46 protein-coding genes and 3 tRNA genes (1 of these 49 cut by a window edge) are annotated in these 47,439 nt (G+C 67.2%); 30 read left to right on the plus strand and 19 right to left on the minus strand.

Translation table 11 applies throughout. The features are described from left to right. On the minus strand, positions 1 to 48 hold the start of the coding sequence (locus HB724_RS07385; RefSeq protein ID WP_213980273.1) for an acyltransferase family protein. The gene continues 1,062 nt to the left of window position 1, outside the view; 48 of the gene's 1,110 nt are visible here — the first part of the coding sequence; the start codon lies at positions 46 to 48; the stop codon falls past the left edge of the window. A 180-nt stretch (positions 49 to 228) separates the two neighbouring features. On the opposite strand from HB724_RS07385, the gene cobA reads away from it, so the two are divergent. Genes cobA through HB724_RS07410 form a run of 5 tightly spaced genes read left to right on the plus strand, consistent with a single transcriptional unit; the run spans position 229 to position 4,127 of the window. Further along, on the plus strand, positions 229 to 1,014 hold the full coding sequence (gene cobA / locus HB724_RS07390) for a uroporphyrinogen-III C-methyltransferase (protein WP_213980274.1): 786 nt from the start codon (positions 229 to 231) through the stop codon (positions 1,012 to 1,014). Then, the gene (locus HB724_RS07395; RefSeq protein ID WP_213980275.1) at positions 1,011 to 1,307 is read left to right on the plus strand and encodes a DUF2849 domain-containing protein; all 297 of its coding nucleotides are present in this window, start codon (positions 1,011 to 1,013) and stop codon (positions 1,305 to 1,307) included. The genes cobA and HB724_RS07395 overlap by 4 nt, the downstream gene beginning before the upstream one ends. Before the next feature lies 1 nt (position 1,308). Then, entirely contained in the window at positions 1,309 to 2,940 is a 1,632-nt protein-coding gene (locus HB724_RS07400) for a nitrite/sulfite reductase (RefSeq protein WP_213980276.1), read from the plus strand. Then, positions 2,933 to 3,358, plus strand: a complete 426-nt coding sequence (locus HB724_RS07405; RefSeq protein ID WP_213980277.1) for a DUF934 domain-containing protein — start codon at positions 2,933 to 2,935, stop codon at positions 3,356 to 3,358. Before HB724_RS07400 ends, HB724_RS07405 begins: the two co-directional genes overlap by 8 nt. Next, positions 3,351 to 4,127, plus strand: a complete 777-nt coding sequence (locus HB724_RS07410; protein WP_213980278.1) for a phosphoadenylyl-sulfate reductase — start codon at positions 3,351 to 3,353, stop codon at positions 4,125 to 4,127. The genes HB724_RS07405 and HB724_RS07410 overlap by 8 nt, the downstream gene beginning before the upstream one ends. Before the next feature lie 196 nt (positions 4,128 to 4,323). On the opposite strand, the gene HB724_RS07415 is transcribed toward HB724_RS07410, so the two are convergent. After that, complete coding sequence (locus tag HB724_RS07415; RefSeq protein ID WP_213980279.1) at positions 4,324 to 5,820, minus strand: replicative DNA helicase; 1,497 nt, start codon at positions 5,818 to 5,820, stop codon at positions 4,324 to 4,326. 82 nt (positions 5,821 to 5,902) lie between these two features. Between HB724_RS07415 and HB724_RS07420 the strand changes: the two genes are divergently transcribed. The 5 genes from HB724_RS07420 to HB724_RS07440 are packed head-to-tail and all read left to right on the plus strand — an operon-like array spanning position 5,903 to position 8,582. After that, the gene (locus HB724_RS07420; RefSeq protein ID WP_213980280.1) at positions 5,903 to 6,385 is read left to right on the plus strand and encodes a UPF0262 family protein; all 483 of its coding nucleotides are present in this window, start codon (positions 5,903 to 5,905) and stop codon (positions 6,383 to 6,385) included. Between the two features lie 2 nt (positions 6,386 to 6,387). Next, positions 6,388 to 6,837 (plus strand): cytidine deaminase, encoded by a 450-nt coding sequence (gene cdd, locus HB724_RS07425; RefSeq protein WP_213980281.1) that lies wholly within the window; start codon positions 6,388 to 6,390, stop codon positions 6,835 to 6,837. Beyond that, complete coding sequence (locus HB724_RS07430; RefSeq protein ID WP_213980282.1) at positions 6,834 to 7,205, plus strand: VOC family protein; 372 nt, start codon at positions 6,834 to 6,836, stop codon at positions 7,203 to 7,205. Before cdd ends, HB724_RS07430 begins: the two co-directional genes overlap by 4 nt. Positions 7,206 to 7,261: 56 nt before the next feature. Beyond that, a complete protein-coding gene (dcd, locus tag HB724_RS07435; protein WP_213980283.1) occupies positions 7,262 to 7,816 on the plus strand; it encodes a dCTP deaminase in 555 nt (184 codons plus the stop codon). 16 nt (positions 7,817 to 7,832) lie between these two features. Next, on the plus strand, positions 7,833 to 8,582 hold the full coding sequence (locus HB724_RS07440) for a DoxX family membrane protein (RefSeq protein ID WP_213980284.1): 750 nt from the start codon (positions 7,833 to 7,835) through the stop codon (positions 8,580 to 8,582). Here the strand turns inward: HB724_RS07440 and HB724_RS07445 are convergent. From HB724_RS07445 to HB724_RS07465, 5 genes are all read right to left on the minus strand, one after another. After that, positions 8,569 to 8,925 (minus strand): tetratricopeptide repeat protein, encoded by a 357-nt coding sequence (locus tag HB724_RS07445; protein ID WP_213980285.1) that lies wholly within the window; start codon positions 8,923 to 8,925, stop codon positions 8,569 to 8,571. The two genes, HB724_RS07440 and HB724_RS07445, sit on opposite strands and share 14 nt — an antisense overlap. Before the next feature lie 566 nt (positions 8,926 to 9,491). Further along, positions 9,492 to 9,917, minus strand: coding sequence for a biopolymer transporter ExbD (locus HB724_RS07450; protein WP_213980286.1), 426 nt, complete (start codon positions 9,915 to 9,917; stop codon positions 9,492 to 9,494). 28 nt (positions 9,918 to 9,945) lie between these two features. Then, positions 9,946 to 10,425: a biopolymer transporter ExbD gene (locus tag HB724_RS07455; protein WP_213980287.1), complete on the minus strand. Its 480-nt coding sequence runs from the start codon at positions 10,423 to 10,425 to the stop codon at positions 9,946 to 9,948. A gap of 97 nt (positions 10,426 to 10,522) precedes the next feature. Next, the gene (locus HB724_RS07460; RefSeq protein ID WP_213980288.1) at positions 10,523 to 11,296 is read right to left on the minus strand and encodes a MotA/TolQ/ExbB proton channel family protein; all 774 of its coding nucleotides are present in this window, start codon (positions 11,294 to 11,296) and stop codon (positions 10,523 to 10,525) included. A 77-nt stretch (positions 11,297 to 11,373) separates the two neighbouring features. Continuing rightward, positions 11,374 to 12,048: an energy transducer TonB gene (locus HB724_RS07465; protein ID WP_213980289.1), complete on the minus strand. Its 675-nt coding sequence runs from the start codon at positions 12,046 to 12,048 to the stop codon at positions 11,374 to 11,376. Between the two features lie 374 nt (positions 12,049 to 12,422). On the opposite strand from HB724_RS07465, the gene HB724_RS07470 reads away from it, so the two are divergent. Further along, positions 12,423 to 13,109 (plus strand): hypothetical protein, encoded by a 687-nt coding sequence (locus tag HB724_RS07470; protein ID WP_256731370.1) that lies wholly within the window; start codon positions 12,423 to 12,425, stop codon positions 13,107 to 13,109. A 91-nt stretch (positions 13,110 to 13,200) separates the two neighbouring features. Here the strand turns inward: HB724_RS07470 and HB724_RS07475 are convergent, their stop codons facing one another. Next, positions 13,201 to 13,572, minus strand: coding sequence for a dihydroneopterin aldolase (locus tag HB724_RS07475; RefSeq protein WP_213980291.1), 372 nt, complete (start codon positions 13,570 to 13,572; stop codon positions 13,201 to 13,203). A 173-nt stretch (positions 13,573 to 13,745) separates the two neighbouring features. Here HB724_RS07475 and HB724_RS07480 point away from each other — a divergent pair, with 173 nt between their 5' ends. Genes HB724_RS07480 through HB724_RS07495 form a run of 4 tightly spaced genes read left to right on the plus strand, consistent with a single transcriptional unit; the run spans position 13,746 to position 16,666 of the window. Continuing rightward, positions 13,746 to 14,267 (plus strand): GNAT family N-acetyltransferase, encoded by a 522-nt coding sequence (locus HB724_RS07480; protein WP_213980292.1) that lies wholly within the window; start codon positions 13,746 to 13,748, stop codon positions 14,265 to 14,267. A 43-nt stretch (positions 14,268 to 14,310) separates the two neighbouring features. Further along, positions 14,311 to 14,880, plus strand: coding sequence for a DUF1285 domain-containing protein (locus tag HB724_RS07485; RefSeq protein ID WP_213980293.1), 570 nt, complete (start codon positions 14,311 to 14,313; stop codon positions 14,878 to 14,880). After that, positions 14,877 to 15,473 carry a CoA pyrophosphatase gene (locus tag HB724_RS07490; protein ID WP_213980294.1) on the plus strand — a complete coding sequence of 199 codons (597 nt, stop codon included), beginning with the start codon at positions 14,877 to 14,879 and terminating at the stop codon, positions 15,471 to 15,473. Before HB724_RS07485 ends, HB724_RS07490 begins: the two co-directional genes overlap by 4 nt. After that, complete coding sequence (locus HB724_RS07495) at positions 15,461 to 16,666, plus strand: CCA tRNA nucleotidyltransferase (RefSeq protein WP_213980295.1); 1,206 nt, start codon at positions 15,461 to 15,463, stop codon at positions 16,664 to 16,666. The genes HB724_RS07490 and HB724_RS07495 overlap by 13 nt, the downstream gene beginning before the upstream one ends. On the opposite strand, the gene HB724_RS07500 is transcribed toward HB724_RS07495, so the two are convergent. From HB724_RS07500 to HB724_RS07515, 4 genes are all read right to left on the minus strand, one after another. Further along, entirely contained in the window at positions 16,639 to 18,216 is a 1,578-nt protein-coding gene (locus tag HB724_RS07500; protein WP_256731376.1) for a bifunctional diguanylate cyclase/phosphodiesterase, read from the minus strand. The genes HB724_RS07495 and HB724_RS07500 overlap by 28 nt on opposite strands. A 414-nt stretch (positions 18,217 to 18,630) precedes the next feature. Then, positions 18,631 to 20,871 (minus strand): DNA topoisomerase IV subunit A, encoded by a 2,241-nt coding sequence (parC, locus tag HB724_RS07505; protein WP_213980297.1) that lies wholly within the window; start codon positions 20,869 to 20,871, stop codon positions 18,631 to 18,633. A 58-nt stretch (positions 20,872 to 20,929) separates the two neighbouring features. Continuing rightward, positions 20,930 to 21,622, minus strand: a complete 693-nt coding sequence (locus HB724_RS07510) for a PilZ domain-containing protein (protein WP_213980298.1) — start codon at positions 21,620 to 21,622, stop codon at positions 20,930 to 20,932. 209 nt (positions 21,623 to 21,831) lie between these two features. Then, a complete protein-coding gene (locus tag HB724_RS07515; protein ID WP_213980299.1) occupies positions 21,832 to 22,434 on the minus strand; it encodes a hypothetical protein in 603 nt (200 codons plus the stop codon). Positions 22,435 to 22,706: 272 nt separating this feature from the next. Here HB724_RS07515 and purC point away from each other — a divergent pair, with 272 nt between their 5' ends. From purC to HB724_RS07540, 5 genes are all read left to right on the plus strand, one after another. Further along, entirely contained in the window at positions 22,707 to 23,486 is a 780-nt protein-coding gene (purC, locus tag HB724_RS07520; protein WP_213980300.1) for a phosphoribosylaminoimidazolesuccinocarboxamide synthase, read from the plus strand. A 66-nt stretch (positions 23,487 to 23,552) separates the two neighbouring features. Next, positions 23,553 to 23,783: a phosphoribosylformylglycinamidine synthase subunit PurS gene (gene purS / locus HB724_RS07525; RefSeq protein WP_213980301.1), complete on the plus strand. Its 231-nt coding sequence runs from the start codon at positions 23,553 to 23,555 to the stop codon at positions 23,781 to 23,783. Continuing rightward, on the plus strand, positions 23,780 to 24,445 hold the full coding sequence (purQ, locus tag HB724_RS07530; protein WP_213980302.1) for a phosphoribosylformylglycinamidine synthase subunit PurQ: 666 nt from the start codon (positions 23,780 to 23,782) through the stop codon (positions 24,443 to 24,445). The genes purS and purQ overlap by 4 nt, the downstream gene beginning before the upstream one ends. Positions 24,446 to 24,597: 152 nt before the next feature. Continuing rightward, a tRNA-Pro gene (locus tag HB724_RS07535) sits at positions 24,598 to 24,676 on the plus strand. A 131-nt stretch (positions 24,677 to 24,807) separates the two neighbouring features. Beyond that, positions 24,808 to 24,882, plus strand: a tRNA-Cys gene (locus HB724_RS07540). Between the two features lie 224 nt (positions 24,883 to 25,106). Here HB724_RS07540 and HB724_RS07545 read toward each other — a convergent pair. Further along, on the minus strand, positions 25,107 to 25,853 hold the full coding sequence (locus HB724_RS07545) for a queuosine precursor transporter (protein WP_213980303.1): 747 nt from the start codon (positions 25,851 to 25,853) through the stop codon (positions 25,107 to 25,109). A gap of 59 nt (positions 25,854 to 25,912) precedes the next feature. Here HB724_RS07545 and HB724_RS07550 point away from each other — a divergent pair. Continuing rightward, positions 25,913 to 25,989, plus strand: a tRNA-Arg gene (locus tag HB724_RS07550). A 47-nt stretch (positions 25,990 to 26,036) separates the two neighbouring features. Here HB724_RS07550 and HB724_RS07555 read toward each other — a convergent pair. The 4 genes from HB724_RS07555 to HB724_RS07570 form a co-directional block, all read right to left on the minus strand. Next, positions 26,037 to 26,288 (minus strand): hypothetical protein, encoded by a 252-nt coding sequence (locus HB724_RS07555; protein ID WP_346344689.1) that lies wholly within the window; start codon positions 26,286 to 26,288, stop codon positions 26,037 to 26,039. A gap of 23 nt (positions 26,289 to 26,311) precedes the next feature. Beyond that, on the minus strand, positions 26,312 to 27,613 hold the full coding sequence (locus HB724_RS07560; protein ID WP_213980304.1) for a M20/M25/M40 family metallo-hydrolase: 1,302 nt from the start codon (positions 27,611 to 27,613) through the stop codon (positions 26,312 to 26,314). 16 nt (positions 27,614 to 27,629) lie between these two features. After that, complete coding sequence (locus HB724_RS07565; RefSeq protein WP_213980305.1) at positions 27,630 to 28,925, minus strand: M20/M25/M40 family metallo-hydrolase; 1,296 nt, start codon at positions 28,923 to 28,925, stop codon at positions 27,630 to 27,632. Positions 28,926 to 29,001: 76 nt separating this feature from the next. Further along, a complete protein-coding gene (locus HB724_RS07570) occupies positions 29,002 to 31,920 on the minus strand; it encodes a TonB-dependent receptor (protein WP_213980306.1) in 2,919 nt (972 codons plus the stop codon). Positions 31,921 to 32,164: 244 nt separating this feature from the next. Here HB724_RS07570 and HB724_RS07575 point away from each other — a divergent pair, with 244 nt between their 5' ends. From HB724_RS07575 to HB724_RS07600, 6 genes are all read left to right on the plus strand, one after another. Further along, complete coding sequence (locus HB724_RS07575) at positions 32,165 to 33,421, plus strand: amidohydrolase family protein (protein WP_213980307.1); 1,257 nt, start codon at positions 32,165 to 32,167, stop codon at positions 33,419 to 33,421. Between the two features lie 108 nt (positions 33,422 to 33,529). Further along, positions 33,530 to 34,195, plus strand: coding sequence for a response regulator (locus HB724_RS07580; protein ID WP_213980308.1), 666 nt, complete (start codon positions 33,530 to 33,532; stop codon positions 34,193 to 34,195). 23 nt (positions 34,196 to 34,218) lie between these two features. Beyond that, on the plus strand, positions 34,219 to 35,697 hold the full coding sequence (locus HB724_RS07585; protein WP_346344690.1) for a HAMP domain-containing sensor histidine kinase: 1,479 nt from the start codon (positions 34,219 to 34,221) through the stop codon (positions 35,695 to 35,697). Between the two features lie 81 nt (positions 35,698 to 35,778). Then, positions 35,779 to 36,180 carry a cytochrome c gene (locus HB724_RS07590; protein WP_213980310.1) on the plus strand — a complete coding sequence of 134 codons (402 nt, stop codon included), beginning with the start codon at positions 35,779 to 35,781 and terminating at the stop codon, positions 36,178 to 36,180. Beyond that, positions 36,177 to 38,096, plus strand: coding sequence for a PQQ-binding-like beta-propeller repeat protein (locus tag HB724_RS07595; RefSeq protein ID WP_213980311.1), 1,920 nt, complete (start codon positions 36,177 to 36,179; stop codon positions 38,094 to 38,096). The genes HB724_RS07590 and HB724_RS07595 overlap by 4 nt, the downstream gene beginning before the upstream one ends. Further along, complete coding sequence (locus tag HB724_RS07600) at positions 38,093 to 39,463, plus strand: CapA family protein (RefSeq protein WP_213980312.1); 1,371 nt, start codon at positions 38,093 to 38,095, stop codon at positions 39,461 to 39,463. The genes HB724_RS07595 and HB724_RS07600 overlap by 4 nt, the downstream gene beginning before the upstream one ends. 40 nt (positions 39,464 to 39,503) lie before the next feature. Here HB724_RS07600 and HB724_RS07605 read toward each other — a convergent pair whose 3' ends face one another. Continuing rightward, the gene (locus HB724_RS07605; protein WP_213980313.1) at positions 39,504 to 40,757 is read right to left on the minus strand and encodes an amidohydrolase family protein; all 1,254 of its coding nucleotides are present in this window, start codon (positions 40,755 to 40,757) and stop codon (positions 39,504 to 39,506) included. An 11-nt stretch (positions 40,758 to 40,768) separates the two neighbouring features. Beyond that, a complete protein-coding gene (locus tag HB724_RS07610; RefSeq protein WP_213980314.1) occupies positions 40,769 to 43,552 on the minus strand; it encodes a M14 metallopeptidase family protein in 2,784 nt (927 codons plus the stop codon). 165 nt (positions 43,553 to 43,717) lie between these two features. On the opposite strand from HB724_RS07610, the gene HB724_RS07615 reads away from it, so the two are divergent. The 3 genes from HB724_RS07615 to HB724_RS07625 all read left to right on the plus strand — a co-directional run. Continuing rightward, positions 43,718 to 45,049, plus strand: a complete 1,332-nt coding sequence (locus tag HB724_RS07615) for a M20/M25/M40 family metallo-hydrolase (RefSeq protein WP_213980322.1) — start codon at positions 43,718 to 43,720, stop codon at positions 45,047 to 45,049. Continuing rightward, positions 45,046 to 46,344, plus strand: coding sequence for a dicarboxylate/amino acid:cation symporter (locus tag HB724_RS07620; protein ID WP_256731372.1), 1,299 nt, complete (start codon positions 45,046 to 45,048; stop codon positions 46,342 to 46,344). The genes HB724_RS07615 and HB724_RS07620 overlap by 4 nt, the downstream gene beginning before the upstream one ends. A 92-nt stretch (positions 46,345 to 46,436) precedes the next feature. Beyond that, a partial coding sequence (locus HB724_RS07625; protein ID WP_213980315.1) for an 8-amino-7-oxononanoate synthase occupies positions 46,437 to 47,439 on the plus strand: 1,003 nt, incomplete at its 3' end.

Below are 47,439 nucleotides of genomic sequence, written 5' to 3' on the forward strand. Positions count from 1 at the left end.
GTTCAGGCCGGCGATCCGGCCCTGGATGCTGAATTCCCCCTTCGCCATCTCAGGTCTTGCCGATCGGTCCCATAGGCGGTTCTCCACGGAACCTATCCACCCGAAGCGACTAAGGCCCGCTTAACGCGAGGCGGGCCACCACCTTCAGCTTGGCGATAGATCGCCTAAACCCGGCCCAAGCAACCTTCGGGTTGCCCCCGGCGCCGCGGCGGCCCATTGGCTCCTCTCATGGCTACTCTTCTCGATCCCTCGTCGCGCGGACGCGTGATTCTAGTCGGCGCGGGTCCGGGCGATCCCGGCCTGCTCACCGTGCGCGCCGTCGAGGCGCTGCGCCAGGCCGACGTCGTCGTCCATGACGGGCTGGTCGATCCGCGCGTGCTCGATCTCGCGCCCCAGGCGCACCGCATCTCGGTCGCCAAGAGCCGCGCGCGCCACACGCTGCCCCAGGAAGCGATCAACGCCCTCATCATCGCTCATGTGAAGACCGGCGCGATCGTCGTGCGGCTGAAGGGCGGCGATCCGTTCATCTTCGGCCGCGGCGGCGAGGAGGTCGAGGCGGTGCGCGCCGCCGGCCTGCCCGTCGAAGTCATTCCCGGCATCTCCGCCGCGCTCGGCGCCGCGGCCGAGGCGATGCTGCCGCTCACCCATCGCGACTGGTCGAGCGCGGTCAGCTTCGTCGCCGGCCAGTGCAAGGGCCTGACCGATCAGGACTGGTCCGGCCTCGCCGGCAAGGGCCGCACCCTCGTCATCTATATGGGCGTCGCCACCTGCCCGGAGATCAGCGAGAAGCTGATGAACGACGGCGTCGCCCCCGACATGCCCGTCGCAGTGCTCGAGCGCGGCACGCTGGAGGGATCGCGCGCGCTGCGCACCCTGCTCGCCGATCTCGGCCCGATGGTTGCGCGCGAGAAGGTGCGAAGCCCGGCGATCATCGTCGTCGGCGAAGTCGTGATGCTCGCCGATGCCGACGACAAGCTCGCCGCCTGGGCCGATGCCGCGGAGGCGCTCGCATGAAACTGCTTACCGGCAACGATCTCGCCACCGGCGACGTGACCTGGTGGACCGGCTCGGGCTGGTCGCGCCATGTCGAGGACGCTGCGGACGTGGCCGAGCAGGGCGAGGCGATCGCGGCAGTCGAGGAAGCCGCGCGCCGCGTCAACGGACCCTATGTGATCGACGCGACGGGAACCCCCGAAGGCCCCCGCCCCGCGCACATCAAGGACCGCATCCGCGCCCTCGGCCCCACCGTGCGCCCGGACCTGACCCTCAAGCCCGCCGACCCCAACGCCGGCTCCTGGGTGATCTGACATGTACCAATATGACCAATATGACCAATCGATCGTCGATGCTCGCGTCGAGGAATTCCGCGACCAGGTGAACCGCCGCCTCGCCGGCCAGATCACCGAGGACCAGTTCAAGCCGCTGCGGCTGATGAACGGCCTCTATCTCCAGCTTCACGCCTATATGCTGCGCGTCGCCATCCCCTATGGCACGCTGAACGGCCGGCAGATGCGGATGCTGGGCCATATCGCGCGCAAATATGATCGCGGCTACGGCCATTTCACCACGCGCCAGAACCTCCAGTACAACTGGATCAAGCTCGCCGACGCGCCGGACATCCTCGCCGAGCTCGCCACGGTCGAGATGCACGCGATCCAGACCAGCGGGAACTGCATCCGCAACATCAGCTCGGACCAGTTCGCCGGCGCCGCCGCGGACGAAGTGGCGGACCCCCGCCCCTGGGCCGAGCTGCTCCGCCAGTGGAGCACTTTCCACCCCGAATTCACCTACCTGCCCCGCAAGTTCAAGATCGCCGTGATCGCGTCCGACGAGGACCGCGCGGCGATGCGCCTGCACGATATCGGCATCCAGCTCGTGAAGCGCGACGGCGTGCTCGGCGGCCGCATCTTCGTCGGCGGCGGCATGGGCCGCACCCCGATGATCGGCCCCGAGATCCGCGATTTCGTCACTGCCGACGATCTGCTGAGCTATGTCGAGGCGTGCCTGCGCGTCTATAATCGCTACGGGCGGCGCGACAATATCTACAAGGCGCGGATCAAGATCCTCATCCACGAGATCGGCGCCGACGAATATCGCCGCCAGGTCGAGGAGGAGTTCCTGGAGGTCAAGAAGCTCGGCATCGATCCCCCGGCCGCCGAGTTCGAACGCATCAAGGCGTTCTTTGCCCCACCCGCCTTCGATTCCGATGCGAGCGACGATATCGATCGCTCGGACCCCGATTTCGCCGTCTGGCTCGATCAGAACGTCTCGGCGCACCAGGTGCCCGGCTATGCGATCGTCACGATCAGCCTCAAGTCCCAGGGCGGCATCCCCGGCGACGCGACCGCCGACCAGATCGAACTGATGGCCGATCTCGCCGAGCGCTACAGCTTCGATGAGCTGCGCGTCACTCACGCCCAGAACATCGTCCTGCCGCACGTCCGGAAGAGTCAACTTGGTCAACTTTGGCAGGCCCTGCATGGCGCCGGCCTGGCCGAACCGAACCTCGACCTCATCAGCGACATCATCGCCTGCCCCGGCCTCGATTATTGCAGCCTGGCCAATGCCCGCTCGATCCCCGTGGCGCAGAAGATCACGGCCCGCTTCGCCGATCTCGGCCGCCAGCGCGAGCTGGGCGAGCTGAAGCTCAAGATCAGCGGCTGCATCAACGCCTGCGGCCACCATCATGCCGGCCATATCGGCATCCTGGGCGTCGATCGGAAAGGCACCGAGAACTACCAGCTCCTGCTCGGCGGATCGGGTGCCGAGGACGTGTCGCTCGGCACGATCACCGGCCCCGGCTTCTCCGAGGACGGGATCGTCGACGCCGTGGAGAAGGCGACCGACGTCTATCTGCGCGAGCGGGTCGAGGGCGAGCGTTTCCTCGACACCTATCGCCGCATCGGCATGGCGCCGTTCAAGGAGGCGCTTTATGGCTGATGCCCTGCGCTTCCGCGACGACGAGCCGCATGACGAGCCCGCCGTCACGCTCGATTCCTTCCTCGGCCAGTCCAACGCCACCGCCGTCCGCATCGAATCGGGCGAGGATGCGCGGTTGCTGCTGCCCTATCTCGATCGCCTCGCGCTGGTGGAGGTCGCCTTCCCCAAGTTCCGCGACGGCCGCGGCTATTCCACCGGCCGCATCCTGCGCGAAGCCGGCTACACGGGAGAGCTCCGCGCCCAGGGCGACGTGCTGGTCGATCAGATCGTGCCGATGCGCCGCTGCGGCTTCGACAGTTTCGCTCCCGAGGCCCCGATCGACGAAACGGTCCTCAAGGCCGCGCTCGCCCGCTACGACCATGTCTATCAATCCGCAGCCGATGCCGCCGTGCCGGTGTGGAAGCTCCGGCATGGCTGAACTCGCCCGCAAGCTGGACCGGATCGACATCGCTCCGCGCTTCACCGCGCATGAGGCGATCCGGCTGAACAACATGTTCCGCGGCATCGGCACCGACGAGCTGCTGCGCACCGTGCTCGGCGAGCATATGCTGGGCGACATCGCCCTGATCTCTTCCTTCGGCGCGGAATCCGCCGCGTTGCTCCATCTGGTCGCCTCGGTCGATCCGGCGATCCCGGTGCTGTTCCTCGATACCGGCAAGCATTTCCCCGAAACGCTCGCCTATCGCGATACGCTGGCCAAACGCCTGGGCCTCACCGATCTGCGCAGCCTGACGCCCGATCCCGAAACCCTCGCCAAGCGCGATGAGACCGGCCTGCGCTGGTCCTACGATCCCGACGGCTGCTGCGAGATCCGCAAGGTCGCTCCGCTCGCCCGGGTCATGGGGGGCTTCGACGCCAGCATCACCGGCCGCAAGGCGTTCCAGGCGAGCACCCGCAACGCCCTGCCCCGCTTCGAGGTGGACGCCGCCGATCCCATCGGCCGGATGAAGTTCAATCCGCTCGCCGATTGGACCAGGGACGACATCTCCGCCTATTTCGACGCGCACGATCTGCCCCGCCATCCGCTGGAGGCGCAGGGCTATCTCTCGATCGGCTGCGCGCCCTGCACCAGCATCGTCAAGCCGGGCGAAGACCCCCGCTCGGGCCGCTGGCGCGGCTGGGACAAGACCGAATGCGGCATCCATACCCCCGTGGACGACAACGACCCCAACCTCCCGGCCTTCTGATCGCAATTCTCTACCAGGCGGCGTCGGCGAAGAAGTCGGCGGCGCCTATGCGGGCAATACGAGCGGCTATCGCTGGACGGTCGGCCTTCCCAACAGCGGAATGTCGCTGGCCGTGATCGCGCCTGGCGCGCCGCCGTCGCGCTCCTGCAGCAACGCTGGACCGATCCCCGTCAGGCGGTCTGCCCGACGGAATCGATCAATAAGCCTCGTGCGCGAGATCGCTGAACTTGGTGAACTGCCGGTCGAAACGCATATGCACCGATCCCGTAGCGCCATGGCGCTGCTTGGCGATAATCACGGTCGCCTTGTTCGCCACTTCGAGCTGCTTGGCCTGCCATTCCTCATAGGCCATGCGCTCCTCGGCGGTCTCGGTGCCGTCGGGAATTTTGGTCGGCGCCTTGAAATCATGATAATATTCGTCGCGATAGACGAACAGCACGATGTCCGCGTCCTGCTCGATCGATCCCGATTCGCGCAGGTCCGATAGCTGCGGGCGCTTGTCCTCGCGGCTCTCCACCGCGCGGCTGAGCTGGGAAAGCGCCAGCACCGGCACGTTGAGTTCCTTGGCCAGCGTCTTCAGGCCGCGGCTGATCTCCGAGATTTCCTGCACGCGTCCATCGCCCGAAGCCTTGGCGCTACCGGTCAGGAGCTGGAGGTAATCGACGATCACCATGCCGATCTTGTGCTGGCGCTTCATCCGACGCGCCCGGGTGCGCAACGCGGCGATGGTGAGGCCCGGCGTATCGTCGATGAACAAGGGCAGCCGCTCCAGATCGCCCGCCGCCCGCGCGAACTTCTGGAATTCGGACGTGCTGATCTGCCCCGTGCGCAGCTTCTCCGACACGACTTCGGCCTGTTCGGAAAGGATACGCATCGCGAGCTGATCGGCCGACATTTCAAGGCTGAAGAACGCGACCGGCGCGCCGATCGACTTCTCCTCGGGAATGCCGCCTTCGATATCGTCGGCGTAGCGCTTGGCCGCATTGAACGCGATGTTGGTCGCAAGCGAGGTCTTGCCCATGCCGGGGCGGCCGGCGAGGATCAGCAGATCCGATCGGTTGAAGCCACCGGTGGATGCGTTCAGGTCGGTAAGGCCGGTGGTGATGCCCGAGATGCCGCCGCCCGAATTCATCGCCTTCTCAGCCTGGCGGACCGCCATGGTCGCCGCGCGGGTGAAGCTTTTCAGGCCCGCCTCGGTATCGCCCTTCTCGGCGACTTCGTAGAGCTTGAGCTCGGCCTGTTCGATCTGCTTGGCGGGATTGATGTCCTGGCTGGTGTCGAGCGCCCCGTCCACCAGATCGCGCCCCACCGTCACCAGCGCGCGCAGCATCGCCAGGTCGTAGATCTGGTCCGCGAAGGAGCGCGCGCCGATCAGGCTCGCCGGGTTGCCGGTGAGCTGCGCCAGATAGGCCGGGCCGCCCAGTTCCTTCATCGCGCTGTCGTTGATGAACAGCGGGCGCAGCGTCACCGGCGTTGCCAGCCGGTTGTCGCCCACCATCGTCGAGATCGCGTCGTAGATCCGGCCGTGCAGCGGCTCGAAGAAATGCTCGGGACGCAGCTTCTGCAGCACGTCCTCGGCCACGCGATTGTCGATCATCATCGCGCCCAGCAGCGCGGCCTCCGCCTCGATATTCTGGGGCAGGCTGGTGCCTTCGGGCATTTCGGGCGCGGGGAACGGGATCGGCTGGGCCATCCGCCCCTATTCCTCCAATGCCGGGGCCACGGCAACCGTCCCGCTTGTGAAAAGCGGTGATTGTCCCCAAAGCAACGTCAACATGGCCGATCCGCGGATCATCGACATCTCCCTCGACGAGCGCACGATCCTCTGGCGCTCGGCCGATATCGAGCAGGAGCGCCGCATCGCGATCTTCGACCTGCTTGAAGACAATCATTTCGCCCCGCAGCGCCAGCATCCCGACGGCTATGCCGGCCCCTACAAGCTGCACCTCAGCGTCGAGGAGGGCCGGCTGGCGCTGGAGATCCGCCGCGCCGACGGATCGCCGCTGGAGACGCTGGTCCTGGGCCTTGCCCGCTTCCGCCGCCCGATCCGCGACTATTTCGCGATCTGCGACAGCTATTACCAGGCGATCCGCAATGCCGCGCCCGCCCAGATCGAGACGATCGACATGGCCCGGCGCGGCATCCACAACGACGCCGCCGAGCTTCTCCGCGAGCGGCTGGAGGGCAAGATCACCGTCGATTTCGACACCGCCCGCCGCCTCTTCACGCTGATCTGCGTGCTCCATATCAAGGGCTGACCATGGCTGAACCCGATCCCAAGGCATTGATCGAGGCGGCGCGCGCCGCCGCCCGCAACGCCTATGCCCCCTATTCGAACTTCGCGGTCGGCGCCGCGGTGCTGCTGTCGGACGGCAGCATGGTCACTGGCGCCAATTTCGAGAATGCCAGCTACGGCCTGTCGCTCTGCGCCGAGACGGTCGCGCTCGCGACCGCCAGCGCCCAGGGGCGCTTGCGCGACGTGGTGGCGATCGGCGTGATCGGCGGGCTGATGGAGGACGGCGTGGCCCGCGGCACCGCCCCGGTCGGCCCCTGCGGCCGCTGCCGCCAGGTCATCAACGAAGCCGCCCAGCTCGGCGGCCGCGATATCCCGGTCTATTGCGGCAGCGCCGAGGGCGACGAGATCGCCAGTTACCGCCTCTCCGAACTGCTGCCCCATGCGTTCGGACCGGCCGATCTGGGGCTGGCATGAGCGCAAACCTTGCCACCACCGCGCTCCGCCCCTTCGTCCCGGGCGGCAAGGATTTCGCCCTATCGAAGCGCTTCTATCAGGCGCTGGGCTTCCGCATCATCTTCGAAGCGGACCAGGTGGCGGGCCTTGCCTGCGATTCCGGCCAGTTCCTGCTCCAGGACCATTACGCAAAGGACTGGGCGGAGAATTTCATGATGCAACTGGTGGTCGCCGATCTCGACGCATGGTGGGCGCATATCGAGACGCTGGATCTTGCCGGCGGCTTCGGCGTCCAGCCGCCCCGCGCGCCCGTCATGCAACCTTGGGGACTGCGTGTCGCCTATGTCTTCGGCCCCTGCGGCGAGCTCTGGCATATCGCCCAGGCCTAGCCCCTTGCCCCCGCCGGGCTTAGCCGCGACAAGAGCCGCTCAATCTTGGAGTGACGATGTCCATCCTTTCCGACCGCTGGATCCGCGAGCAGGCGCAATCTCATGGCATGATCGAACCGTTCGTCGAGGCCCAGCGGCGCGAAGGCTGCATCAGCTACGGCCTGTCCTCCTATGGCTATGACGCGCGGGTGGCGGACGAGTTCAAGATCTTCACCAATGTCGATTCGGCGGTGGTCGATCCCAAGAACTTCGCCGCGAACAGCTTCGTCGATCGCAAGACCGATGTCTGCGTGATCCCGCCCAACAGCTTCGCGCTGGCCCGCACGGTGGAATATTTCCGCGTGCCCCGCGACGTGCTCGTCATCTGCCTGGGCAAATCGACCTATGCCCGCTGCGGGATCATCGTCAACGTGACCCCGCTCGAGCCCGAATGGGAGGGGCATGTCACGCTGGAATTCTCGAACACCACGCCGCTGCCCGCCAAAATCTACGCCAATGAAGGCGCCTGCCAGTTCCTGTTCCTGAAGGGCGAGCAGCCCTGCGAGACCAGCTATGCCGATCGGGCGGGAAAATATATGGGCCAGCGGGGCGTCACCCTGCCCCGGCTCTGAGCGGAAAGACCGAACCATGGCCGCGCGCCGCCGCAATTTCGATGCCGATGCCCTGCCCTATGCCGCGGGTGCGATCGGCCTTGCCGTCCTGACCTTCCTCCACCGCGATTTCGCGTTGCAATGGCAGCCGGTGCCCGCCGGCATTCCCAACCGCGAGACGCTCGTGCTGGCCAGCGGCGCGCTGCTGGCGCTGGGCGGCGTGCTCGCGCTGCTGCCGCGCACCGGCTTCCTGCGGCTGCTGCTGCCCGCGCAATATCTCCTATGGGCCGTGGCGCTCCATATCCCGCTGGTGCTGGCCAGGCCCGGCGTCGCGACGCTGCTGGGGTTCGCCGAGATCCTTGCCCTCGCGACGGGCGGCGCGGCGCTTTTCCTGGGAGACCGGCCGGGCGGCGCCCAGACCCTGCTGCGCATCCTGTTCGGACTTTGCCCGATCCTGTTCGGGATAGGCCATTTCGCCTATCCGGGCTTCACCGCGCCGCTGATGCCCGACTGGCTGCCCAGGCCGCTCTACTGGACCTGGTTCACCGGCGTCGCCCATATCGCGGCGGGCCTGGCGATCATATCGGGCAGCGCCGCACGGTTGGCGGCCACCCTGCTCGCGGTGATGTGCGGGGCGTTCGTGGTGCTGGTGCATGCGCCACGGGTTCTTGCGGCGCCGTCGAACCGTCTCGAATGGACGATGCTGCTGATCGCCCTGTCGATCGCCGGCGCCGCCTGGCTCGCGCGCGGCCTGACCGGCCGCGCACGTCCGTTCAACGCGCGCTGAACTGCACGGCGTCGATCCGCTTCAGGCCGGTCTGCGCGATGGCGTGCGACCCGGCGGTGCGTTCGGCGGAAATGTCCATGAGCACGTCGTCTTGCGCCAGCACCTTGCTGTAGAGCGCGCGGGCTTCGCTCGCCCGGCCGGTCTGGACATAGACGGCGGCGAGATTGAGCAGCAGTTCGGGACGATCGGGATCGGCGCGAAGTCCGGCAAGCAGCTTCTGCTCGGCCTTGTCGAGCGCGCCGCTATGGATCTGGGCGCTGGCAACGGCGCTGTCCTGCGCCTGGGCGGGAATCGCGATGAGCATCAGCGGCGCGAGGGCCGCACCTACAAGTCCCATACGCATCGGGCATCTCCTAATGTTACATCAAGCTTACGTCTTGGTGACACTTGAATGACTCTTGTGTGACATTTCAGTTGCAATTCTGCAATCTGGAAACGTTCAAGAGCGGTCCCATCGGTCGCAAATGCGCTTCGCGGCGGACCGCAGCCGGACCGGCTGCGGTTGACATGGTTGACACCCGCTATGTCGAAATTTCCGGGGAGCGATTTGGGGGCGCCGATTATTCAGCCGCCAGGTTGAGGAAATCGGCAAAATCCGCGGGTCCGGCCGAATCCCCGCCGGCCTGCCGGTTGACTCATTTGACTCCATCGCATGCGTACGCACGCATGCCTTCCCACGCGGCTAGCGTGCTTTCCGGGGGCCTCGACGATGAGAAAGAGCCGCCCTTTCGGTCGGCTCTCAAATCCTACATTGCAAGGCCGATGACCCAAGGTCCGATGTCGATCGGCCTCGGACTAGCCCGCAAATGCTCGGGGCTGGGCTCTGCGATCGAGACGGTTACCCACAAAAAAAAGGCGGCCCCGAAGGACCGCCTCTTCAATATCCTGACGCTCGAAAGCGCCGGCCGATCAGAAATCGTTGCGATACTGCTCGTTGCCGACGAAGCCGAGCTTGGTCACGTTCGCCCGCTTGACGATCGCCAGCACGCGATCGACCACGTCGTAGCGCGCCTGCGGATCGGGCTGGAAGTGCAGCTCCGGCTCTGGATCGCGCTGGATCGACGCATCGAGATACTGACGCAGCGTCACATCGTCGATCTGCACGCTGTTCCAGAACACGCGGCCTTCGCCGTCGATATAGAGCTTGTTCTTCTCAGGCTCGATCGGCGTGGCGTTCTGCGGCGAGTTCTGCGGCAGATCGACCTTCACCGCATGGGTCTGGATCGGGATCGTGATGATGAACATGATGAGGAGCACGAGCATGACGTCGATCAACGGCGTCGTGTTCAGATCCATCATCGGCTGACCATCTTCCTGGCCACCGCTTATCGACATTTCAGTAACTCCTTCGAAACGCTGATCATCACATGCGGACGGTGCTGCTGCCGGGCGGCGGCTCGGAAATGAAGCCAACCTTCACGAAACCGGCCATCTGCATGGTGTAGATCGTTCCGCCGATGCAACGGTACGGGGTGCTCACATCGCCCCGGATATGGACTTCAGGAAGCTCGAGCCCGGCAGCGTTGGGGCCGCCCTGGCGGGCGATCTCATCTTCCAGCTTCTTCACGGCGCGCTTGAGCAGTTCCTCGTGGCTGACCTCGGTCATGCCCCAATAGACCTTGCACTGGCCGCCTTCGCCCGTCACCGAAAGCGCGACGTTCTCGGGCTTGGTAGTGGTGGGCTCGAACTGCACCTTCGGCAGATCCAGCTTCACCGTCTGGATCACCACGGGAACGGCGATCAGGAAGATGATCAGGAGCACCAACATCACGTCCACCATGGGCGTGGTGTTGATGTCCGACATCGGTGTGTCGTCGCCGCTTTCGCCTACGCTCATCGCCATTGGGCGCTATCCTATCCTTCATATGCCGCTGCCGGGCGAAGCCTGGCAGCAGGAGCCGCGCACATGCCGCGCGCGGCTCCCAGTAGGTCGTTAAGTCTTACGCGCCGGTCTTCACGCCAGCCGCCGGGGTGGCGGGCTTGGCGGGCGCGGCCTTCTTGACGCCGGTCGACGGCTTCACGCGACCGTCCGAAGCCAGGTAGCCGAGCACATCGTTCGAGAAGGCGTTGAGCGCCTCGGCGATCGACTTGTTGCGGCGCTGCAGGAAGTTGTAGCCGAGCACCGCGGGAACGGCGACGACCAGACCGAGGGCGGTCATGATGAGCGCCTCACCGACCGGGCCGGCGACGGCGTCGATCGAAGCCTGACCCGCCGCACCGATCTTGATCAGCGCGCGGTAGATGCCGATGACGGTACCGAACAGACCGATGAACGGCGCGGTCGCGCCGGTCGTCGCCAGGAAGGCCAGGCCGCCACCGAGCGCCGAGTTGATCGTCGCTTCCGAGCGCGAGAGCGAGCCGTGCAGCCAGTCATGCGCCTCGACCGGATCGGTCAGTTCCTTGTACTGCTCCTGCGCCTGCAGGCCGTCGTCGACGATCTGGCGATAGGCCGAGTTCTTCTCGAGCTTCGCCGCGCCTTCGCGCAGGCTGTTGGAGCCCCAGAAGCTGGCGCGGACGCGCTTCGCCTGGTTGATGATCTTCTGCTGCTCGAAAATCTTGGTGAAGAAGATGTACAGCGAGACGAAGAGCATCAGCACCAGGATGCCGAACACGGTCTGCGAGATCAGGCCGCCTTCGCGGAGCGCGGGGATGAGGCCGTAGGGGTTGCCGCCCTTGGCTGCCGTGGACCCGGCGGCGAGAATGGTCGTGAGCATTGTCGGTTCTTTCCTCTAATAAGTAGCGCGTTTTTCCATCCTCCGGCACGCCGCCCAGCGACGTGCCGGCCACTCATTTACTTCGGCAGCTCCCAGCGGAAGCGGCTCGGCCATACGGCCGGGATCTTGTTGCCGCCGGCATCCTCGGCCGGCGTGAACCGGGCGCGACGCTTGAGCAACGAGCAAGCCGTGCTGTCCAGCAGCGGGGCGCCGCTCGACGAAGTTATGGTGCAGTCGGTCACCTTGCCGGTGGCATCGACGCTGAGCCGGAACCCGACCGTACCCTGCTGTTCCGCACGGAGCGCGGCAGACGGATAGTCGTCGTTCGTCACCCAGCCTTGCGGCGGGCTCTTGGGCTTGAGCGGCTTTGCGATGCGCGGCGGCGCAGGCGGCTGCGGCGGTGCCACAGGCGCAGGCGGAGCCGGCGGCGTGATCGGCGGCGGCGGCGGGATGTTAGGCGTCGTCACCATGGGCGGCGACGGCGTTACCGTCTGCACGATCGCCGGCGGCGTCACGACCTGGGTCGGCGGCGGCGGTACGGGCGTGTCAGGCGGCGGCGGAGGAGGCGGAACCTCCTCGGGCGGGGGCGGCGGCTCATCGACCTCGAAGGTTTTGAGCTCTTCCGCCTTCTTCTTGATATACTGGTATGCCAAACCTGTGACGAAGGCATATCCCATGCCAGCAACGATCAGTGCGACCAAAACGATCGCAACAACGCGGCTGCCACTTACATTCCGGTCAGCGTAAGCCATTCGGCAACGTCACTCCTCTAATCCTGCTTGCGACCCTGGGCGCGGGTTAACCCGCTGCACAGATCCGCCCGCCGTGCGCTCTGTGCGTCCGTTCGGCAGAGCGCGAGTCTCTATCGTGGCGTCCCGGGGGACGCAAACCCTTTGTCGGACAAACTGGCCCTACAGGCGCTGCATGGCAGAATTATTTCTGTATAAGATCAGCACAATCGGGTAACGCAAACGGCATGATGCGTATCCCTGTACTGGCCTTTTGTTGCGTCGCAGCATTGTCCACCGGTGTCCAAGCCGCGCCGCAACCCACGCAAAACAGGGCACAAGCGGCACCTGTATTGCCCAGCTATGCCACCCTTGCGGGGGACGTTGTGGGGGCTCCCTTGATCGTCGATGCACGCATTTTCAGCGTCGCTCCGATCAAGGCCGATCAGGCCGCAAACGTCACGCCGGGGCGGGCGCGGGTATATATAGAAGCCGATGTTCTCGCCCTGATTCGCGGCGCGGGCGCGCTTCCGGCGCGTATTTCCTATGTCGCCGAGATAGCGCTCGATGCGCGCGGCAAACTGCCCAAGATCAAAAAACAGCGCGTTCTGCTGTTCGCGCGCCCGGTCGCGGCACGTGCCGATCAGGTCCAGCTCACCGGGCTGGACAGCCAGATCGCCTGGTCCGCCGATCTCGATGCGCAGGTGCGCGGCATCACCAGGGACGTGCTCGCCGCCGATGCGCCGCCCGCAATCACCGGAATCGGCAACGCCTTCCACGTTCCCGGCTCGCTGCCCGGCGAGGGCGAGACCCAGGTCTTCGTCCAGACCGCGACGGGCGCGCCGGTCTCGCTCCAGATTCTCCGCCGTCCGGGCGAGCAGACGCGCTGGTCGGTATCGCTCGGCGACATCGTCGATAACGGCGCGGGGCCGCCCAAGCCCGCCACGCTGCTCTGGTATCGCCTCGCCTGCGGCCTCCCGCGCGAGCTGCCGGCAGCCAGCCTGTCCCCGGACGAGCCGGACAATGCCGCGGCGGCGCGCGAGGATTATGCGCTGGTGCTGCGCGATCTGGGGCCTTGCACTTAGTGGGGCGGCACCAGCCCGCTCCCCCACCCGGCCACCCATAATATACTGGCGTTGGGTGGCCGGGTGGGGGAGCGGGCCGGCGCCGCCTGGTTCAGCGCCGGTTGCGGACCAAGGTGATCCCGATCGATTCGCCGTTCTCGGCGATCGCCAGCTTGACGATCCGCACCTCGACACGGCGCACCCGCGAATCGGAGAGGAGCACGGTCTCGCAGATATGCTCGGCCACGCCCTCGATCAGGGTGAAGTGCACGCCCTGCGGCAGCGCGGTCGTCGCGGCATGCTTCAGGTCGATATAGCTCTTGGACGCGCTCAGCGGCGTATCCGGCGCGAATCGCTCGGGCAGATCGAGATCGGCCGTGACGGAGATGCGCAGCGGCTGCGGCAGGTGCGTCTCTTCGGAATAGATGCCGGTCAGCACGTCGACCTGAAGGTCGTGCACCTGCAACTGGAGTAGGTCGGGCAATCAAGCGCCTTTCATGCGAATTGCCGCGCGCCATAGCAGAAGGCCGCGCGGTGGAAAGCCCGGACGCCCGCAATCGGACGAACATCGCGCGATTCGCCCTTGCGCGGCCGCACATCGGCGCTAAAGCGCGCGGCCCCCAATGCCCCGTCGGGCGTTACGCGAAGGATATAGAGGTGATCGCTCTGGTGCCGCTCGGTTCCGTTAACTCCCAGGCCGTCGAGTCCCTGCTCGACCGCGCCTTCGGGGCCGACCGCCGCACGCGCACCGCCTATCGCATCCGCACCGGCACCGCGCCGATCCCCGCGCTGAGCTTCGCGGCGATCGAGGACGACGGCACGCTCCTGGGCTCGATCCAGTGCTGGCCGGTCGAGCTGGCCTGCGACGGCGGGCATGTCGTGCCGATGGTGATGGTGGGGCCGGTCGCAGTCGAGCCGGGCCGGCAGCAGGGCGGAATCGGCCGCGCGCTGATGGAGCGGATGCTCGAAGCGGCGCCCGGCTCGGGCGATGCCGGGGCGAACGCGCTGATGCTGATCGGCGATCCGGAATATTATGGCCGCTTCTTCGATTTCACCGCGGAGCGCACCACCGGCTGGCGCCTGCCCGGCCCGTTCGAGGCGCGCCGCCTGCTCGCGCGTGGGAGCGCCGTCCCGGATTGCGCCGGGGCGATCGGCCCGCGATTGCGCCGGGCGGCCTGACCCCTTCGACAAGTTCGATCGGATGGGGCTAAGGGGACATTCCATGCCGAGCCCGCCGCCCCCCGACTTCGCCGCCCTCTCGCTCGCCGAGATCGCGCGGCTGGCGGAGGAGAATCGCCTGCCGCCGGTCGAAAGCTGGAATCCCGAGCATTGCGGGCACAGCGAGATGCGGATCGCGGCGGACGGCACCTGGTTCCACCAGGGCTCGCCGATCGGCCGCGCGGCGATGGTGCGGCTCTTCTCCACGATCCTCCGCCGCGAGCCCGATGGCCGGTTCGTGCTGGTCACGCCGGTCGAGAAGCTCGACATCGATGTCGATGACGCGCCCTTCACGGCGGTAGAGCTGAAGGTCGACGGCGAAGGCCGCGACGCCCGCCTCGCCTTCCGCCTCAATACCGGCGACCTGGTGGTGGCCGGCCCCGAACATGCAATGCGATCCGAGGCGCGCGGCGACGGCCCCCGCCCCTATCTCCATGTGCGCGGCGGGCTGGAGGCGCTGATCGCGCGCAGCGTCTATTACGAGCTGGCCGAAATCGCGCTCGCCAATGGCAGCGTGCCGCCGGGCGTGTGGAGCAACGGCGCCTTCTTCGCGCTCGAGGAGACGGCATCATGACGCTGGCCGAACGGCTGCGCATCGCGCTGGAAGCGGCGCACGAGGAGGGTCCGATCCTGCTCCCCGGCGACCAGCATGATTTCGATCCCAGCATCGCCGGCAACCCCGCCGCGGTACTGATCGCCGTCACCGATCGCATCGATCCCGGCGTGATCCTCACCCAGCGCACCGATACGCTGCGCCGCCATGCCGGGCAGATCGCCTTTCCCGGCGGGCGGATCGATCCCGAGGACGACGGCCCGATCACCGCCGCGCTGCGCGAGGCCGAGGAGGAGATCGCCCTGCCCCGCTCCCGCGTGAACGTCATCGGCACCGCCGATCGCTATCGCACGGTCACCGGCTATGACGTGACGCCGGTGGTCGGCGTGGTGCCGCCGGGGCTGACCTTCATCCCCGCCGAAGCCGAGGTGGCGGACGTGTTCGAAGTGCCGCTCGGCTTCCTGCTCGATCATTCGAACCACGGCGAGGCGCATGCCATCTATCAGGGCCGCGAGCGGCGCTATTACGAGATCCATTGGGGCGATCGCCGCATCTGGGGCGCGACCGCGGCGATGATCGTCAATCTCTCGCGGCGGCTGCGATGGACGGCATGATCCTGCCCAGCGCCGAATGGCGGCACCGCGACGGGCTCGACCGGCTGAGCGAGGTGCTCGGCGCGGGCCAGGGCATGTCGCGCTTCGTCGGCGGCGCGGTGCGCGATGCGCTGCTGGCGCTGCCGGTGGCGGATATCGACATCGCCACGCGCCACGCGCCCGAGGACGTGATCGACCTGCTGCGCCGCGCCGGCATCCGCGCGGTTCCCACGGGCCTGGCACACGGCACGATCACGGCGGTATTGGAGAGCGGCCCCGTAGAGGTCACCACGCTGCGCCGCGACGTCTCCACTGACGGGCGCCGCGCCACCATCGCCTATACCGACGACTGGCGCGAGGACGCGGCGCGGCGCGATTTCACGATGAACGCGCTCTATGCCGATCCGCTGACCGGCACGCTGTTCGACTATTTCGACGGCCTGGCCGATCTGGAGGCGCGCCGCGTCCGCTTCATCGGCGATCCGCTCCAGCGCATCGCCGAGGATCATCTGCGCATCCTGCGCTTCTTCCGCTTCCTCGCCCGCTTCGGCGACGCGCCCGATCCGGCTGGGCTCGAAGCCTGCACCCTGCGCGCGAAAGACCTGATGGCCCTGTCGCGCGAGCGCATCGCCGACGAGACGCTCAAGCTGCTGATCGCGCGCCATGCCGTGCGCGTCGTCCATCTGATGATCGAGCGCGACATCTTCCTGCCGGTCCTGCCGGAAATTGGGCCGGAGAGCGTGGAACGGCTCGACCGGCTCGCCGCAGGCGAAGCCGCTGCGGGCGTGGCGCCCGACGCGATCCGCCGCCTCGCCGCGCTGCTGCCGCCCGATCCGGCGACGGTCGATTCGGTGGGAGCGCGGCTCAAGCTCTCGAACGCGCAGCGCAAGCGGCTGGTCACCGCCGTCTCGCCTGCTCCCGCCGGCACGCCGGAGGCAATCGCCTATCGCCTGGGCGCCGAGAGCGCGATCGACGTCCTGCTGCTTGGCGGACGGACCGAAGCAGCGGAAACCGTCCGCGATTGGCCCGTGCCCCGGCTTCCCCTCACCGGCGGCGCACTGGTCGAGCGGGGTCTGTCCAAGGGGCCGGAAGTCGCGCGCGCGCTCCGTGCAGTCGAGGATCGCTGGATCGCGGAAGGCTTTCCCGATGCCGCCCGCGTGGGCGCCATCGCCGACGAAATCGTCGCTCAGGCGTTGCGTTCGGCCAACAGCTGAAAGGCCAGGTCCGCCTCCAGCGGGCGGGCATAGAGGAAGCCCTGGCCATAGGTGCAGCCGAGCGCGGCCAGCGTCTGGGCGAGCTCGTTGGTCTCGATGCCCTCGGCGGTGGTCTGCATGCCCAGCGCCTGGGCGAGGCTCAGGATCGCGCGGACGATCGCGATCTTGTCGCGATCGGCAAGCATGCCGGTCACGAAGCTGCGATCGATCTTGAGCAGGTCGATCGGCAGCTTCTGGAGATAGGCGAGGTTCGAATAGCCGGTGCCGAAATCGTCCATCGCCAGCGTCGTGCCCAGCTCCTTCAGCGCCCGCATCGTCTGGGCGATGCGATCGGGATCGGTGACGATCGCGCTCTCGGTCAGCTCCAGCGTCAGGCGCGAGCCGCAGATGCCGTGCCGGTCGAGCGCGCTGCTGACCATCGCCGGGATCTGATCGCGCTGGAGCTGGATGGCGGAGAGATTGACCGCGACCTTCACGCTGCCGACCAGCCCCGCCGCCGCATCCCATTTCGCCAGCGTTCGCGCCGCCTCCTCCATCGCCCAGCGGCCGAGCGGCACGATCAGGCCGGATTCCTCGGCCACGGGAATGAAATCGTTGGGCGAAAGCTGGACGCCGTCCTCGGTCGTCCAGCGCGACAGCGCCTCGAACGCGACGATCTTGCCCGATGCCAGGTCGCAGATCGGCTGGAAGCTCAGCGTCATCTGGCCGTTCTCGATCGCGCGGCGCAGCTCGGTCTCGATGCCGAACTGCTCGCGGGCGATGTCGAAGGCGCGGGTGTGATAGACTTCGGTGCGCCCGCTCTTCTTGGCGCGCTTCACCGCGAACTGGGCGTTGCGGATCAGATCCTCGGGATCGCCGTCGTTATCGGCGCCCATCGCGATGCCGATCGCGCATTCGACGCGGATCTCGAAATCGGAAAGCCGGAACGGATTGGCGAGCGCGGCCTGGACGCGCTTGGCGACATGGAACGCGTCGTTCGGCCCGTCGTCTAGCACCAGCATCACGCCGAACTCGTCGCCGCCCATCCGCGCCAGCACGTCGCGGCCGCGCAGCGCGCCCTTGAGGCGGCGGGCGACCGAGATCAGCAACTCGTCGCCGGCCAGCCCGCCCATACAGGCATTGACCCGGCTGAACCGATCGAGGTTGATGACCAGCACCGCATAATTGGCGCGATTGTCCGGCCCGATGGCATTTTCCAGCTCGTCGCTGAAGCCGGCGCGGTTGGGCAGGCCGGTGAGGCTGTCGGTCGCCATCTCGCGGCGCAGGCTGTATTCGGTGCGCAGCTCCGAGGTCTGATCGACCAGCGTGACCAGGCAGCGCATCTGCGCGCGGCTGGCGGCGCGGCGGGCGAACATCACGCGGAAATAGCGGCAATCGACTTCGTCGCCGAACTGCCAGGCGATCTCGCTCTGCGTCTCGCTCGATTCGAGGAAGTTGCGGATGCGCGTGCCGAGCAGCCGGACCAGCGCCGAATCGGCGGCCACGATGCCCAGCCCCGCCAGGCGAAAGGCGCGGTTCAGCGCCGCGAAATGGAACTTGCCGTCGCGCATCTCGACGACCACGGCGGGCACCGGCAGCAGATCCAGCACCTCGCTCGTTTCGTTCGAGCCAGGGGCGCGTTCGTCCGGCGCCAGCGGAGCGAACTCCGGGGTCTCGGCGGGAACGAGCTTGGCCCTGCGAAATGCCATCACGCCCCGCACTAACGCGAATTGGTTAAGGCCCCCTGAAATAAGGGGAATCCCTTAGGTGGGATCGGTATTCGGCACCGGGTGCAGCCGATGCGCGCGCCTATTATCCGTCACCCCGGCCGAAGTGCCGGGGTCCACCGGGATGCTGGGAGAGAGGCTGGAGGCGCGAGGGGCTCGCATGCGGACGAGTGGACCCCGGCACTTCGGCCGGGGTGACGGGTGGAGCTTTCATGCGCGTCGTGTCCATCGCTTGCATAGCGATCCGGACAAACGCCCTCAGAAACGATTGTCGCGCGGAAATCCGGTCGGTGGCATCCGTCCCGCCGCGCCGCGCGCCGCGCGCCAGGGGGTGAGATCGGCCTCGGTACGGGTGCGGCCGGTGTCGCCGCCCATCGCCCAGCTCAGCCCGTCCGCCATCCGGAAGGTGCGCACGTCGGAGAGCCCGCCGTCACGATAGCGCTGGAGCTGCACGCCCTGCCCGCGCGCCAACTCGGCCACTTCGGAAAGCGGGAAGACCAGCATCTTGCGATTGTCGCCGATCGCGGCGACCGCGTCGTCCTCGGGCGCGATCGGCCTGACGATCCTGAGCTGCGCGCCCGTCCGCGGCGTCACCACCTGCTTGCCCTTGCGCGTCTCGGCGATCACGTCCTCGGCCTTCACCACGAAGCCGCGCCCGTCGCTTGCCGCGACCAGCAGCCTTGGCGACGCGCTCGCCGGCAGCAGCGCGACGATGCTGCGCTCGCCCTCCAGGTCGATCATCAGCCGCACCGGCTCGCCGAAGCCGCGCCCGCCCGGCAGCTTGTCCGCCGCCAACGTGTAGAACCGGCCATTGTCGGCCGCGAGCAGCAGCTTGTCGGTGGTCTGGGCGTGGAACGCCAGGAACGCGCCGTCGCCCTCCTTGAACTTCAGCGCCTCGCCGGACATGTCCTCGACATGCCCCTTCATCGCGCGGATCCAGCCGCGCTGGGAAAGGATCACGGTGATCGGCTCGCGCTCGATCATCGCCTCCAGCGGGATCTCGCGCGTCGGCCCGGCTTCCTCGATCAGCGTGCGCCGCGCGCCCAGCACCGTCTCGAAGCCATAGCGCTCCAGCAGCTTGCCGAGATCGCGCTTCATCCGCGTGCGCTGGCGGGCATCGGAGGAGAGCAGCAGCTCCAGCTCGGCCTTTTCCTTCTCCAGCCCCGCCTGCTCGCGCTTGAGCTCCATCTCCTCCAGCTTGCGCAAGCTGCGCAGCCGCATGTTGAGGATCGCCTCGGCCTGGCGGTCGGTGAGCTGGAACTCGGCCATCATCACTTGCTTGGGCTCGTCCTCGGTGCGGATGATCTCGATCACGCGATCGAGGTTGAGGAAGGCGACGATATAGCCCGCGACCAGCTCCAGCCGGTCGGCGATCTTGCTCAGCCGATGCTCGGACTTGCGGCGGAGCACGATGAACTGATGCTCGAGCCACTGGCTCAGCGCCTCGTGCAGGCTCATCACCCGCGGCGTGTGGCGGGCATCGAGCACGTTGAGGTTGAGCGGCACGCGAACTTCGAGATCGGAGAGGCGGTACATGCTCTCGATCAGCGTATCGGCATCGACGGTGCGGCTCCGCGGCTCCAGCACGATGCGAACGTCGTCGGCCGATTCGTCGCGGACATCGCCCAGGATCGGCAGCTTCTTCTCGTTGATGAGCTCGGCGATCCCCTCGATCAGCTTGCCCTTCTGCACGCCATAGGGGATCTCGGAGACGATCAGGTGCCAGCCCCCGCCCTTCTCGTTCACCTTCTCGATCTTCGCCCGCACGCGGAAGCTGCCGCGGCCGGTGGCATAGGCTTCGCGGATCGCGGCGGCGCTGTCGACGACCTTGCCGCCGGTCGGGAAATCGGGGCCGCGGACATAATCGAGGACGTCCACCTGCGGATTGTCGATCAGCGCGACCGCGGCGCCGATCAGCTCGGCGGCATTGTGCGGCGGGATCGAGGTCGCCATGCCCACCGCGATGCCGGCCGCACCGTTCGCGAGCAGATTGGGGAACAGCCCCGGGAACAGCTCCGGCTCCTCGTCTTCCCCGTTATAGGTGGCGCGGAAATCGACGGCATTCTCGTCGAGCCCGTCCATCAGGTCGATCGCGACCTGGGTCAGCCGCGCCTCGGTGTAGCGATAGGCGGCGGCGTTATCGCCGTCGATATTGCCGAAATTGCCCTGCCCGTCGACCAGCGGATACCGGAGGGCGAAGGTCTGGGCGAGGCGGACCATCGCGTCATAGACCGACTGGTCGCCATGCGGATGATATTTGCCGATCACGTCGCCGACGACGCGGGCGCATTTCTTGTAGCCCGAGGCAGGGTCCAGCCGCAGCAGCCGCATCGCCCAGAGCAGGCGGCGATGGACGGGCTTCAGTCCGTCGCGGACGTCGGGCAGCGAGCGCGCCGTGATCGTCGACATCGCATAGACGAGGTAGCGTTCGGAAAGCGCGCTGTCGAAGGGGACGTCGGTGGGACCGGTAGGGTCGATCGTGTCGGTGTCGAGGGTCATGCTGCTTCCCGGATAGCAGGCGCCCGAGCCGGACGCCAGCGAACGACGGGGGGCGGGCTTACAGGAAGTTGGGCTTGCGCAGCAGGCGGGTGCGCAGTTCCTGCATCTTCACCGCCTCGGTCGCGGCGACGCGATCGGAGGCGCCCAGGATCGCGCCGAGATGCTCCAATATCTGGCTCGCGCGATCGAGGTTCTGGAGCGCCCGCGCATGGCGCTGGAGCATGATCGGGTCTTCGGCCACTTCCTCGCCGAGATCCTCCAGGAGCCGCCGCACATGGACGACCTCCTCGGCGATGCGCGCGTCGAGATCGGCCAGGGACAGGCCCTTGCCCGAAGGCGCCGGCGCCTCGGCGGGAAGCGCGGCGCCGCTGCGGACCGCGCCCTGGATCGCATCGACTCGCGACTGGCCCTGCTGCCCGTTGAACGACGGCGATCGCGCGCCCGCCACCCATTCCTCGACCGAGATCCCGGCATCATCGAACCGGACGCCGCAGCGCCCCTGCACCCGCCAGACGACGGTCGCCCCCATCTGGATGTCGGAACGCCGCAGGATGAGCTTGATGCCCGGGTCCGGAAGCGCCGGCCCCTCCAGCATCGCGCCGCTGCCCGAGATGTTGCGCAGCCGGACCGACGCCCGCAGCGCCCCGGCCTCGATCGTCGCCCCCAGCAGCAGGTTCTTGCGCGGCAGGCGCGGCTGCTGCCCGGCACCGGTCTCCGCCGAATCGGCGCCCTGCCGGGGAAAGCTGCTCACCGGATACGCCATGCGGAATCGACCGCGCGCACGATCCCCGCCGCCGGACGGCGCGGCATCGCAATCGGAAGAAGAACGTTGGCGACCACTAGACCATTGTATCGTGAGGAGGTTTTCGACTCCTCTCATCACGATAAAAAAATTTTGCAGGAAGCGATAGATAGCAGCACGCTGCGCCGTCCCGGCACCGGCCCGCTCGCGGATGGACCTCAGGTGGGGGTTTCCCAGCGGTCCCGGCCGACCGACAGGCCCATGCTGTTCAGCCGCAGCCGGACGGTGCGCACCATCGGCGTCGGGGCGACCGTGTAGCTGACGCGCGTGGCCAGGAACGTCGTCACGCATCCGTTGACGCCCACTCCGCCCTGCGCGTCGGCGACGGTAGGAACCTCGTGGATCAGAACCCAGCCCTTGTCCTTGGCATAGGCCCTGAGTGCCATGACGAAGTCTTCCTTCTTGGCCGTATTGGGGCGCGGCGTATGCACGCACTGATATTCGCCGCCGCCGACATCGTAGACGCTGTACAGGCAACCCGAATAGCCGCCGCCGACGACGATCCGGTGCGTCCTGGTCAACAGGCCGGTGCAGGAGGAATCGTCGTCGAAGAACAGATAACGCCCGTTGCCGTCCGTCGGCGCGTCGTCCATCGCGAGCCTGTTTGCCGGAGCATCGCCGACCGACACCGTGATCGGCCTGCTGCTGCTCTTGACGCGATAGGCGCCCGAGAAGATCTTCTCTTCGCTCGATCCGCGCGCGCCCCACACGCCCATTCCCCCGACGCCCTGCATCCGATTGTGGTAAAGATCGCTGATCATCGTCCTGACACTCGGCATCGGTTGAGTCCCCCCGCTCCAGATCCGTGGCGCACGATAGCGTCCGGATGGAGAACATCACAAAATTGAAGGTTTTGAAATCCCCGTCCTGCCCGAACCGGGCATTTAGCCGGATGCGCCGCCGCCCAAGGGAACGAAGCGTGATTGCACGCCCCGCCCCCTTTCGATATAGGCCCGAGCCTTCAAGAAGCCCCGGCATCCTCGCGGACCTCCGCGCCGCCGGGGCAACGCTATTTCCAGGGGTATCGTTTGCCATGGCACGCCGCCGCCAAATCTACGAAGGCAAGGCCAAGATCCTGTACGAGGGTCCGGAACCCGGCACGTTGATCCAGTATTTCAAGGACGACGCGACCGCTTTCAACGCGCAGAAAAAGGGCACGATCAGCGGCAAGGGCGTGCTGAACAACCGCATCAGCGAGCATGTCTTCACGCTGCTGGCGGGGATCGGCATCCCGACTCACTTCATCCGCCGCCTCAACATGCGCGAGCAGCTCATCCGCCAGGTCGAGATCGTCCCGATCGAGGTGGTGGTGCGCAACGTCGCTGCCGGCTCGCTGTCGAAGCGGCTGGGGATCGAGGAAGGCACGCCGCTGCCCCGCACGATCATCGAATATTATTTCAAGGACGATGCGCTCGGCGATCCGATGGTCACCGACGAGCATATCCTGGCGTTCGGCTGGGCGACGCAGGAAGAGCTGCACGACATGGCCGACATGGCCATCCGCGTGAACGACTTCCTCTCCGGCCTGTTCGCCGGGATCGGCATCCGGCTGGTCGACTTCAAGCTGGAGTTCGGCCGGATCTGGGACAACGACTATGCCCGCATCATCCTGGCCGACGAGATCAGCCCGGACGGCTGCCGCCTGTGGGACATGGTGACCAACGAGAAGCTCGACAAGGATCGCTTCCGCCGCGATCTGGGCGGCGAGGTCGAAGCCTATCAGGAAGTCGCGCGCCGGCTGGGCCTGTTCCCCGAAGGCGACGATTCGGCCGTGCTCGACCTGGAGACGCACCGCAAGCGCCGGGGGAAGTAATTCCTCCGGCGGCCCGGCCCGCTATTTCTGATTGCGGGACTCGGGCGGGCGGGCCATAGGCGCCGCATGAAACTCCGCATCATCGTCACCTTGAAGAACGGCGTGCTCGATCCGCAGGGCAAGGCCATCCAGCACGCGCTTGGCGGCCTCGGCTTCGAAGGCGTGGACGACGTCCGCGCCGGCAAGATCTTCGAGCTCGACGTGGCCGATTCGACCAGCGACGCCGCGATCGACGAGATGTGCCGCAAGCTGCTCGCCAATACCGTGATCGAAAACTACCGGATCGAACGGGCATGAAGACCGCAGTCATCGTCTTCCCGGGCTCCAACTGCGATCGCGACATCGCGGTCGCGCTGGAAGCGGTGACGGGAACCCGGCCGCAGATGGTGTGGCACGGCGAGGCCGAGCTGCCCCAGGGCCTGGGCCTGATCGCCCTGCCCGGCGGCTTCTCCTATGGCGATTATCTCCGCTGCGGCGCCATCGCCGCGCGTTCGCCCGTGGTGAAGGCGGTCGTCGAGGCGGCCGAGCGCGGGACGCCGGTGATCGGCATCTGCAACGGCTTCCAGGTGCTCACCGAGACCGGGCTGCTGCCGGGCGCGCTGATGCGCAATTCGGGGCTGAACTTCGTCTGCCGCGAAGTGCCGCTGACCGTGGACAATTCGCAGTCCATCTTCACCAGCGCCTATCGCTCGGGCGAGCAGATCACCGTGCCGGTGGCGCATCACGACGGCAATTTCTTCGCCGACGACGAGACGCTCGACCGGATCGAAGGCGAAGGCCGCGTCGCCTTCCGCTACGCGCACGACATCAACGGATCGGCCCGCAACATCGCCGGGCTGCTCAACAAGGCCGGCAACGTGCTCGGCATGATGCCCCATCCCGAGCGCCGCATCGAAGCCGCGCATGGCGGGACGGACGGGCGCAGGCTGTTCGAGGGACTGCTCGAAGCGGTTAGCTGAGCTTCGCCGCTCCAGCGACTATTTTATCCAAATGGGCTTGCAATCCGCTCCACGCTGCGATAGACGTCGCAGCGTGACCAAGATGATTCTCTTCGCGCGACCGCGACCCAGCACCTGTCGACATTGACGGGCAGTCTGGCTGCGCCCGTCTTCAGGGTGTAGCTCAAGGAGAGTCAGAGCGCCCGGCTTGGGACCGGGAGGTTGCAGGTTCGAATCCTGTCACCCTGACCATAACCTCCAGAAAAACAGAGCTTTTCTGCGATTTTCGTGGTGGCCGAACGCAATGCAGTGCGCGGTCGGTTTGTGATTCCGATGCTAGTTGGGTGCAACTCCCACCGGCCACACCAGCAGATTAGTGTCGCATCCGAGTGGCGAAATGGGAACGCAGCGGATTGCAACCCCGCGACGAGCCGGTTCGATTCCGGCCTCGGATTCCAATACAGGAAGAACCCATATGGTTCTTCTTACGTCCTTTCGCGCCCTCCGCCGATCGGCCTTCGACCTTGCAATGCGAGATTTGAGAGCCGACCCAGAAGCACGCCCTCGACGTGGAAAGAAAGCATGCAGGCGAGTCAAATGAGTCAACCGGGATGTCGTTTCGGATCAATCGGCGGGCCGGCGCAATTGCGGGTCCGGGGTCCGGCGCCGGTCGCCCGGCGGCTCACACCCGCGTCGCGAAGGGCGTGAAATCGGTGCCTTCGTCGAACACGTCCACGCCCTCGCGGTGCTTGAGGAAGCCGACGACGATATAGGTCACGGGCGTCAGCAGCACTTCCCAGGCGACCTTGAGCGCCCATTGGGTGAAGAGCACCTGGATCACCAGTCCGGTCGTCCAGCCCGCGGCGCCGAGGAAGGCGAGCGGATAGAAGATCAGGCTGTCGACGCCCTCCCCCGCGATCGTCGAGCCGATCGTGCGGGTCCAGAGCATCCGGCCGCCGGTCCACAGCTTCATCCGGGCAAGGACATAGGAATTGACGAACTCGCCCACCCAGAAGGCGCAGACCGATGCGAGCACGATGCGCGGCACCTGGCCGAAGATCGTCTCATAGGCGGCCTGGTTGCCCCAGCTCGGTGCCGGCGGCAGCGCGACCACGACCCAGGACATGAAGGCCATGAACAGCACCGCGCCGGTCCCCGCCCAGATCACCCGGCGGGCACGGGCATAGCCATAGACCTCGGTCAGCACATCGCCGATCACATAGGAGATGGGGAAGAACAGGATGCCTGCGCCGAACGGCCAATAGCCCACGCCCGGCAGCCAGACCTCGGCCACCTTGCCCGCGCCGAGCACGTTGGAGAGCAAGATGATCGCGACGAACGCGGCCATCACGAAGTCGTAATAGCGGAAATGCCCGCCCGCCACATCGCGCGCGGCGACATGCGCCGGGGTGCCCGTTTCCTCGCTCATGCCGTCGTTATGATGCCGGTTTCCCAGCCAGGCAATCCGCGCTAGGTGGATCGAAGCGCGCGCCCGTAGCTCAGCTGGATAGAGCACATGCCTTCTAAGCCTGTGGTCGCTGGTTCGAATCCAGCCGGGCGCGCCACTCCCGTTTCGACGGCTTACCGACACACGCCAATCCGGCCCTCCCCTCTAGGCCGCGTCGTCTCCAAGGGTCCGCCCGAGCCTTTCGAGCATCCGCTCGGCCACCGATCGGCGGATCGGATGTCCGTCGCGGATCTTCACCCAGGTGTTCATGCTGATCCCAAAGGTCGCCATGATGCATTCGGGCGTCTGCGCGCGCAGCATGCCGCGCATATGGTCCACCACGGTTTCCGGGATGATCCGCATGTTGGGCACCGGGCCCGTGCGGGCCAGGTTCGATGCGGTTGCGATATTTTCCACTGTCGTCCCTCCAGGCTTTGCGTTCAACGATATCCGGCGACGGCCAGGATCGTGACGAGATCGAGCCTGCGGATGCGCACCGCCGGCTCGCGCGCCACGCCGATCCATTCGTCGAGCGAGTGGCCCCGGCCGCCCTCCGCGGCACGCGCGATCGTGATCGCGGGAATGCCCAGGCTCATCGCCACGTTCGAGTCCGTCGAGCCGGCGCCATATTCAGGTACGATGCCGGCCGCGGTGTAGGCGGCCGCGGCGAAGCGGACGATGTCGCTGTCCTTCGCCGTCGCGCCCGCCGGCCGGTCTCCGACCAGCTTGAGATCCGCCTTCACCGGTCCTTCCTTCGTGGAACGAGCCGCATTCTCGGCATCGACCGCGTCGCGCACGCCGGCCAGGAAGCCGCGCTCGACCTCAGCCAATGCGTCGGCGCTTTCCGAACGCATATCGACTTCCAGCCACACTTCGCGCGGAATGGCGTTCACCGAGGTTCCGCCGCCGACCACGCTGGCGCTGTAAGTGGTCTTCGGGCTAGCGGGCACCGGGATCCTGTAGAGGTTGACCACCGACTGGGAGAGCGCGGACAGCGGATTGACCAGGCCGAACGCGCCGAAGCTGTGCCCGCCGGGGCCGGTGAAGGTGACACGGTAGCGCTTGGACCCCACGCCGCCGATCGTGAATTCGGCCGAGGACGTGCCGTCGATCGAGAAGAAGGCGCCGATCCTGCCGGCATATCTGCCCTTGTTGAACAGATAGCGGACCCCGCGCAGGTCGCCCAGCCCCTCCTCCCCCACCGTGCCGACGAACAGGATGTCGTCGGGCGTGCGGATGCCGACCTTCTCGATCGCCCCGATCAGGCTGAGCTGGGTAGCAAGGCCCGCGCTGTCGTCGCCGACGCCGGGCGCGAACAGCCTGTCGCCCTCGCGCCGCACCTTGATCGGCGTGCCCTCGGGGAAGACCGTGTCCATATGGGCGGAGACGACCACCAGCTTGCCGCTGCCGCCGCCCGTGCCCTTGCGCAGCCCCGTCACATTGCCTTCCGCGTCGATCTCGACATCGGCCAGCCCCGCGGCGCGGAACCGCTCGGCATAGGCCCTGGCGCGCGCCGATTCCTTGAACGGCGGCGACGGGATCTCGGCAAGCGCGATGATGTCGGCGACCCATTGATCATGGGTGCGATCGAGCTCGGCGATCGCCGCCTTGACCTGCGGCCTGGCGGCGATCGCACGCACCACCCCGGCGTGATCGGTCGGGGTAGCAGGATCCGCCGCCGCGCTGACGGGAGCGAGGGTTGAAAGCGCAGCGGCGAAAGCGAGGAGCGGTGGCATCTTCATGATCGATCGGCCCCGCTCAATCGCCGTGCGCCAGCGCGATGACGATGGCGAGGCCCACCTGCATCCCGCCCAGCGACGGCTCCTTGTCGAGCGGCAGCGATTCGTCGAGCGAATGGCCGCGCGTCGGCGCGAAGCCCGAACCGAGCGTCACCGCCTGGATGCCCAGGCTCATCGGGATGTTCGAATCGGTCGAGCCGATGCGGTATTTGGGCGTGACGCCGACCGCGTTCATCGCCGCGGTCGCCACCTGGACGATCTCGCTGTCGACCGGCGTCTGGCCCACCGGGCGATCGCCGATCAGCTTCGCCTCATAGCTGATCTCGCCCAGCTTGGTGGAGCGCGCCGCATTCTCGGCGGCCACCGCCTTGGGCAATATGTCCATCAGATAATCGACTTCGGCCTGGAGCGCTTCCTTGCTCTCCGAACGCATGTCGATCGTCATCGCCACATCATGGGGAATCGAATTGACCGAGGTTCCGCCCTCGACGATGCCGACGTTGAACGTCGTCTTGGGGGTTTCCGGCACCTTCATCTGGCCGAACGAGACGATCGCATTGCCCATCGCGAAGGACGGGTTCACCATGCCGAACGCGCCATAGCTGTGCCCGCCCGGCCCGTGGAAGTTGACGCGGTAGCGCTTCGATCCGACGCCGCCATTGGCGATGGCGCCCCGCCCGGTCTCGAACGAGATGAACTGCCTGATCCGGTCCTTGTACTTGCTCTTGGTGAACAGGTAGCGGACCCCGCGCAGGTCGCCCGCGCCTTCCTCGCCGACATTGCCCATGAACAGGATGTCGTTTTTGGTCTTGAAGCCGGCGCGATCGAGCGCGCGGATGAAGGCGAGCAGCACCGCGAGGCTGCACGTATCGTCGCCGATGCCCGGCGCGGCCAGGCGATTGCCCTCATGGCGCACCTTCACGTTGGTCCCCGGCGGGAAGACCGTGTCGAGATGCGCGGCGATCACCAGCAGCGGGCCGCCGGGCGCGGTGCCCTTGCGCAGGCCGCTCGCATTGCCCTCGGCATCGATCTCGACGTCGCTCAGCCCGGCTTCCGTCAGCATCGCGGCATAGGCCTTGGCGCGCTCGGCCTCGTGGAACGGCGGCGCGGCGATCTCGGTCAGGGTGATGACGTCCTGGATGATCCGGTCCCAGTCGGATTCCAGGCTGGCCTTGGCCTTGGCGAAGGCGGGGCTCGCCATGAGCTTCTTGAGCCGTGCGACGGCCGCGGGAGACGCGGTCTGCGCCGATGCCGGCGCCGCGCAGGCGATGACTGCGGCGGCGCTCGCCGCCACGATAAGCGGACGGGTGAACATGATCTTGTCCTCTCTGGTGGAGATTGGTGCGTTGGCGGGCCGCGTCACGATGGACGCGGCCCGCCGCCGGGGAAGCTCAGAACTTGAAGCGCACGCCGCCGGCGAAGGTACGACCGATGATGTCGTAGGTGCCCTGGTTGCCGGTGGTGGTGAGGATATAGGCGAACGGATTGCCGTCCTGGATGTTGTTGGTGATGTTGCGCACCGAGCCGAAGAGCTGCACGTGGCGGCCGTCGCCATAGTCCTTGAGCGTGTACTGGATCGAAGTGCTCAACAGGAACTGCGGGGCGATGTCGTTGGTGCCGTCCGGCCGGGCGACCAGATAGGTTCCGGCCGCGTCGCGATCGTTGGTGTAGGTGCCGCCGCCGATATAGCGCCCTTCCAGATAGATGCCGAACGGCCCCTGGTCATAGTTGAGCGTGGCGTTGAACCGCCAGTTCGGGTTGGTGCTCTCGCCCGCGCTGTCGGAGACGCGGCCGTTATAGACCTGCTCGTATTTGGAGAGATAGGTCGCCAGGAAGCGCGCGGCGAAAACGCCATCGAGCGCGCCGAACCAATTATGGACATTGGTGGTGTAGCTCGCCTCGAAATCCACGCCGCGCACGTCGAGCGTGCCCTGGTTGATATATTGGCGCAGGATCTGGCTGATGCGATCATTGTCGCCGGCATAGCCGCCGCCGCGCGTGATGAGGTCGCAATAGGTCTGGATATGGTTGGTGTAGCAGCCGTCGAGGACGTCGGTGATTGCCGGCAGGCCGATCGAATCCTTCAGCTTGATGCTGTAGTAATCAACCGATGCGTTCAGGCCGCGCGCCGGATTGAGCACGATGCCGGCGGTCCAGGTGTCGCCGATCTCCGGCTGCAGGTTCGGATTGCCCTGCTGGGGCGAGAGCGTCGCGTACTGGATGTTGCCGAGCAGCGGATCGATCACCGAGTTCGACTGGGTGATCGACGAGGCGAACAGCTCGCCCAGTGCAGGTGCGCGGATATCGCGCGAGCGCGTGGCGCGCAGCCGCAGGAAATCGGCGACTTCCCAGGTCGCGCCGAGCTTCCAGCTCGTGACGCCGCCGCTGGTGCTGTAATCGGTGTAGCGGATCGCGCCGTTCAGATCGAGATTCTTGACGAACGGCACGTCCTTGAGGAGCGGCACCAGGACTTCGCCATAGATTTCCTTGACGTTGACCTTGCCCGACAGCGCCTTGGGATTGTGGATATTCCAGCCCGAGGTCGCCGAGATCGGATCGACGGTCTGGGAAACCGATTCCTCGCGCCATTCGACGCCCGCCGCGACCGAGACCTCGCCCGCCCATAGCGAGAAGGGGCTGCCGCTGATGTCGGCCGCGGCCGATTTCTGCTTGAACACCGCGTCCTGCCACGACGTGCCGGTCACATAGTTGCTCGCCTCCTGGCTCGGCGCACCTTCGCCGAACAGGTTGATCGGCACGCAGCCATTGCCCGGCGCGGTGAGCGTGGTGCGGCAGACGATCTGGCCATTCGCAGGATTGACCACCGCATCGAGCGCCTGACGCCAGTTGGCGGTCAGGCGGTTGCCGCGCACGTCCTCGCGATAATTATTCTGGCCCATCTGGAAATAGGCGCTCCATTTCCAGTCGCTCAGCACCTTGCCTTCGGCGCCGATCAGATAGCGCTGGGTCTCGTTGACGTTGAGCGGACGGTTATAGGAGATGTCGCGGCTGATGCGGCCCAGGTTGAGCGAGGCCAGGCCGTTCGCCGTCATCACGTCCTTGATGCTCTGCGGCAGGAAGGCGTTGTCGGCGTTGATCTTGATCGTGCCGAGGTCATAGGGAAGCGACAGGAAGAAATCGGTGCGGCTGCGCGCATAGCTCGCCTCGCCGAACAGCGTGAACGCGTCGGAGAAATCATAGCTGGCACGGGCAAAGACGTTCACGCGGTTGAGCGGCACCTGGAGCTGGCCGAGCTGGTTCGACGTGACCGTGCCGATCGGGCTGCCGCCGACCATATATTGCGAGCCGACCAGCGTGCCGTAGTTGAACGGCGCAGGCACGCCGCCAGGCAGGAACTGCGTGCCCTTCAGGATGGTGCTGGCCGCGCCGCCGATGGTGGTGCTGCCCGTGATGAGGCCGCCAAGCGTCGCGGTGGAGACGTTGACGTCGTTGACCAGATAGCTGCGCGGCTGGCCGTTGCCGAGCACGTAATTGGGATTGGCGACGACGTTCCACTTCGACGTGGCGAGGATCGGGCGGCTCGAGCCCGGCCCGATGCCCTTGCCGTCCTCCCATTCGCCGGCGATGACGAAATTGCCGCGGTCGCCGGCGAAATTGGTGCCCCAGGAGAGCGCGGCACGATATTTCTCGCCATCGCCGTAATTGGACACGCCATATTGGACCGAACCCTCCAGGCCCGTCATCTTCTTCTTGAAGATCAGGTTGACCACGCCCGCGATCGCATCCGATCCCCAGGCGGCCGAGGCGCCGCCGGTGACGACTTCGGCACGCTCGATCAGCACGGTCGGGATGACGTTGAGATCGACGCGGCCCTGCACCGTGGCGGGGACGAAACGATGCCCGTCCACCAGCACCAGCGTGCGGACCTCGCCCAGGTTGCGCAGGTCGACCAGGTTGGCGCCGCTGTTGAGCGACGTGTGGTTGGTCGAGGTGGGCGTGGTGCCCGCGCCGAAGCTCGGCATCGTGTTCAGCACGTCGGCGACGTTGGTCGCGGCCTGCTTCTGGAAATCCTCGACGCCGATCACGGTGGTCGGCGTCGGGGCGGTGAAGCCGTTGCGGGCGATGCGCGACGCGGTGACGACGATTTCGCCGTTTTCGGCCGGCACGCTTTCGCTCGCGGCGGTCTGATCCGCTGCCGGAACGGCGGTGGTGTCCTGGGCGGCCGGCTCAACGGTCTGCGCATGAAGCGGCGCAGCCGTGCCCAGGCCAATGGCGAACGCCAGTGCCAGCATGCTGCCGCCGCGCAACAGACGGCGGTCGGATTCGATCGATCGACGAGATTTGGTCATTGGCATACCCCCTTTATTATTCGCGACGCCTCCCAGCGCCCGAGCTTGCGTTCCTCTCGCCTTTTCTGTTCTGCCCGGGGCGCGATTCCGCTTCCGGGATGGGGCAAGCTATGGTCGCCGACCTGTCATCAAGCTGTCGCTTTTCTGCAAATTGCAGTGCCGTCGAATTCCCATGTATGACAGCTTGGCGACAGGTAGCTCCCGCACACATTGCTGCACCAACAGCCAACACAGGGTCGCCTCCATGCTCCTCAGCACGTCCGGTATCCGCACCATCGCCATCGCGACCGCCGCCCTTCTCGCGACGTCCGCCGCACAGGCACAGGAGACTCCCTTCACGCCGGCCCCGGCGACGGCCAAGCCGATCACGATCCATGCCGGCGAACTGATCGACGGCAAGGGCAAGGTGACTCGTGACGTGACGGTTACGGTGCTCGGCACCAAGATCACTGCGATCGCCCCGGGCAAGCCGGCGGCGCCGACCTATGACTTCGCGAAGCTGACCGTCATGCCCGGCATGATCGACACCCATGTCCACATCACCGCGCATTTCAACGACGAAGGGCGCGCGACCGACAAGGACGAAACCGGCGAGCAGAAGGGCCTGAAATGGGCCGAGAACGTCCATGTGACGCTGCTCAGCGGCTTCACCACCGTCCAGAGCATCGGCTCCGACGACGATCTCGTGCTGCGCAAGGCGATCGAGGGCGGCCGGCTGCCGGGGCCGCGGCTGCTGACCTCGGGCAAGCCGATCAACAATCCGAAGATGACCCCGGACGAGATCCGTGCCTTCGTCGATGCGACCAAGGCCAAGGGCGCCGACGTCGTGAAGATCTTCGCATCGGCGAGCAGCCGCGACGGCGGCGCGCCGACCATGACCGACGCCCAGATGGAAGCCGCATGCGGCGAGGCGCGCAAGATCGGCATCCGCACCTGGGTCCACGCCCATGCCGCCGCCGCCGTGCGCCAGGCGATCAACGCCGGCTGCTACGCGATCACCCATGCCCGCTACACCACCCAGGCCGAACTGAACCTCGCCGCCGAGCGCGGCGTCTTCATCGAGCCTTCCTGGGGCGTGGTGCAGCAGAATTATCTCGCCCACCAGGCGAACTACGAAGGCATCGGCAACTACAGCAAGGAAGCCTTCGAGCAGATGCGCCGCTATCAGCCGAGCACGCCGGCGGTCTGGCACATGATGCTGCAGACCAAGGGGCTCAAGCTCCTGGCGGGCGGCGACACCAATGCCGGCGGCGAAGGGCACAATGTCGAGGAGACGATCTGGCGCGTCGAGCACGGCCAGCCGGCGATGGACGGAATCACCACCACCACCTCGGCCGATGCGGCCGCGCTGGGGCTGGGCGAGGTCACCGGATCGATCGCGCCGGGCATGGAGGCGGACATCATCGCGGTGAAGGGCGATCCGCTGAAGGACATCACGGCGCTGCGCAATGTCGTCTTCGTGATGAAGGGCGGCAAGGTTTACAAGAACGTGGCGCAATAGGCAGGCTCGGAATCGAAACGTTGACATGACTGGCGCCGGGCGCTGAACTGCCTGCCAGAGGGAACGGGGAGCAGGGTGCCGCTGAACTGACCGAGGGGAGAAGGACAGTTGCGGTTCATGATTGTAGAGGACGATGCCAGCCTCGCGCGGGGGATGGAGGCATTGCTCAGCGCGGCCGGTTTCGCGGTCGACATTTTCTCCACCGGCGAGGAAGCCATCGAGCTTGCCATGAGCGAGCCCTATAGCGCGATCATCCTCGATCTGGGCTTGCCCGACATGGATGGTCTGGAAGTGCTCCAGACCATGCGCCGCCGCGGCATCACCACGCCGATCCTGATCCTGACCGCGCGCGATTCGCTCGCCGACCGGGTCGACGGGCTCGACAAGGGATCCGACGACTATCTTTCCAAGCCCTTTCATCCGCGCGAGCTGGAATCGCGGGTGCGCGCGCTGGTCCGGCGCGGCCAGGGCACGCCGGATCCGGTGCTGAAGATCGGCAGGCTCGCCTTCAACCGATCGAGCCGCACCGTCTATCTCGACGACATGGCGATCGACCTGCGCCGCCGCGAGCTGGCGGTGCTCGAGGTATTGATGGGCCGGCCGGGCAAGATCATCGCCAAGGAACGCCTGTCGGCCGAGGTCTTCAACTTCAACGACGCGGTCGCCCCCAACGCGCTCGAAGTCTATGTCGGCCGGCTGCGGCGCAAGCTGATGCCGAACGGACCGGTGATCCGCACCGTGCGCGGGCTTGGCTACATGATCGACGCCACCTGAGCCGCATGCGGGGAACGCGATCCGTGTCGCTGCGGGGCCGCCTGACGGGCGCGGTCATGGTTCCGCTCGCGGCGCTGGTGCTGCTGTTCGGCGGCATCACCTGCTGGACGCTCCACACCAATTATTCGCGCACGTCGGATCGCGTGCTGGTGGGATCGGTGCGCACGGTGAGCGTGGCGCTCAATGCCGAGGAGGCGCTACGGCCCAGGCTGGTTCCGCTTGCCATCCACCTGCTCCAGCGCCGGGCGCGCGCCGTCACGGTGTTCAGCGTCTATCATGGCGACAAGCTGATCGCGGGGATGGCCGCGCTGAAACCGCCGGCCGATTACGACCTGAACGACCACGTCACCGACCGGCATCCGCCCGCGACCTTCCCCCAGCCCTTTCGCGACGTCCGGCTCGATCGCGGCTATGTCGATCCCAGGGACGCGGAAACGGTGGTGCAGGCGGCCTATCTGCGCAACGGCATGCTGAACGGGAAGGAAGTGCGGATCGCTACCGAGATCCGCAGGATCCAGGATGATCCGCACGCGATCGCGATCCAGGTCGCCGATTTCCGGGACGATCGCCGCGCCTATGAGCAGGGCTATTATCTCCAGGTGGCCGGCGGCGGCGTGCTAATCCTGATGATCGCCGTGCTGCTGTTCTGGTGGGCGATCAGTTGGGGGCTGGCGCCATTCGCAGGGCTCACCGCGCAGGTCGAGGCCGCGCGCGAAGTCGCTCCGGCGCATTTCCGCCTGATCCCGCCGCCGAACACGCTGCGCGAGGCGCTGCCCTTCATCCAGGCGTTCAACGCGCTGATGGTCCGCACCGAAAAGGCGACCGAATTGCTGCGCCAGTTCACCGCGAACGCCTCGCACCAGATGCGCACCCCGCTGGCGATCGTGCGCGTGCATCTGGGGGTGCTGGAGCGCTTCGGCGCGGATTCCCCCAAGGGCAAGGCGGCGCTGCATGATATCCCGGAAGCGGTCGCCTCGCTCGAGCGCCTGTTGCTCCAGCTCATCGCGCTGGCCCGCACCGAGGAACAGGCGATCGACCCGGAGATGGCGTTCGACCTGGCGGAGACGGCCGCGACGGTGACCGGCGAGCGCGCGGCGCAGATCGAGGACGACCGGCTCGACATGGCGTTCGAGCGCGACGGCGACGCGCCGATGATGGCGCTCGGCCATCCCGCGCTCGCGGCGGAGCTGATCGGCAACCTGATCGACAATGCCATCCGCTACAATCGGCCCGGCGGTTCGGTGGTCGTTCGCCTGCAACGCGACCCGGAAACGGCGCGGGTGCAGATCGAGGACGACGGCCCCGGCATTCCCGAAGCCGAGCGCGAGCGGGTGTGGGAGCGCTTCTATCGCCTCCACAACGACAATGGCCAGGCGGGCAGCGGCCTCGGGCTGCCGATCGTCCGGGCGCTTGCCGAGCGGATGGGCGCCAGCGTCTCGCTAAGCAGCGGCAGCGACGGCCGGGGCCTCTGCGCCACCGTGGAGTTCAAGGCCGTCGCATAAGGCGGCGCGTCGCCCGATTCTGACAGCTTCGTGACAGCCGGCATCCATAGCCTGCCCCTCTGAACAGACAGGGGCGACGCGATGGCGAAGAAGCGAAAATTGATGGTGGCAGGCGCGGCCTGCCTTGCCGCGAGCGCAGGCTTCGCGGCGCCCACGGTCAGCTACACCGTGGCGCAGAGCACGCGCGGCAAGACCGCCTATGTCGCCAATTGCGCGCGCTGCCATGGCGCCAATATGGGCGGTGGCGCGGCGCCCACGCTTACCGGCGCCTTCTGGAACAGTTGGAAGGGCCGTTCGCTGGGCGAGCTGATGGGGCTGGTCCAGGGTTCGATGCCCGCCGATGCCCCGGCGAGCCTCGACGACGAAGCCTATGCCGACATCCTCGCCTATATGATGAGCAAGGGCGGCTATCCGGCCGGCCCAAAGGCCCTGCCCGCTTCGCCCAAGGCGCTCGCGGCCGAAAAGATCGGAGCGCGGCCATGATCCGCACCGGCCTCACTCTCGCGCTCCTGCTGGCCTCCACCGCCGCTATCGCCCAATCGCGGGACGGCGAGTGGCGCGAATATGCCGGCGACAAGGCAGCGACCCGCTACGTCCCGTTCGACCAGATCGACCGCGGCAACGTGGCCTCGCTCAAGATCGCCTGGCGCCGTCCGGGCATCGCGCCCGAGCTCGCCGCCGCCGATCCCAGCGTGCGCACCACCGGCTATTTCAAATCGACTCCGCTGATGATCGGCGACCGCCTCTATGCGCAGGACAGCGCCGGGCTGATCGAAGCGTTCGATCCGGGCACCGGCGCGACGATCTGGGTGCAGGAGCAGTTCGCCGGCGATACCGTGCAGGGCTCGGGCATGCGCGGCATCGCCTATGTCGAGGTAGCGGGAAAGGGCCGGCTGCTCGCCGTGCGCGACCATTGGCTCTACGCGATCGACCTGTCGGGCAGGATCATCCGCAGCTTCGGCGACAATGGCCGCGTCGACATGGTTCCCGGCATGGGGCCCCGCGCCACCGACTATAGCTGGGGCGGCTCGCCCCAGGTGTGCGGCGACGTCGTCGCGCTCGGCGCCACCCAGACCGACGTGCCGGGATCGAAGGAGCAGCCGCCCGGCTATGTCCAGGCGTTCGACGTGCGCACCGGCAAGCCGCGCTGGCGCTTCAACCCGATCCCCGCGAAGGACGATCCCGCGGCCAAGACCTGGGAGAACGGCTCGGCCGATTATACCGGCGAAGGCAATGTCTGGGCGCCGATGAGCGCGGACGAAGCGCTGGGGCTGATGTACCTGCCCACCGCCTCCCCCACCAACGACATGTATGGCGGCCATCGGCTGGGCGACAATCTCTACACCGATTCGGTGGTGGCGGTGCGGTGCGAGACCGGCAAGATCGCCTGGCACCAGCAGCTCATCCACCATGACCTGTGGGACATGGACCCCAATGCCGCGCCGATGCTGGTGGACGTGACCGTCGCCGGCAAGCGCGTGCCCGCCGTGGTGCAGCTCACCAAGCGCGGCTCCGCCTTCGTGTTCGACCGGCGCGACGGCACGCCGGTATGGCCGATCGAGGAACGGCCGGTGCCGGCCGCGACGACACCGGGCGAGCGCACCTCCCCCACCCAGCCCTTCCCGCTCAAGCCCGCGCCCTATGAGCCGCAGATATCGGGCGGAGAGAACCTGATCGACTTCACCCCGGCGCTCCGCGCGGCCGCGCTCGACATGACCAGGGACTTCGTCACCGGGCCGATCTTCACGCCCCCGGCGGTCGAGGGCACCGACGGCAAGCGCGGCAGCATCCAGATGACAAACGGCGGATCGGGCTGGCCCGGCGGCGCCTTCGATCCGGAAACGGGCATGCTCTTCGTGCCGTCATACAGCCGCGTGATGTGGATCACGATCGTGCCGGGCGATCCGGCCAGCACCGATCTTCGCTACATCAAGGGCCGCCGCAACCTGATCGAGGGGCCGGAGGGGCTGCCGCTCAGCAAGCCGCCTTATGGCCGCGTCACCGGCATCGACCTGAAGAGCGGCGACATCAAATGGGTCGCCGCCAATGCAGACGGCCCGCGCACCCACCCGGCGATCCGCGCGCTAAACCTGCCGCCGCTGGGCGTGCCGAGCCACGACATGCCGCTGGCGACCAAATCTCTGTTCTTCCTGGGCCTCGCCGATCCGGTGACGATCCAGGGGCGCACCGCGGACGGCAAGATCCCGCTCCAGGCCTGGTTCGACGACAGCCTGCGCGCGTTCGACAAGGCGACCGGCGAAGTGGTGGCGTCGATCAAGCTCCCGGCCGGCGCCACCGGCGCGCTGATGAGCTATATGTACAAGGGCAAGCAGTACATCGTCGTGCCGGTGGGATCGATGAAGAAGCCCGCCGAGTTCGTCGCGCTGGCGCTGCCATGAGGCGCTGGCTGGGCGCCGCGCTGCTGCTCGCCTGTCCCGCCGTGGCGCAGGCGCAGCAGGTGGCCAAGCCGCTGGACATCCAGCCGGTGCCGCACCGCCCGATCGCCGGCGGCTTCACCCTCGCGACGGCGGGCGACCTGATCTATCTGCGCGCGATGCTCCCCACGATCGAGGCACAGGCGCCGGACATGCTGGCGCTGCTGCGCGACGCCGACGTGACGTTCGGGAATTTCGAGACCAATATCCTCGATCTCGGCGATTTCGCCGGATCGCCCCAGGCCGAATCCGGTGGAACCTGGATGTTCGGCGCGCCCGGCGTGCCAGCGGACGTCCGCGCGATGGGTTTCGATCTTGTCGGCATGGCGAACAACCACGGCACCGATTGGGGCGTCGAGGGCATGCTGGAGACCGCGCGCCGGCTCGACGCGGCCGGGATCGTCCATGCCGGCGCCGATCGCAACCTCTCCGCCGCGCGGGCTCCGCGCTATCTCGACATGGCGAAGGGCCGCATCGGGCTGGTCGCCGCAACCACCAGCTTCACGCCGATGTCGCGCGCCGCCGATCCGATCGGCGAAGTGCCCGGCCGGCCCGGCGTCAACGCGCTCCGCACGCAGCGCACGACGCTGATCCCGGCCGAGCAGATCGAGCCGCTGGCGCAGATCGCCGGTGCCGCGCGCCCTGACGGCAAGACGATCGAGCTGAGCGGCGTCCGCTATCGCGCCAGTACTGACGGGAAACCGGGCCTCTCCTACGCGCTCAATCCCGCCGATCTCCAGGCGAACCTGCGCAGTATCCGCCAGGCGCACGAGAACGGCAATTTCACGATCTTCTCGCTGCACAATCACGAGCCCGGCAATCCCAGCCAGGCGCCGGCCGATTTCGCCGGGCCGCTCGCCCATGCCGCGATCGACGCGGGCGCGGACGTGGTGGTCGGCCATGGGCCGCACCAACTGCGCGGCATCGAAATCTACAAGGGGCGGCCAATCTTCTATTCGCTGGGCAACTTCGCGATGATGAACAACTCGCTCGATCAGATTCCGGCCGACATGTACGATCAATATGGCGTCGCGCCCGCAGCCGATGTGACCACGCCGGAACTGGTCTTCGCGCGCAATGCCCAGGCCTATTCCAACCCGCTGTTCCTCGAGAGCGTGATCGCCACCAGCCGCTTCGTCGACGGCGCCGTCGCGGAGATCCGCCTCTATCCGCTCGACCTGGGCAGCACCGAAAAGGGTGCCGGCCGTGGCGTGCCCCGGCTCGCGGACGCGCATGTCGGGCGCCGCGTGCTGGAGCGGCTCCAGGCGCTCTCGGCGCCGTTCGGAACCCGGATCGTGATCGAGAAGGGCGTGGGCGTCATCCGCCCCTGACGCATCGGGCGGGTCGGCTCCGCGAAGCCGGCCCCGCGCCTCATTCGCTCACATTCTTGTAGACCTTGCCGCCCTTCATGACGAAGCGGACGCGCCACAATGCGGTGATGTCCTTCAACGGATCTCCGTCCACCGCGATGATGTCCGCCTCCATGCCCGGCGCGATCGCGCCGATCCGGTCGCCCAGGTCGATCGCCCTGGCATCGATCGAGGTGGCGGCCATGATCGCCTTCATCGGATCCTGGCCCTGCTGCACACGCCAGATGATCTCGCGGGCATTGTCGCCCTCTGCGCCAGCATTGGTGTCGCCGCCCGAGAGATAGGTGACGTTGGTCACCGTCAGGAAGCGGCGCCACTTGTCCTTGTTCTCCTGGACATTGCCTTCCATGTATTTGAAGGCATCCTCGGTATAATTGCCGGTGCCGAGATATTTCGCCTTGTTGCGCATATAGTTGGGCTGGACCAGGCCGAAGGTCGGCTCGATATACAGACCCTTCTCGCCCGCGAGCTTCAGCGTATCGAGCTTCGCGAGCTGTGCGTGCGTGACGGCGGTGCAATGCCCGATCGCGGCGCGCACGGCGCTGTCGGCATGGGCATGGACCCAGGTCCGCAGCCCGAGCCGTTTCGCCTCGTCGCAGGCGACAGCGATCTGCTCATCGGTCCAGGTCTGGTCGCCGCCGTCGCGGATGCTCTTGGTGACCATCAGCTTGATGAGATCGGCGCCCTGCGCCTTGCGCGTGGCGATGGTCTGGCGGATGGCATCCAGCGACAATTTGGGATCGCGCAGCGGCTGGCCCGAGCTGAGCAGGCGCGGCCCCGGCAACCGGCCATTGGCGATCGCCGCCCGCAGCGCGAAATCGTCGTTCGATCCGATGCTCTGGACGGTGGTGAAGCCCGCCATCAGCGTCAGATAGACATTCTCGGAGAATTTGAGCGCCTTCTGCTCGGGCGTCTCGCCTTCCTCGATCGCACGGTTCTCGTCGTTGAAATGCGCGGTGATGTGGACATGGGTGTCGATCAGCCCGGGCAGCACCGTCAGCCTGGCAAAGTCATAGGTCGGCGCGGCGGCCGGCTTGCCCTTGCGGACCGCGGCGATCTTTCCGTCGAGCACGGTGATCGTCATGTCGCGGCGCACCCCGCCCTTGCCGTCGATCAGCTCGCCGGCATGGATGGTGATCGGCGCGGGCTTTTCGGGCGCGGGCGTGAACGGCGTCACCGCGACCTGCGCCAGCGCCGGCAGCGGTGCCAGCAGGAGCGCGGCGGCAGTGGCGCGAAATCGTACGGATTTGGTCATGGTGCTTCCCCTTATTTCGCGGCGCGCACGGCGGCGGGGCCGTAGAGCATGCCATTGAAGAACAGCTTGAACGTGCCATGCGCCGCGCCGCGCTGGAGCACTTCGGGTCCGTAGAGCAGCAGCTTGCCGCGCCCCACCGAGATGTCGGCGACGCCCACCGTGCCGTCGAGCCGCTCCTGGCCCACCGCCCAGCCCGAGCGCAGCAACTGCCCGCCCTCGAACCACGAGACCCTGGCGGCGCCCGGCGTCCCTGCGGCGATGCGATAGACCGGGCTGTTGTCGTAGAAGATGTCGGTCGTAGCGGGCATGCCGTAGCCGAGCGGCTGGCTGGTATCGACGCGCGCCTTCAGGATCGATCCCGGCACGTAGAATTTGCCGGGTGCCACCGGCTTGCCGTCCGCCTCGCGCAGCGCATTGGTCACCGGCAGCTTGAACAGATCGACCAGCGCGGTGGAGCTGCCGATCGCCATCAGCGTCCCGCCGTTCCGCGCGAAGCGCTCGATCTGCGGCAGCGTCTTCCCAGCGGTGATCGATCCGAGCCAGGTGCGGTACTGGGCCGGAATATCCTCCGGCTTCGGCTGGGCGATGGTGCGGCGGTTGCGGCTGCTGTGCCCCTCGGCGATGTAGGAGGCGTCGGGGAAGATCAGCACGTCATAGTCGCGCTCGAGATGCCCCGCATCGAGCCGCTGCGGCCGGACGATCTCATATGGAAATTCGAACTGCTCGCACAGCCAGCGGACCCAGCCCGAAGGCATCAGGCCCGACCAGAGATCGACCAGCCCGATCCGCACCGGCCGGATCGCCAGCGCATCCCCGGCGGGCCTGGCATCGACGGCATAGGCATCGACGCCGAGCGCGCCTGCCGCCCCGCCGACGATCTTCGCCGCCGCGGCCGAGGCGGGAATCCAGATCGCCCCGGGCGCGAAGCTCTTGCCCCCCGCGCTAGTGCCCTGCTTCAGCCAATAGACCGGCAGCCTGGCCTTGAGCAGCCGATTGGTGAGGACGAAGGCGTCGTTGACCCGATGGTCGACGATCCAGCCGGCCCTGCCCGTGCCGACGATCCGGCCCGCGGGCGGCGCGGCCTCGTCCGCCAGCGTCTCGAACGGCCCGTCGAAGCCGTCGAGCACGCGATCGAACCCCACGCCCATCTGATAGGCGAGCGTATAGCCCGCCACGTCATAGGGCCGCACCGGCGGTCCGCCCGGATAGGCGAGGTCCATCGGATGGTCCTGCGGCTCGAACATGTCGAGGATGTGCGGGCGATAGGCCTGGGCGGTCTTCACCACCAGCGATCCGGCGGGATAGCGCTTGCCGCCCGCCGCGAACGGCGCAGTCGCGCGCTGGACCTGGACGCCGCTGCGGATCAGGGCGTTGGCGAACTTGATCGCCGTGGGAAAGTCCGGCTGGTCGCTGCTCAGGATATAGCCGCGCGGATCGCGCAGGGCGGGATCGTGCAGCACCTTGTCGTACAGGGCGACGTCGATGCCGACCGCCTCGCCGCGCGGATTGAGGCCGCGCACGCCGGCCTCCTCGCCTTCCGCCCTGGCCGCAGCCTCCAGCGCCGCGACCCGCGCCGGCGTGATCGTCCAGCTGTCGCGGTTGCCCGCCTTCACCGAATTGCTCGCCATCCGGTACATGTTGAACAGCAGCCGCTCGCGATTGTTGGCGGCATAGGTGAGCGCGCCGACATTCATGCTGATCTCGTAGTCGATCGAATCCTTCAGGTGCCACATCCGGGGCGCCACCGGCATCGGCAGGTCGCCCCTGGGGAGCTGTTTCTCGGCGGTGAGCGAGAGCTGGAACGGCGTGGGGCTGCCGACGATCTCGGTCAGCAGGCCGATCGCATTGTGGAAATAGCTGACCGTGCGCAGGCTGCCGTTGAACCAGGTCGAGTAATTGGCGACCGAGCGCATCCCCGAACCCGCCTTGCCCTCGGCGATCAGCCCGCTGTGCATCGCGCCGCCGATCTCGTCGAGCTGGGTCACGACGAGCGGATCATAGTGATAGTTGAAGGGATCGCGGAACGGCGGCATGAACACCACCATCCCCTCCGGCCCCGGCTGATGATGGTTGTAGATGATCTCCGGAAACCATTCGCGGAACAGGATCCGGCTGATGTTCTTGGTCTCGGGCTGGGTGATCGCGAAATAGTCGCGGTTGTTATCGTGGCCGATATATTTCTGGTACAGCCGCGGCAGCGCCCCGCCCTGGGTGTCGTAGAGCGGCCGGCTTTTGGGATCGGGCCAGCGCATATACCAGTTGGCGACCAGCTCCTGCCCGTCCGGGTTCGCATGGCCGAACAGGATCACGACATTGTCGAGGATGTGCTTGACCGCCGGATCCTGCGACGTCGCGAAATGATAGACCGACGCCATCAGCCCCTGGGCATGGATGCTCTCGGCCGCGTGCATGCCGCCGTCGATCCACACCACCGCGCGCCCCTCGCGGGCAAGCGCATGCGCCTGATCGTCGTCCAGCCCTTCTCCCCGCGCCATCCGCGCGGCGATATCGCGATAGCGGTCGAGATTGCGCATGTTCTCCGGCGAGGAGACGATCATCATGTATTGCGGCCGGCCCTCCGCGGTGGCGCCGATATCGACCAGCTTCGCACGATCCGAGGTGGCGGCGATCGTCTTGTAGAGCTGTTCGAGCTGGGAATAGTTCGCCAGGAAATAGTCCGCGCCGATATCCTGGCCGAACAGCGCGCGCGGCGAGGGCGTAGGCGTAGGAGTGGGCGAAGCCACAGCGGCCGAACCCGCCAGAAGTGCCGCCGCCAAGAATGCCTTGCCGAACATCGCCTGCCCCCCAACCCATGATCCCGGACGAGAAGGGCTAGGACGCGAAACTGTCTGCAACCTGTCACGAAAGCCACACCTCGCGACAGCTTTGTGACAGGCGTTCGGCATAGCCCTTGACGGCCTGATCGCCTTCGCGCTCGAAAAAGGAACCCTTGAATGAAGATGACCAGCCTGCGCGGTACCCTCGGCCTGCTTGCCCTTTCCGCCGCGCTGGGCGCGACGCCGGCCGCCGCGCAGATGTCCGCCGCCGAGCGCAAGATGATCGCGACGATCGACGGCGAGAAGGAACGCTCGATCGCGCTGCTGGAGAAGCTGGTGAACATCAACAGCGGCACGATGAATCCGGAAGGGGTCAAGCGGACGGCCGACGCGATCCAGCCCGAGTTCGAGCAGCTCGGCTTCACCGTCCGCTGGGTGCCGATGACCGAGGTCAAGCGCGCCGGCCATCTGATCGCCGAGCACAAGGGCAGCGCCAAGGGCAAGCGGCTGCTGCTGATCGGCCATCTCGACACGGTGTTCGAGCCGTCGAGCGGCTTCCTGACCTTCAAGCGCGACGGCGACGTGGCGACCGGCCCCGGCGCGGGCGACGACAAGGGCGGCGACGTGGTGATCGTCGCGGCGCTGCGCGCGATGCAGGCGGCGGGCACGCTGAAGAACGCGAACATCATCGTCGTGCTGACCGGCGACGAGGAGCGCGTGGCGACGCCGATGGCGATCTCGCGCCGCGACCTGATCGAGGCCGCCGACCGCTCCGACGTCGCGCTCGATTTCGAAGGACTGGCACGCGAAGGCGGCAAGGACATGGGCACGGTCGCGCGGCGCGGCAGCAACGCCTGGAAGCTCACCACCACCGGCCGCAGCACCCACAGCTCGGGCATCTTCAGCGACGGCGTGGGCTATGGCGCGAACTTCGAGATGGCCCGCATCCTCGACACCTTCCGCCGCGAGCTCCACGAATATGGCCTCACCTACAATATCGGCCTGATATCCGGCGGCGCCACCGCGTCGCTCGACGATACCGAGACGGTGGGCACCGCATCGGGCAAGAAGAACATCGTCGCCGGCACCGCGATCGCGATGGGCGACCTGCGCGCGCTCAGCGACGAGCAGAACGCCAAGTTCCAGGCGCGGATGCAGGCGATCGTCGCGCAGCACCTGCCGCGCACCGATGCCAAGCTCGAATTCTATGACGGCCTGCCGGCGATGCCCGCGACGCCCGGCAACCTGGCGGTGCTCGCCAGCCTGAACGGCGTGAACCGCGACATGGGCCTGGCGGAGATGCCGCCGCTCGATCCGATGCAGCGCGGCGGCGGCGACATCTCGGTGATCGCCTCGCGCGTCGATTCGCTCGCCGGCATGGGCACCGTCGGCAAGGGCGCGCATGCCGCCGGCGAGCAGGTCGATCTCACTTCGATCCCGCTCCAGGCGAAGCGATCGGCGCTGCTGATGGCACGCCTGGCGGCAGAACCGCGCGGGGCCGCAGCCGCAAAATGACGCCCGTTCCAGCGGCGCGGCCCTCCGCGCCGGCGATGCGCGGGCGCTGGCGGGTGCCGGCGCACATCCAGAATTTCCTGGGGCTCGCGATCGGCCTGGGCGGCGGGCTCGCGGTCAATATATGGGCGCCCGGCGCGCCCTGGGTCGCGGGCTTCACCGAACAGGTGACGCGCCCGATCGGCGAGCTGTTCCTGCGGCTGCTCTTCATCCTGGCGCTGCCCTTGCTCTTCTCCGCGATCGTGAGCGGCGTGGGCGGCGTGCGCGATCTGGAGACGCTGCGCCGGATCGGCGGGCGCACGCTGGCGCTCACGGTCGCCGGCTCGGTGCTCGCCGCGCTGATCGGGCTCGCCGCCGCCAATCTGTTCCGCCCCGGCGACGGAGTCGATCAGGCGACCGCGCAGAACCTGCTCGCCAGCGCGCGCGGCACCCAATCGATCGTCGCGGCGGGGGATAATGCCCCGATCGGGCTGAACATGGTGGTGCGGCTGATCCCCGCCGACATCGTCTCCGCCGCCTCGCAGGGCAATGTGCTGGGCGTGATCTTCCTCGCCGCGCTGCTGGGCATCGGGCTGGTGCTGGTACGCACCGACGCGACCGCGCGCCTGCTCGCCGCGATCGAGGGCCTGTTCGAGATCGGCATCCGCCTGCTCGGCATCGTCATCCTGTTCACGCCGATCGCCGCGGCGTGCCTGGTATTCAACCTCGCCGTGCTGTTCGGCTGGGATCTGCTCAGCCATCTCGGCGCCTATGTCAGCGTCGTCCTGTTCGCGCTGCTGCTGTATATGGGCGTGGTGCTGTCCTCGGCGGTGTGGATGCTGGGCGGGCTCAATCCCCTCGTCTTCTTCCGTGGCGTGCAGGAGGCGGCGTTCATCGCCTTCTGCACGGGCTCGTCGCAGGCCACCTTGCCCACGGCGCTGAAGGCGGCCGAGGAACGGCTCAAGCTGCCGAGCCGGGTGGCGCGCTTCGTGCTGGGCGTCGGCACTTCGGGCAACCAGAGCGGCACCGCCGTCTATCAGAGCGTGACCGCGCTCTTCCTGGCGCAGGTGCTGGGCGTGCAGCTCGGCGCGGGGCAGCAGCTCTCGGTTCTGGCGGTATGCGTGCTGGGCGGCATCGGCACCGCGGGCGTGCCCGCCGGATCGCTGCCGGTGGTGGCGATGATCCTCGGCATGGTCGATATCCCGCCGAGCGCGATCGGCATCGTGATCGGCGTCGATCGGCTGCTCGACATGTGCCGGACGACGCTGAACGTGGTGAGCGACCTCGCCCTCGCGGTGATCGTCACCCGCGAAGGATAGCGCTGCGGGCTCGCCCATGGGCACCAGGCCGGCAGACTTCCATCCACGCATCCCGCTCGTCAAGCGGCGGCGCCTCCGGTAAGGCGCCCGCGATGTTGACCACCCACCGCGACGATCTGGCCCAGCTTGCACGCAACAACCGGCTGAGGAGCCTGGCACCCCGCGCCGGCGCGGATTTCGCGTCGAACGACTATCTCGGCCTGGCCCGCTCGGATCGGCTCCGCGTCGCCGTGGCAGAGGCGATTGCCGGGGGCCTTGCGATCGGGTCCGGCGGATCGCGGCTGCTGCGCGGCAACGATCCCGAGCACGAGGCGCTGGAGGCCGAGGCGGCGGCGTTCTTCGGCGCGGAGGCGGCTTTGTTCTTCGCCAATGGCTATATGGCCAATGTCGCGCTGCTCTCGACGCTGCCGCAGCGCGGCGACCTGATCGTGCACGACGCGCATGTCCATGCCAGCGCGCATGACGGGATGCGGCTCGGCCGGGCGGAGACCGCGCGTGCCGCCCATAACGACGCGGACGCATTCGAGGACGCCATCCGCGCCTGGCGCCGCGCGGGCGGCACCGGGCGGCCGTGGATCGCGGTCGAGAGCCTCTACAGCATGGACGGCGACCGCGCGCCGCTCGACGCGCTGGCCGAAATCGCCGACCGGCACGGCGCCATGCTGCTGATCGACGAGGCGCATGCGACCGGCGTGTTCGGAAGCGAAGGGCGCGGGCTGGCGGAGCGGCTGCACGCACGGGACAACGTCGTCACGCTGCATACCTGCGGCAAGGGGCTCGGCTGCGAGGGCGCGCTGGTCTCGGGGCCCCGGATCGTGCGGGATTTCCTGGTCAATCGCGGACGCAGCTTCATCTTCACCACCGCCCCTTCCCCGCTGATGGCGCGCGCGGTGCGCGAGAGCCTGCGCATCCTTGCCGACGAGCCGGAGCGGCGCACGCGGCTGCACGGGTTGATCGCGGCGGCCGAGACGGCGCTGGCGCCCTGCGGTGTGGCGCCTACGGGCTCGCAGATCCTGCCGCTGGTGCTGGGCGCCGGCCCCCCCCCGGTCCGCGGGCCCGCCCGCGTCGACCGGCCGCGGTCGTCCCTCCGGCGCG

The sequence above is a fragment of the Sphingomonas sp. dw_22 genome, from assembly GCF_018449795.1.
Lineage (GTDB): Bacteria > Pseudomonadota > Alphaproteobacteria > Sphingomonadales > Sphingomonadaceae > Sphingomonas.

What these genes read in the sequence shown, in the direction of transcription:
- HB724_RS07415 (WP_213980279.1), bottom strand. Translation starts at nt 5,820, where the DNA reads ATGGCCCAGCCGATCCCGTTCCCCGCGCCCGAAATGCCCGAAGGCACC.
- HB724_RS07455 (WP_213980287.1), bottom strand. Translation starts at nt 10,425, where the DNA reads ATGGCGATGAGCGTAGGCGAAAGCGGCGACGACACACCGATGTCGGAC.
- HB724_RS07595 (WP_213980311.1), top strand. Translation starts at nt 36,177, where the DNA reads ATGATCCGCACCGGCCTCACTCTCGCGCTCCTGCTGGCCTCCACCGCC.
- HB724_RS07430 (WP_213980282.1), top strand. Translation starts at nt 6,834, where the DNA reads ATGAGCGCAAACCTTGCCACCACCGCGCTCCGCCCCTTCGTCCCGGGC.
- HB724_RS07560 (WP_213980304.1), bottom strand. Translation starts at nt 27,613, where the DNA reads ATGAAGATGCCACCGCTCCTCGCTTTCGCCGCTGCGCTTTCAACCCTC.
- purC (WP_213980300.1), top strand. Translation starts at nt 22,707, where the DNA reads ATGGCACGCCGCCGCCAAATCTACGAAGGCAAGGCCAAGATCCTGTAC.
- HB724_RS07450 (WP_213980286.1), bottom strand. Translation starts at nt 9,917, where the DNA reads ATGTCGATAAGCGGTGGCCAGGAAGATGGTCAGCCGATGATGGATCTG.
- HB724_RS07600 (WP_213980312.1), top strand. Translation starts at nt 38,093, where the DNA reads ATGAGGCGCTGGCTGGGCGCCGCGCTGCTGCTCGCCTGTCCCGCCGTG.
- HB724_RS07410 (WP_213980278.1), top strand. Translation starts at nt 3,351, where the DNA reads ATGGCTGAACTCGCCCGCAAGCTGGACCGGATCGACATCGCTCCGCGC.
- HB724_RS07495 (WP_213980295.1), top strand. Translation starts at nt 15,461, where the DNA reads ATGGACGGCATGATCCTGCCCAGCGCCGAATGGCGGCACCGCGACGGG.
- HB724_RS07405 (WP_213980277.1), top strand. Translation starts at nt 2,933, where the DNA reads ATGGCTGATGCCCTGCGCTTCCGCGACGACGAGCCGCATGACGAGCCC.
- dcd (WP_213980283.1), top strand. Translation starts at nt 7,262, where the DNA reads ATGTCCATCCTTTCCGACCGCTGGATCCGCGAGCAGGCGCAATCTCAT.
- HB724_RS07615 (WP_213980322.1), top strand. Translation starts at nt 43,718, where the DNA reads ATGACCAGCCTGCGCGGTACCCTCGGCCTGCTTGCCCTTTCCGCCGCG.
- HB724_RS07445 (WP_213980285.1), bottom strand. Translation starts at nt 8,925, where the DNA reads ATGCGTATGGGACTTGTAGGTGCGGCCCTCGCGCCGCTGATGCTCATC.
- HB724_RS07610 (WP_213980314.1), bottom strand. Translation starts at nt 43,552, where the DNA reads ATGTTCGGCAAGGCATTCTTGGCGGCGGCACTTCTGGCGGGTTCGGCC.
- purS (WP_213980301.1), top strand. Translation starts at nt 23,553, where the DNA reads ATGAAACTCCGCATCATCGTCACCTTGAAGAACGGCGTGCTCGATCCG.
- HB724_RS07570 (WP_213980306.1), bottom strand. Translation starts at nt 31,920, where the DNA reads ATGACCAAATCTCGTCGATCGATCGAATCCGACCGCCGTCTGTTGCGC.
- HB724_RS07545 (WP_213980303.1), bottom strand. Translation starts at nt 25,853, where the DNA reads ATGAGCGAGGAAACGGGCACCCCGGCGCATGTCGCCGCGCGCGATGTG.
- HB724_RS07460 (WP_213980288.1), bottom strand. Translation starts at nt 11,296, where the DNA reads ATGCTCACGACCATTCTCGCCGCCGGGTCCACGGCAGCCAAGGGCGGC.
- cobA (WP_213980274.1), top strand. Translation starts at nt 229, where the DNA reads ATGGCTACTCTTCTCGATCCCTCGTCGCGCGGACGCGTGATTCTAGTC.
- HB724_RS07400 (WP_213980276.1), top strand. Translation starts at nt 1,309, where the DNA reads ATGTACCAATATGACCAATATGACCAATCGATCGTCGATGCTCGCGTC.
- HB724_RS07515 (WP_213980299.1), bottom strand. Translation starts at nt 22,434, where the DNA reads ATGATCAGCGATCTTTACCACAATCGGATGCAGGGCGTCGGGGGAATG.
- purQ (WP_213980302.1), top strand. Translation starts at nt 23,780, where the DNA reads ATGAAGACCGCAGTCATCGTCTTCCCGGGCTCCAACTGCGATCGCGAC.
- HB724_RS07575 (WP_213980307.1), top strand. Translation starts at nt 32,165, where the DNA reads ATGCTCCTCAGCACGTCCGGTATCCGCACCATCGCCATCGCGACCGCC.
- HB724_RS07440 (WP_213980284.1), top strand. Translation starts at nt 7,833, where the DNA reads ATGGCCGCGCGCCGCCGCAATTTCGATGCCGATGCCCTGCCCTATGCC.
- cdd (WP_213980281.1), top strand. Translation starts at nt 6,388, where the DNA reads ATGGCTGAACCCGATCCCAAGGCATTGATCGAGGCGGCGCGCGCCGCC.
- HB724_RS07465 (WP_213980289.1), bottom strand. Translation starts at nt 12,048, where the DNA reads ATGGCTTACGCTGACCGGAATGTAAGTGGCAGCCGCGTTGTTGCGATC.
- HB724_RS07395 (WP_213980275.1), top strand. Translation starts at nt 1,011, where the DNA reads ATGAAACTGCTTACCGGCAACGATCTCGCCACCGGCGACGTGACCTGG.
- parC (WP_213980297.1), bottom strand. Translation starts at nt 20,871, where the DNA reads ATGACCCTCGACACCGACACGATCGACCCTACCGGTCCCACCGACGTC.
- HB724_RS07485 (WP_213980293.1), top strand. Translation starts at nt 14,311, where the DNA reads ATGCCGAGCCCGCCGCCCCCCGACTTCGCCGCCCTCTCGCTCGCCGAG.
- HB724_RS07420 (WP_213980280.1), top strand. Translation starts at nt 5,903, where the DNA reads ATGGCCGATCCGCGGATCATCGACATCTCCCTCGACGAGCGCACGATC.
- HB724_RS07500 (WP_256731376.1), bottom strand. Translation starts at nt 18,216, where the DNA reads ATGCGCGACGGCAAGTTCCATTTCGCGGCGCTGAACCGCGCCTTTCGC.
- HB724_RS07590 (WP_213980310.1), top strand. Translation starts at nt 35,779, where the DNA reads ATGGCGAAGAAGCGAAAATTGATGGTGGCAGGCGCGGCCTGCCTTGCC.
- HB724_RS07490 (WP_213980294.1), top strand. Translation starts at nt 14,877, where the DNA reads ATGACGCTGGCCGAACGGCTGCGCATCGCGCTGGAAGCGGCGCACGAG.
- HB724_RS07565 (WP_213980305.1), bottom strand. Translation starts at nt 28,925, where the DNA reads ATGTTCACCCGTCCGCTTATCGTGGCGGCGAGCGCCGCCGCAGTCATC.
- HB724_RS07605 (WP_213980313.1), bottom strand. Translation starts at nt 40,757, where the DNA reads ATGACCAAATCCGTACGATTTCGCGCCACTGCCGCCGCGCTCCTGCTG.
- HB724_RS07620 (WP_256731372.1), top strand. Translation starts at nt 45,046, where the DNA reads ATGACGCCCGTTCCAGCGGCGCGGCCCTCCGCGCCGGCGATGCGCGGG.